The organism is Syntrophales bacterium (genome assembly GCA_026417625.1).
Classification (GTDB): Bacteria; Desulfobacterota; Syntrophia; order Syntrophales; family UBA8958; genus JAOACW01.
In genome coordinates this window covers 1-40,608 of the sequence record JAOACW010000013.1, presented here as the reverse complement: position 1 = coordinate 40,608, position 40,608 = coordinate 1, and the positions used below count along the sequence as shown (strand labels likewise).

Here is a 40,608-nt window from a genome sequence, read left to right as displayed (position 1 = left end):
GCCGGAGTTAGTTCCACATTGCGTCTATTTCGATACAGAAGTTGTACACCTATCTCCTCTTCGAGACGCCTTATCTGCTGACTTAAGGGTGGTTGACATATGTTTAACCTCTTGGAAGCCCTGCCAAAATGAAGTTCTTCCGCAACGGCGATAAAGTAACGTAGATGTCTCAATTCCATATTTGATATTTTATGGATATCAATTGTAGACCAATAATATATTTTACTTCTATAATTTTTTCCAGTAGAATCGGCAAAAAATGAGGTTAATAAGGATGATCAGAGCGCTTAAAGACTTTGAGACTGAGGCCGGAGAAAAAGGGCCTAAGAAACTGGCAGTCCTTGCTCCTGAAGACGAAGAATTCATGAAAGCTGTGAAAAAGAGTCATGAACTTGGATACGTTGAACCGATCCTCGTAGGCAACGAACGTAAAATAGCCATCATGGCCGAAAAAATTGGTTTCAGTATAGATGCTTTTCAGAAAATACATGCAGAAGATCCACAGAACATCGCAGATTTGGGTATTGAAATGCTATTTTCCGGTGCTGTACCTATAGCAGGCAAAGGGCAAATACCCACTTCCTACATTTACAGAGCCATTATCCGCAATGAAGCCAAGATCTCATCAGGTATGAAGGTGAGCGTGCTTACTTTTTGGGAAATACCGGGCGTAGATCATTTGGTAATTTTCACCGATACTGGCGTTAATATAAGACCTGATTTGAAAACAAAAGTTGACCTTGTTAAGAATGCCGTATTTGTATACCGCTTGTTGGGTTATCCAAAACCAAAAATTGCCGTTCTTTCCGGTCAGAGACCCTTTGTTGGGGGTAAGCTCACCTCCTATATCGACGCTGAAGAGCTAAAGAAAATGGCTACAGAAGGAGTATTCGGACCCTGTGAAATAATTCCTGTGACATCCTTCACGGAGATTTTCATGGGATCTTCTCAGGAACATGTGGACTACAGTCGCATTAACCTGAACGAGATACCTCACATATTACTAATGCCCAGGCTGGATACAGGAAATGTGATATGTAAACTCGATTTTTTCCTCGATGTGACCCGGAGTTCTCTAGTCGCTACCTCCAGAGGTCCTGTGTGTATACCATCAAGAGCTGATACGGCGGACAACATTGTACAGCAATTGGCGATGTGTGTGTCCCTTGCGAGCAGAATGGAAGGGGAGGTAGGATAAATGATAAAAACTTTTGCAGACCTAATTATATCAGCAAAGAAAAAACCTTTGAGCTGTGCAGTTTTAGCAAATCCAGGTGAATCGGATATTCCTGTCTTACGTAATGCAATTTCAGAAAACATCGTATCCAAAGTTCTCCTGCTGGGGGAATCCCGTCTGATAAGCTCTGTGGCCTCTTCACTACCCTCAGATAAAGTCGCTTATGAAGTAACAGGCACCAAACATGAGGCTGTTGCCCAGGGCATAGAACTGGTTTTAAATAACAATGGTTATGCTTTAATACAGGGTGAAAACAACAACGGTGATTTTTTCGAAACAGTTCTTGGAAAAGATACCAAATTGGCTCAAAAGGGCACTATATTAAGTTACGCATCAGTTTTTTCACTTTTGAAAAGAGAAAAACTTATCATTGTTACCGATACGTTCATAAACAACGAACCAACCCTCGTTGAAAAACAACAAATACTTCAAAATGCACTGAAACTCGCCCGGCTCTTAGGTATGGAAAAACCCAACGTAGCGATCCTTTCTTCAATAGAGCAGGTAAACCCCAACATACCTTCTACCATTGACGCGGCTATACTTTCCAAAATGGGAGAAAGACGTCAGTTTGGCAGTGCCATAATAGAGGGTCCTTTAGATATAGACTGTGCCCTTAGTAAAGAAGCTGCTGCGCGCAAAGGGGTAGATAGCCCTGTAACCGGTAATGTTGATATATATATTCTTCCTGAAATCGACACTGGCTATTTACTCGCCGAAGCGTTAGTATATTTTGGAAGAATGCAGACCGCTGGTGTACTACTTGGATCTTTAAAACCTGTGGTTCTCAATGTACCATTCGTTTCACAAGAAAACAGAGTTGTTGAGCTTGCCCTTGCAGCCCTCATCGCCTGAATGGAGGACATACTCATGGAGCCTGCAAAAAAACTGTTAGTCATCAACGTTGGTTCTACGTCAACAAAAGTAGCCATCTTCAAAGGTGAAAAGGCAATCGCTGTGGACACCATACGTTATACAGCCGAAGAGCTATCAAAATTTTCCACCCTTGAGGACCAGCTACCTCGAAGAGAAGAAGACGTTATCAACTTTATTCTAACAAAAGGGATTCCACCAGAGGAAATTGATCTGATAGTCAGTCGTGGAGGACTGGGGAAACCATCTCCAGCTGGGGCATACCGCATAAATGAAAAAATGTGTTCAGACCTCATAGAGGGGAAATACGGTAAACACCCCTCAGCACTAGGACCAGCAATGGCACTCCGTTTATCCGAGAAAACGGGAAAGCCGGCGATTGTAATTGATGCACCAAGCACAGATGAATTCCAACCCATTGCCAGGATCTCGGGCATTCCCGAAGTGGAAAGGAAAAGCGCATTTCACGCTTTAAACCAGAAAGCAGCGGCAAGACGCCTGGCAAAGCAACTGGGGAAAAGATATGAGGAAATTAACTGTGTGGTGGCACACATCGGTGGAGGTATAACCATTGGAGCACACAGAAAAGGAGAAGTTATCGATTGCACCCACGGTCTTTCAGAGGGACCCTTTACACCTGAAAGGGCCGGGGGCTTGCCCTCTTTAGAGCTTATAAATCTAGCCTTTTCGGGCAAATACGAAAAAAAACAATTAGAAAGTTACCTGGTTGGACGGGGAGGGCTTACCGCTTACCTCGGAACCAACGACGCCCAAAAAATAGAAGAAATGATCTCCAAAGGAGATGAGAAGGCAAAACTCATATACGAGGCTATGGCTTACCAGATTGCAAAAGACATCGGGGCCATGGCCACAGTTTTAAAAGGGGAACTCGAAGCCATAGTAATTACAGGTGGGTTAGCCCATTCTTCCATGCTCATCAACTGGATTGAAGATCGAGTGAAATTTATTGCACCCGTCTTTGTCTTTCCCGGAGAGGATGAAATGCAAGCCCTCGCCGAAGGGGGCCTTAGAGTTTTGTCAGGTGAAGAAAAGGTAGCGGAGTACGAATAAACAGACGTATATTTTTAAGTCCAAAACCACATCTATGATGGACTACAGACCACCAAATTGAGTGTACAAAACTATCGTTTCTTAAAAAAATTAAAAAGGAAATCCGTCTCCAATGGGGAAAGATCAAATTGGAGTGCAGCTTTCTCAATAAGCTTGTTGAGAGATTGGCTGCTATCCTCTTCTATACACGCAGATATCCATTTTATTGCTTTTTTAACTCCCTCACTTTCCGGCATCACTGTAGCCATGTCACCGTTCCCCTCTCCGTTTTCTTTAAGCTTTAAGAGTTCTACTTACATCACTCAACATAGAATATCAAGTTCTCAGATTGTAAAAACTTATCATTTGAACTTGATTTTGAAATGGAACTTATGGTAGAGGACCGCTCTCAAAACTAAAATAACAAAGACTCCTTGTTCAGGTTTACTACCTGGACTATAGAGCCGAAAGGAGGATAACCTTGAGAAGGTACGAAACCGTTTTTGTTATTAACGCAGACCTTTCTGACGAAGAGATTCAAAACATAATTGATAACTATATTGGAATCATCCAAGAAAAAAAGGGGGTCCCCATTAATGTTGAACGATGGGGAAGGAAAAAATTGGCCTATGAAATTAGAAAGCATCTGAGGGGCTATTACGTATTATTGGACTATGCAGGTCAACCTATAGTTCCTAAGGAACTAGAAAGAAACTTTAAGATTGACGAACGGATACTCAGGTTCATCACAGTAAGAACAGAAGATCGCTTTGACAGTAACTCCATACAGAAAGATCTGTCGAGTAATATTTCGGAAAAGACTGAACCAATCGGCGTAAAAGAAGAAGCCACAATCGCTAGGGTTCAACAAAAAACATCTCCCCCGCTTGAAGGTTAAAACAAAGTCTTTTAAAATAGAGAATTAATGGAGGAAAATCGTGACCAACGCCAAAGCAGCGAAACAAACAAAAGTCCAAAAGAAGTATTTCCATAGGAGGAAATTCTGTCGCTTCTGTACGGATTCCAACATCAAGATAGATTATAAAAACCCTACCATTCTGAAAGAATTTATCACTGAACGAGGCAAGATTATGCCCCGGCGCATCACAGGTAACTGTGCCAAGCATCAGCGAAACCTAACTGTTGCTATAAAAAGAGCCAGGATCTTAGCACTGCTTCCTTTCATAATAAGGGAAGGCTGAATAAGGTTATTTTTAGCCCGCTGAAAATTGGGAAACTTGGAATGAAACTCCAAATTTAACTAAAAGCGGGCCATGATGAACAATGCAAAAAAAATAGCACAGGCTTTAAAAACTGTCTTAAAGAATACTTTACTTCTTTCCCTATTAACCCTAACAGCAATTTTTGTTCCCTTAATAGGATCATTTATACTGGTTATGATCCCGTTACCCATTGTCTTATTGTTTGCAAAAGTCGGTCGTACTGGCGGTGCGATTACAGTTACGCTCGCTTTTTTAATAACACATGGTATCTCTCGAACAATAGCTGTTTCCCCATTGTCCTTTTTACCTTTTATCTTTTTCGTGTCATTAGGGATCGTCCTTTCAGAGTTATTCGAAAAAAACCTAAGCATTGAAAAGACAACTTTCTTGTGCTCACTTTTTGGGTTCTCAGCATTGTTCCTTTTTATTCTATTCTACAGTTACCAAACAAACACCCCCCCACTAGAGGTAGTAAAAGGTTATATTGCCGCAACCATCAAGAAAAGTGTTGATCTCTACAGCCGTATGGACATCCTGCCGGAGCAGATTTCCCAAATAAAGGAAAACACTGAAGAAATAATTACTTTTCTAACCTACACATCACCGGCGCTTGCATTAATTAGCATAACTTTAACTGTATGGTTGAATATTGTATCTGCCAGAGAGATCCTTATCATGAATAATTTACCCAGTCCTTCGTTTGGAGACCTAACAAAATGGAAAGCCCCTGATTGGTATGTATGGTTTTTCATAGCAAGTGGAACGTGTATTATACTTCCCACAACCACTCTGAAATGGGTCGGGATAAATGGACTTATGATCTGTCTTATGGTATATTTAATTCAGGGGGTAGCAATAATCGCATATTTTTTCAAAACTAAAAATGTTCCACGTATCTTGAGGTATGTTTTTTACATGTTTCTCGTGTTCCAACAGTATTTGTTGATTCCGGTTATTCTGCTTGGCCTTTTCGATTTATGGGTGAATTTCCGAAAACATATTAGCAGCCCTGATCTGCAATAAAATTAAGGGAAGGCAAATTCAAAAAAGAACATGAAGGTTATACTGACAAGAGATGTAAAAGGCTTGGGAAAATCAGGCGAAGTGATAAATGTATCCGATGGGTACGCAAGAAATTTTCTCTTCCCTAAAGGTTTGGCTCGAGAAGCAACGTTGGAAAATGTTACCCAACTGCAACGGGAAAGAGAAAGGACAGCCCAAAAAGAGGTTAGAATCAGGAGAATTGCCGAGGAGAAATACAAAAAAATACACGGTCTTACATGTTATATTCCCCGTCGGGTTGGGTTACAGGATAAACTCTATGGTTCCGTAAATAGCAAAGACATAGAAAAAGCTTTGCAAGCTCAAGGTGTGGAAATTGATAGAAAATCCATCCTTCTGGATGAACCAATAAAAAGCTTGGGGGAATTTCCGGTCAAAATAAGGATACATCCAGGGATAACTGCAGAAATTAAAGTAGTTGTTACAGCGGAAGTATGAAGAGAAAGAAAGAAAACTCATCAGGGGTCAAACATCGCGTTCCACCGCAGAATATAGAAGCAGAGCAGTCGGTTTTAGGTAGCATCTTGCTGGATAACAAAGCATTGTACACTGTTCAGGAAATTCTAACAGCCAAAGATTTCTACAGAGAGTCACATAGGAAAATCTTCACTGCAATCCAAGATCTAACGGAAAGAAACGAACCAGTTGATCTTATTACTTTGAGCAATTTACTTAAGGACAGAAATGAACTAGATGCTGTTGGAGGTATTTCATACCTCTCCACTCTTGTCGACGCCGTTCCTTCAGCGGCAAACGTTGATCACTACGCAAAAATAGTGAAAGAAAAGGCTATTCTGAGAAAGCTCATAGATACAGCAACGGAGATTCTCGAAAAAACATACAATGCTGATGGCGACATCGAAGAGGTTTTGGATGAAGCAGAGCACGCCATCTTCGAAATATCAGAACACAAAGTGAGATCGTCTTTCACTTCATTGCGAGAGATCATTAAGCACAGTTTCATAACGATTGAAAATTTGAGCAAAAGAAGAGAGCTTGTAACCGGTATCCCAACTGGTTTTGAAAAAATAGACGAACTGACAGCAGGTTTACAAAAGTCAGATCTCATAATTATAGCGGGTCGACCAAGCATGGGTAAAACGGCTTTTGCCTTGAACATAGCACAGTACGTAGCAATCGAGAAAGGTATTCCCGTGGCTATATTCTCTCTGGAAATGGCAAAAGAACAAATAGCTATGAGGCTACTGGCCTCGACAGCAAAAGTTGATTCTCACAGACTTCGCAAGGGATTTCTCGGTGAAACAGATTGGCCAAAACTGGCTACAGCTGCTGGTCTTCTGGCGGATGCCCCAATTTTCATTGATGATACTCCAGCGATAACAGTGTTGGAGATGAAGGCAAAGGCTAGGCGACTGAAAGCAGAACAAGGATTAGGTCTGATCATTTTAGACTATCTACAACTCATGAGATCAACTGGATACAAAGAATCGCGAGAGCAGGAAATATCTGAAATCAGTAGATCTTTGAAGGCCCTTGCAAAAGAATTAAACGTACCAGTTATTGCTCTTTCCCAACTTAACCGTAAAGTCGAAGACAGAACCAACAGAAGACCGCAAATGGCGGATCTTAGAGAGTCCGGCGCTATCGAACAAGACGCAGATGTTATAGCTTTTATATACCGTGATGAGGTCTACAACCGATCAGAGGATAATCCCGAAAAAGGTATAGCTGAAGTCATCATTGCAAAGCAGAGAAACGGCCCAACAGGAACTATCAAACTCGCTTTTCTCGAGAAGTTCACATCGTTCGAAAATCTAGCGCGTATTGACTGACAAACTACCCTTCAAGAAGTGGCGGTTCCTCTCTTAAGTGCGGTAGGGCCAATCGTAACTTCTTTAATGCTTGTTTTTCAATTTGTCGGACCCGTTCCCTTGTTATGTGAAAGTGGTCACCTATCTCCTGAAGCGTCATAGGGTTTTCAGCCATTACCCTATGTTCGATAATAAATCTCTCTTTCTCTGTAAGCTTTGCCAAAGCTCCTGCTATGTGCCGTTGAACCAAAGCCATTTCTTCCCGCTTTATCAGTGCAGTCTCCTGATCGTCACCCTCATACGTTAGATGATCCAAATGAGTTACCTCTCCATCCTCATCAATATAGGCATCCAATGAGAGATCGCGACCACTCATCCTGAGATCCATCTCCTCGATTTCTATAGGCTTTACCCCCAATGTCTCCGCTATTTCCCCAAATTCAGGATTTTTTCTAGAGAGTTCTTCCAGTTGCTTCTTCGCCTGGTTGATCTTGAAAAATAATTTCCTTTGCGCCTGTGTGGTACCTATCTTCACTATACTCCATGTCTTTATTATGTAGTTCTGTATGTAGGCCCGAATCCACCAGACAGCATAAGAAATCAACCGATAACCTTTGTATGGATCAAACTTCTTAACGGCATGCATCAATCCGATATTACCCTCTTGGATCAAATCCGCCAACTTTACCCCGTAGTTCCTGTACTCATGCGCGATCTTGACAACAAACCGCAAATTGCAGACCACCAGTTTCTCCGCAGCTTTCATGTCGTGATCCCTCTTAAATTGCACAGCGAGCTTGAATTCTTCTTCCGCACTTAGAATGGGAAAACGGTTGATCTCTTCAATGTACCGATCTAACGTATCGGTTACAACTGGAAGATCCAAAACGCACCTCCAAATATAGCAATAAAATCAATTGTTTTTATTGTATAAATACCGAAACAACCCCTTGTCAAGGCACTCAAAAAACCTCTCATCTTGACACCCATAGCACGGGTGGTTAACTTATGAAAGAAAAAAATCCTGCGTAATCGAAAAGAGTTTTGAGGAGAAATATGAACGATATAAACCGGGTCATGATAGAGTCTGCGTGCCAGATAGCTCAAACTATTGAAGCACGGGCATTACTCATGTACGCTGATGCAGCGGACAACCTTTCATTAAGCTTAGATGGCTCTCAGGGATACGAACTCATCCTTATAACTAAGGATAACAAACTCCCTGAGAAATTTAAAGGGCGATGTACAACCATACAAGTACCAAATTTAACTCTCACCAGAGTAGGACAGATTAAAATAGCCATCGTCAAAGGTATCTCCACAGGTTTATTCAAAAAAGGAGATAAAATTGTTTGTCTAAGTGGTGTTCCCCGTTTTGGTTACGTGGACAGCCTATTCGTAATAGATGTAGGAAAAGAATTCGAATTTTTAATAACGGAGTACTTCACAGATGTGACAGAGGAAGTATACCCTGAAGTGTTCAGTGCTGTACTCAATCTCGCCCTTGAACTTGCTGCCCAGGGTAGGGAGGGACGTAAAGTGGGCACAATATTCGTAATTGGTGATCACGATCGCGTCCTACAACTCTCCCGGCAGATGATAATGAATCCATTTCACGGCTATACGGAGATGGAGAGAAACATAGTGAATCCCGAATTAAAAGGTACAATAAAAGAGTTTGCTGCACTGGATGGTGCCTTCATAATAAAAAACGATGGAACAATCATAACCGCTGGGCGACACCTAAGTGCAGCCCTGGACAGCAAAGACTTTCCCCAAGGTCTAGGAAGCCGTCATATAGCAGCTGCAGGAATTACGAGCGTAACTAAAGCAACAGCGATAGTTCTTTCTGAGTCATCAGGTAACGTTTCAATATTCAAGAATGGAAAAATTGTAGTAAGCATTGAAAAACCAACTGAGTAAAGGAATATAACAATGCGTTTCGATAAAATGACACTAAAAGTTCAGGAAGGGTTACAAGAAGCCCAAAACTTAGCATCAACTTACGGTCATCAGGCTGTTGATGTAGAGCATTTACTTCTAGCTCTTATCAATCAGCGCGAAGGAATCGCTGTCTCCATACTAAAAAAAATGGGGGCAAACATAGCCTCAATCCAGGATTCCCTAAAAAAATCATTGGAAAGAATTCCCAGAGTTGAAGGTCCTGGAACGGGCCAAATGTACATTACTTCCCGACTGAACCGAGTACTCGACGCCGCTATGATGGAAGCTGCCCGCATGAAAGATGAGTACGTCAGTGTGGAACATATCCTGTTGGCAGTCACCGATGACAAGGATTCCGAAGCACATCGTATCTTCAAACGGGAAGGAATAACCAAAGAAGGTCTGCTGAAAGCCCTCGTGGAGATTAGAGGATCACAACGAATAACTGACCCGAATCCTGAGGATAAATATCAAGCCCTAAAGAGATTCTCTAAAGACTTCAACGAATTAGCTGCAAAGGGAGCTTTCGATCCTGTCATAGGTAGGGATGAAGAAATACGGAGGATCCTTCAGGTACTCTCTCGTAGAACAAAAAATAATCCTGTCCTGATAGGAGAGCCAGGAGTTGGGAAAACCGCGATAGTAGAAGGACTGGCACAACGCATCGTAAACGGAGATGTTCCAGAAAATCTTAAGAATAAACGCATAATCGGTTTGGATATCGGTGCGCTTGTCGCTGGGGCAAAGTACCGGGGTGAATTCGAAGACCGACTGAAAGCAGTTCTCAAAGAAATTGTAGATTCTCATGGAGAAATTATTCTTTTCATTGATGAAATCCATACAGTAGTGGGTGCAGGTGCCGCCGAAGGATCGGTAGATGCCTCAAACATGATGAAACCAGCTCTTGCAAGAGGGGAGTTGCGTTGCATCGGTGCAACCACACTAAACGAATATCGAAAATACATAGAGAAAGACCCGGCACTTGAGAGGAGATTTCAGCCCATCCTAGTCAGGGAACCAACGGTTGAAGACACCATAGCAATACTACGGGGTCTTAAAGAACGCTATGAGTTGCACCACGGTGTCCGAATAAAGGACGCGGCCATAATAGCTGCAGCCACTCTTTCAAACAGATACATAAGTGATCGTTTTCTACCGGACAAAGCAGTGGATCTCATAGATGAAGCAGCTTCTCGTCTAAGAATAGAGCTGGACAGTTTACCTGCAGAAATAGATGCAGTGGAAAGAAAGATCACACAGCTCGAAATTGAACGGCAATCTCTATTGAAGGAAACAGATCAAACGGCTCTCGAAAGACGTAAAAAGATAGAAGCAGAGTTGGAAGAACTACGTCGTTCAATGGAGGAAATGAAAATCCATTGGGCAAAGGAGAAGGAATGCATAAAGCGTATCCAGGAAATACGAAGCGAGATTGAAAAACTTAAGATAGAGGAACAAAATGCCCAAAGAGAAGGTGATCTGGCGAAAGCAGCAGAAATTCGTTACGGAAAACTAATCGAACTGAACAAGGCCATGGAGGAAGAGCAAAGAAAATTAGCTGAAATCCAGAAAGACCATCGCATGCTTAAAGAAGAGGTAGACGCGGAAGATGTAGCTGAAGTGGTTGCTAAATGGACAGGTATACCTGTTGCGAAAATGATGGAAAGCGACGTTGAAAAACTGCTCCACATGGAAGAGCGGTTAAGTCAACGTGTAATAGGCCAGGATGAGGGAATTGCAGCTGTCTCAAGCGCGCTAAGAAGAGCCAGATCGGGTCTCCAAGATCCCAATAGACCCATTGGTTCTTTCATCTTCCTCGGACCAACAGGTGTAGGAAAAACGGAACTCGCCAGGGCCCTGGCAGAATTCATGTTCGACAATGAGCAGGCAATGATCAGAATTGACATGTCAGAATACATGGAAAAACACGCAGTTGCCCGACTGATAGGAGCACCACCTGGCTACGTTGGTTACGAAGAAGGAGGATACCTAACCGAAGCGGTGCGCCGTCGTCCTTATTCCGTCATCCTTTTCGACGAAATAGAAAAAGCTCATCCCGATGTTTTTAATATCCTTCTCCAAATACTGGATGACGGGCGTTTAACGGACGGACACGGTCGCACAGTGGATTTTAAAAATACCATTGTAATCATGACATCCAATATAGGCAGCCAATGGATTCAGGATCCTTACCTTAGTGAAGAGGAAAAAAGAAACAGAGTTTTTGAAATCCTCCGCGCGACGTTTAAACCGGAATTCCTAAATAGGATAGACGACATCATAATGTTCCGCTCATTAACCGAAGAAGATATAGGTAAAATCGTTGATATCCAGATCAACCTCATAAAAAAGCGCTTGGAAGACAGGAAAATTTCCCTAGAATTGACACCAGAGGCAAAAAATTATATTGTTAGCATAGGGTATAACCCAGTATACGGGGCTCGACCCTTAAAAAGGGCCCTTCAAAAATCTGTTCTCGATCCTTTAGCCAAAAAGATACTGGAAGGGACCATACGTGAGGGTGATAATATAACTATAGATGTTTCGAACTCCGGTGAACTGACATTCAACAAAAATAACTTACAATAAAGGAGGAAAATATGAACTCACTGCGCACCGCCTTGTTATTAGGAGCCCTTACAGGACTTCTAATTATAATCGGTGGAGTGGTAGGTGGTAAAAATGGCGTAATTATCGCTTTTATATTTGCCACCATCATGAACTTCGGAGCATACTGGTTCTCCGATCGCATCGTCCTTAGTATGTACGACGCCCAAGAGGTGTCAGAGGTGGAAGCACCAGAACTTTACGATATAGTTAGAACATTAGCTCTTCGCGCAGGCCTACCCATGCCCCGCGTATACATCATACCCTCAGATACACCAAATGCATTTGCCACAGGTAGGAATCCACAACACGCGGTAGTTGCTGTTACCGAGGGTATACTTAGACTACTGAACCGTGAAGAACTGGAGGGTGTTATTGGTCACGAGTTAACACACATCAAGAACCTCGATATCCTCATCGGTTCCATAGCAGCAACAATTGCCGGCGCGATTGTGATGCTTGCAAATATGGCACAATGGGCTGCCATCTTCGGTGGAATGTCACGAAGTGACGAGGACGAACACCCAGGTGGAATTATAGGCTTGATTCTTACAGCAATACTCGCTCCTATCGCTGCCACTATTATCCAAATGGCCATTTCCCGTTCACGGGAATACATGGCTGATGAAGGAGGAGCACGGATCACTGGGAAACCTTATGCCTTGGCCTCAGCCCTTGAAAAACTGGCATATGCTTCACAAGTTAATCCCATGAATGCCAATCCCTCAACAGCTCATATGTTCATAGTGAATCCCCTTACCGGCCGCTCTCTAATGCACTTGTTCAGCACCCATCCACCCATTGAGGAAAGGATCGCTCGCTTACGCGCTATGAGAGCCATGTTCTGAAGGAGGTTCCGAGTAAATATGGAAGAGGACAAAAAGGGTTTTGTAGTAAAGGATAGGAGAATTTTAACTGAATCGGGTGAGCTCAAAGAAGAAGCAAAATCTAAATCGCAGGAGGAGGATCAGCAGCGAGAGAAAGTAGAGGGTGCTGCTGAAGAAGAGAAAGATCAGCACTTCCCAGAAGTTACCTTTTCTAACTTCATCCTCTCCCTGAGCACAACAGCTATGTACCACTTTGGAGATTTTACAGATGCAACGGGTAAAGCGAGTCAGCGTAACCTTGCGGCTGCAAAACACATAATTGATACCTTAGCGATGCTCAAAGAGAAAACAGAGGGGAATCTGGAGAGCAATGAAAAGCATTTACTTGATGACCTCTTGTTCGAATTGAGGATGCGATATGTTAGAGAAACCTCAAAAAAATGAGAAGATTATCTCCCGCTAAGGTTAATCTCCACCTGAAAGTGCTCCGTAAAAGACCAGATGGTTACCATGATCTTCAAACCTTAATGCAACCAATAACTCTTTTCGATGAATTAAGATTTGTTAAACGCAAAAAAGGTATACAACTCAAATGTCTCAATTCCAATCTCCCCACAGACAGAAACAACTTGGTATACAGGGCAGCAGAATTAATACTCTCACACTCAGGTTGGCCCTTCGGAGTAGAAATCGATCTGGTAAAAAGGATACCCGTTGCAGCAGGTCTAGGAGGTGGAAGTTCAAATGCAGCAACAACACTCCTTACAATTAACGAAATGATAAACAACCGTTGGAATACGGAAGAACTCATGAAAATGGGAGCTATGTTAGGGGCAGATGTACCTTTTTTTGTGCTTGGAAAAACAGCATGGGCTTTAGGCATAGGAGACGAGCTAATACCCTGTGAAGAATGTCCCTTTATCTATTATCTTCTCATAAACCCAGGATTTCCCCTATCAACCGCCCTAGTCTACGAAAAACTCAATTTGGGATTGACAAACAGAAGAATCCATTATAGCATTCCTCGGTTCTTGAGATGGGAGGATATAATTAGTGGACTGAGCAATGATTTAGAGGACGTATCTATTAAAATGTATCCCATTATTGGTAAATTAAAAGAACTTCTGATGGACCATGGAGCTTTGGGGACGCTTATGACAGGAAGTGGACCCACGGTTTTTGGTATATTTGACAGGGAAGAAGCCTTGGAAAAAGCAAGAAAAGAACTGATAAACAAAGTTACAGGTCAAGTATACACAGCGTCGTCATTAAAAATAGATACTCAAGTGCACTGAGTTTGGTTCATCAAGAGAGCTTGGGGCGTCGTCAAGTGGTAAGACACAAGATTTTGGATCTTGTATGCGGAGGTTCGAATCCTCCCGCCCCAGCCATGAACTTATATATTTGAGGCAAGAGGCAAATTAATGTTGGAAAAAATAAGGATCTTTTCAGGAAATGCCAACAGAGAACTTGCTGAGAAAATATGCAATATCTTGGGGGTTCCTCTCGGAAAAGCCAACGTTGGAACGTTCAGCGATGGTGAAACGAGGGTCGAAATAAATGAAAATGTGAGGGGCATGGATATCTTCATAATACAATCCACCTGTCCCCCTGTGAATGTAAATCTCATGGAACTTCTTATTATGATCGACGCCCTAAAAAGGGCTTCCGCATATAGAATAACCGCTGTTATTCCGTACTATGGATACGCACGGCAGGATAGAAAAGTAGCGCCCCGAGCACCGATATCCGCCAAGCTCGTAGCTGATCTAATCACAACAGCAGGAGCAAATCGCATACTTTCAGTGGATCTCCACGCTGGACAAATTCAGGGTTTTTTTAACATACCCGTGGATAACCTATATGCAATGCCCATTCTCTTAAAATACATACAGAAAAACTTCACCGACAAAACCGTAATAGTATCGCCAGATACGGGTGGTGTAGTCCGGGCGAGAGCATATGCAACAAGACTTGGGGTAAACCTTGCGATCATTGACAAAAGACGAGAAGGCCCCAATGAATCACAGGTAATGAACATCATAGGAGATGTTAAGAATAGGCCCGTGATCATCCTTGATGATATGATAGATACAGCCGGCACCATTGTACAGGCAGCCGAAGCCCTAAAAGATGCAGGAGCTACAGACATATGTGCCTGTTGCATACACCCTGTGCTATCTGGATCGGCAATTGAACGTATAAACACCTCTTGTCTTAGAGAGGTCATTGTCACAGACACGATCCCTCTTCACGAAAAGGCAAAATCTTGCAACAAAATAAAAGTGCTCTCCATCGCGAGCTTGCTCGCGGAAGCTGTAAGACGTATTTACTATGATGAGTCGGTCAGCTCACTATTTATTTAGGAGGCCATCCAACAATGGACATTAAACAGCTTAAAGCCTTTATTCGTAAAGGATCCGGCAAGGGAGTTGCTAGAAAATTGCGAACCCAGGGGTTCGTGCCGGCGATTCTTTACGGTCCCAATTCGCAAAATGAACTACTATACGTCAGTGAAAAAGACTTAAAAAAATTAATTGTTAAAGCCGACGGCAAGTTCTTCATTAAACTTATGATTGACGTTAACGGGAAAACAGAGGAAAGGCTTACCCTGATAAAGGATTACACAATACACCCCTTCAAACCCACTATCATGCATGCTGACTTTTATAGAATTGATCCTGGAAGAAAGATAAATGTAGCCCTTCCAGTAAAGACAACAGGCACGTCACCTGGCGTGGTAAGAGGTGGGGAACTACAGATTCTCAAGAGAGAAATACTGGTTTCCTGCTCTCCTTCGGATATGCCTGGGTATATAGAAGTAGACATTGGTGGGCTTGATGTAGGTGACTCGGTAAAGGCAAGGGATATAAAAGTCCCTGAAGGTGTTACAATTCGGGAAGCTGGAAACATTCCGGTTATATATATAGCTCCTACACGGGCCTCTCTGAAATCACCAGGCGAGTCCGCAGCTCAACCGACAAAAAAATAGCTGTTATCTAAACAGGGTAAAACCGTGAATGGAAAAGTAAGTGAAAATCATAGTAGGGTTGGGAAACCCTGGAAAAAAATACACCTTTACCCGACATAACGTCGGGTTCATGGTAATAGACAAATTGGCCGAAGAAAACGGGATTAGTATTTCAAAAGTGGGATTCGATGCCCTATACGGTAAAGGATCGATTAAAGGAAATGAGGTTCTTTTGGTAAAACCACAAACGTATATGAACCTCAGCGGAAAGGCGGTGGCAAAAATCGTAAACCGATACAAAATCAACAAACCGGAGGATTTAATTGTAGTTCACGATGATCTCGATCTTCCTTTTGCTACGTTACGTCTCAAATTCGGTGGAGGCCACGGGGGACATAAAGGTCTGCAGTCCATCATTGAACACATAGGGGATTCATCGTTTATTAGAGTTCGTCTGGGCATTGGGAAATCCCCGTTAAAATCAATAACAGATAAGTACGTGCTTAGCCCCTTTTCCCATGAGGAAATGCAAATGCTTCCTGCGGTCATCCAAAAAGCCTCAGAAGCAATAGTATACACCATCTCTCTGGGTATACAGGCGGCTATGAACAAGTTTCACAAGAGAACTATCAATCAAAATCGAGGAGGTTGAACGATGTTTAAAGGAAGAGGGAAGTGTTTTTCTTTAGGCGTCATCCCTACGCTCATGATGCTGCTCACGGTCCACGCCGCATTTGCAAGTGAAGCAGACATCATTTTGCCCGATCTATCAGGAGTTACATTCATGCACGGAAGCGTAAGCGGGATGTTACTTTTAAATCTCGGTCTTATCATCTGTGCCATCGGCATGCTTTTTGGTGCGGTTCAGTACATTCAGACTAAAAAACTACCCGCCCACCAAGCTATGCTGGATGTCTCAAACATCATATGGGAAACATGCAAAACTTACCTGATCCAACAGGGTAAATTCCTAACAGTACTGTGGGTACTTATCGCCATATGTATTGTATACTACTTCGGTGTCCTATCACCCACACCTATAACTGGAATTTTGGTCATCCTTATATGTTCAATCTTCGGAATATTGGGATCTTATAGCGTTGCATGGTACGGAATGAGGAGTAACACAATCGCGAACTCCCGTGCGGCTTTTGCATCTTTAAGTGGCAATCCTCTGAGTATAGTAAACATATGTCTGCGTTCAGGTATGAGCGTAGGATTGCTACTCGTGAGCATTGAGTTGTTCTTTATGATCATCATTTTAGCCTACATTCCCAAGGAGTTATCTGGGCCATGCTTCATAGGATTTGCAATCGGTGAGTCTCTAGGCGCTAGTGCCCTCCGTATTTGCGGAGGTATTTTCACAAAAACCGCAGACATCGCCTCAGACCTCATGAAAATAGTGTTCCACTTACCAGAAGACGACCCCAAAAACCCTGGTGTCATAGCTGACTGCACGGGTGACAACGCTGGCGATTCAGTGGGACCCACCGCAGACGGTTTTGAAACGTATGGTGTTACAGGAGTGGCCTTGATTACCTTCCTGGCTCTGGCTCTGGCGGAAAACCCTTCAATGGGTGGAAAACTAATCGTCTGGATATTTGTTATGCGTATCCTTATGATCCTGACCTCTCTAATCTCCTATTTTGTTAACCACAGTCTCAGCGAAACAGTCTTTGGTGGCAAAAAGGACTTCAACTTTGAACAACCTCTCACAAACTTAGTATGGATCACATCGACAATATCCATACTTGTAACTTTTGGGGCCAGCTACTTTTTGCTCTCCGACATTCCCCACTCAGGTGGACTACCACTTTGGATAGCTCTATCCATAATAATCAGCTGCGGTACCGCTGCTGGTGCTCTCATCCCAGAATTTACAAAGGTGTTCACAAGCACAGAGTCCCGGCATTGTGAGGAAGTTGTTAATGCGTCCCGTCAGGGTGGAGCCTCCCTAAACATCCTTTCCGGATTTGTTTCTGGTAACTTCTCAGGTTTCTGGCAGGGATTGGTAATACTCATTCTAATGGTTATCGCTTATGTCGCTTCACAGTCACCCGCGGTAATCGAAATAATGCCCCCCGCATTTAAGTTTGCAACACCAGTATTTGCGTTCGGACTCGTGGCTTTCGGATTTCTTGGAATGGGTCCAGTAACGATTGCTGTAGACAGCTTCGGCCCTGTTTCTGACAACGCCCAGTCTATATACGAGCTCTCCATGATCGAGTCACGACCTGACGCTTCCGACGTAGCAAAACAGCATTTTGGTATCCCCGCAGATTTCGAACAAGCTAAGCATTACCTAGAATCATGTGATGGTGCTGGTAACACCTTTAAGGCGACGGCAAAACCAGTGCTGATTGGTACAGCTGTAGTGGGAGCTACAACTATGGTCTTCGGCATCATTATACTTCTGGAACGATTATTTGGTAATGCCATAGCTAAACTCAGTCTAGTCCAGCCGGAAGTTATTCTCGGTCTCATCATGGGTGGTTGTATGATTTACTGGTTTACGGGTGCATCAACCCAGGCAGTAGTAGTGGGAGCATATAGAGCGGTCGTTTACATAAAAAAGAACCTTCGACTCGATAAGGAACAGGCTTCAATTGAAGACAGCAAGGAAGTGGTTCGCATTTGCACAGTGTACGCCCAGAGGGGAATGATCAACATCTTTATCGTCATCTTCTTCATGGCCCTGGGTCTTGCCTTCTTTGATCCCTACTTCTTCATCGGTTATCTGATCGCCATAGCGTTTTTTGGTTTGTTCCAGGCAGTCTTCATGGCGAACGCGGGTGGTTGTTGGGATAACGCCAAAAAGATAGTAGAAGTAGACCTGAGACAGAAGAATACCCCTCTCCACGAAGCGACTGTAGTTGGTGACACCGTGGGTGACCCCTTCAAAGATACATCCTCCGTTTCAATGAACCCTGTTATTAAGTTCACAACCCTTTTCGGACTGTTAACCACTGAAATTGCGGTGACAATGACAAACGCATCTATAAAATTGGGTTTGGCAATCGTATTCTTCATAATCGCTCTGATCTTCGTATACAGGTCCTTCTACACAATGCGGATTGAAGCAGAAAAACTTGTGGAAGAAGAGTAAAATATTACCGTCTTCTAAAAAGCGCCTCTTCATGAGGCGCTTTTTTTATTACCTTGACACTCAAATAAAAAATCACTAACGTAACCACAAAAGTAGGTGCACCAGAAAAATGGGTTTTCGCTGCGGTATCATAGGCCTCCCAAACGTGGGTAAATCAACAATTTTTAACGCCCTCACCGCAGCGGGTGCACAAGTAGCCAACTATCCTTTTTGCACCATTGAGCCAAATGTGGGTATTGTCCCTGTACCCGATCCGCGCCTGGATAATCTGGCCAAAATCCTAAACCCTCCCAGAGTTACCCCTACTGTAATGGAATTTTACGACATTGCCGGTCTTGTAAGAGGAGCAAGCAAAGGAGAAGGCTTGGGAAATAAATTTCTTGGACATATAAGAGAAGTAGATGCTGTAATTCACATCGTGAGGTGTTTTCAAAATCCCGACGTAGCCCACATGTACGGTTCAATTGATCCCGTAAGAGATATCGAGATCGTGACAACAGAGCTTATATTAGCCGATCTAGAGACACTGAGCAGAAGAATCGCTCGTACAGAGAAAGCAGCAAAAGGGGGAGACAGAGTAGCGGCGAAACAATTAGAGTTTTACAGTATGTTAGAAGACATGTTAAACAGGGGTATACCCATTCATACACTTAGACTGGAGGAAGAGGAAAAAGGGTTTTTGAAAGATCTCCATCTCTTAACGGGAAAAAAAGTCCTATACGTAGCAAATGTAGGTGAAACAGATTTAAAAGAAAAAAGTAGTGACGTCGAAAAGATCACTGAGATCGCCCTTCGGGAAGGTGCAAAAGTAATTGTGATCTGCGGTGATCTTGAAGCTGAAATGATTGAACTTCCTCCAGAAGATCGGAAGGCCTTTCTGGATAGTATGGGATTGGAAGAATCCGGTCTCGTAAAACTAATAAGAGAAGGGTACGATCTTCTTAACCTTATAACATTCTACACCACCGTTGGTTCAGAACTAAGGGCGTGGACAATTCCTCAAGGCACAAAGGCACCTCAAGCAGCTGGGAAAATACACAGCGATATGGAAAAGGGTTTTATTCGTGCAGAGATCATTAACTACAACGATTTCATAAAAACACCAAGTCTAACACACGCAAGAGAAAAAGGGCTTATTAGGTCTGAAGGTAAAGAATACATAATGAAAGATGGCGATATAGCTTTGTTCAAGTTTCACGTGTAAAAAGGTGGAGGGTTACCATGTAACCATCCACCAAAAATATGTTAAACTGAAAGGACTATAAAAAAGCCCTTTCAGTGTACGATATCTGAAGGGGGGGGCGGTGGGTGGAAAGGAGGGAAAAACCACCCACCGGCTAGGAAATTCTACTACTCTTTGGAGAGAAAGAGCTTAAAATCTATCCCAATGTTTCCAATTTTCGCTCATACCCACATCCACTTCCATCACAAACGCCACAACCAAGCCTGTCATAAAACCCAGCTTCACTCATCAACCACTACTATTTTATATGCAATTCGCATGCCATAGAGAAAAACACACCCAGAGGATTCTCATCACGCAGCTGAACACGGGTCTTACAAATCACCATTTCCTAAAAAAATAAAAACGTGCGCTTAACGCACACTATAGGAATGAAAAGAACGATCTAGCAGTAATATGACCATACCACTAATCTGTGCATAAATTGCACAGACCGTGCATTTCCCGCACGCAGAATAATTCAGTGGATATCGCTTGAGAGTTTTTGGGCCAATTTCTTTTGTTCCCTTATAAGCTTAAACCTTGAAATACCCAATCGTCGAGCAGCCTCAGACTTATTTCCTCGAGCTTTAATAAGGGCGTTCTGGAGAAGACGGTTCTTTATATCTAAGAGGATTTTTTCTGTTACTTTCTTGTAGTCAATACCATCAAAGGGAAGTTGATCCAAAAGGGGTTCAATAAGCCAATCTGACTTTGATTGACTGCCCCTTACAATCTCTCTGGGCAAATCATCAGCGGTGATAAATTTGCCTTTATTTTTCAAAATCATAACCCTTTCAATGATGTTCCTCAGTTCTCTTACATTTCCAGGCCATGGATAATCTTGGAGTATTCGTTCAGTCTCCTTATCAAATCCCCTAATTTTTTTGCGAAACTTCTGATTAAACTCCTTCACAAAATGGTTAGCTAACAGAATTATATCATCCGGTCTTTCTCTTAGAGGTGGTATAACGATAGGCACAACCCTTATCCTGTAGAATAGGTCTTCCCGAAAAGTACCCTTCGACACCATTTCTGCAAGATCACGATTTGTGGAGAAGATAAAACGAACATCAATAGGAATCTTTTCTGTACCTCCAAGACGTCGGATATGCCCATCTTCCAACATCCGGAGGAATTTCGCCTGCAGTTGAATGTTCATCTCACCTATCTCGTCGAGAAGCATAGTCCCACCATTCGCGTATTCCAGGAGACCTATTTTTCTCTTCCGGGCGTCGGTAAAAGCTCCTGCTTCATACCCAAAAAGCTCACTTTCAAGGAGTGTTGGGGGGATGGCAGCACAATTGACATCTACAAAAGGTTTGTTGCTCCTAGGAGAGTGGCGATGAATTGCTCTAGCTACCAATTCCTTGCCCGTTCCACTCTCCCCCTGTATGAGAATGTTGGTATTATGGCCAGCAACATCTGCAATGATCCGAAAAATCTCCAACATTTTTTCTGACTTGCCCAGAATATCTTGGAAACCCAGTAATTTATCTTCTCTCTCTTTCATTCTCTCCAGTTCTGATTTGAGGGATTCCGCCTCCTGGTGGAGAAGAGAATTCATAATGGCATTATCGTATGTCGTAGCTGCGTTCTTAACCAAAATATCTAGCGCATTGATTTGATCCTCAGTGAAACTACCTTTGTTTTTTGAGAGATAAAGCGCACCTTTGAATCTGTCCCTTATTGCAAAGGGTATTGCCAGCTCCGTCCGAGTTGTGAAATATGGGGTATCGGACTCCATCGGGGGAATTTCCACGGGCAACTGTTTTACAACGAAATTTCCGCTCTCAATCGCTTCTTTAATGAGAAAACTACTTTTGCCCATCCTTTCATCAAATCCATCTCTAGCGTCAATTACAGAATTGTTCTCATCAGCCACCATACAGCGATCCCGCTGCAAGTCGCAGAAGTATACTATTGCACTGTCGGCACCAGTAATCTCTTTAGCACCACGAAGAACAATCTTCAAAATTCCATCATCTAACGTGCTATATACGTTAAGCTCAGAGACAACCTCCTGCAACACCGTAAGCTGTCTAATCTTCTCCTCACCTGCTTTCAACAGTCGGGCGTTCTGTATGATTATGCTCATTTGATTCGCAAAAGCCTGAATAATACTGATTTCCTCTGGATAGAAAATACTCTCCTCCTCCCGCCATGCCTCCATAGTGCCAATTACGCTATCCCCTACTTTTAAGGGCACGCAGATGACCGACCCTTTTTCTGCCAAGCTCGTAATGTATCGGTCCAGTGACGTAATCCTGGAATCTCTAACTGCCTTTTCCACAATAGCAATCTCACCAGATCTTGCCACAAAAGTAGAAAGGCAATTGTGACGTGTCACATCGAGCGCTAAGTCAAAAGCCCTTTTTTCCTCCTCTAAAGGAAAATTTTTCACTACCTGAACTTCTAGATAACGCCTAGTGGAGTCGAAGAAACGAATCATGCCCCTGTCAAAATCAAGGGTATAAAGCAGCTCTTCGAGTATTTTTGTCTGTATCACCGAAAGATCGGCATCCGCGGTTAGCAAAGTGCTTACCCTGAATATGCTGTCCAGAAGCTTATCTTTATCTAGAAGCGTGATAATCACGTCACACCTCGCTTAATACAATGCTCAAAATTGTGGTTAACTTCACCGTTTCCTCATCAGCTTTTCTTAAACGGGCACCAATTATCTTTGCCAGGTTCAAAATTACACGGTAACCCAATTTACAATCTTCTTCGGCAAGTTTTAAAAAATCAGCTCTATTTATCTCATATAACACACAATCAGTCACAGCTCTCACCGTAGCCGTCCTCTTCATAGCATCCAACAATGCCAACTCTCCAAAGACAGCGTGATCTTTCGCTTCCAGTTTTGTGAAAACCTTTGTTTTCTTTCTATCCTCACTATCTTCAATCTCAACTAGAACAAGGTTTTTTATGACTTCAACGGTTCCCTCCTTCATTATGTACATCGTATCTCCTATATCACCCTCACGTAGTATCACCTCTCCAGCTCTGAACTTAACCACTCGGGCAATACCCAGGATTTTCCCAATTTGGACGTGGTCTAAATCCCTAAAAATCTCCGAACCACTAAAAACGCTATAATCATCCTCCCGCAATGCCACAGCCCCTAACTACAATAATTTCCCACTCATGAGAACAATAGCCGAATCTCCCGGTGCTATCGGATAATCATCTTCAGGATTCAATACAATTCTTTCTGACTCCCTTTCCACCATAAACTCCTTTTTTGTCTCTTTTATCTTCTCTCGCAGGAAGACCTCAACAGCAGACGTATCATCCGAGAGGATATCCTCGAGCTTTATCGTTTTTTTCTCCTTAATTATACCCAAAAGTAGGGCCTTTTCCCTTTCTCGGAAGTGAAAGAAAAGCTCCCTAAAAGATCTCCCAATGTACTCCTGTGGGATGGGTAAACGATACAATTTACAGTAACTGTCAATATTCAGTATCCCCGAAATAACCTTAGTTAAACCTGGTGACCTTATAGTTCCTGCGAGAATGGAAGCTGTATATTCGTCCCTCACCACAATCTCATCTACATTAGCCCTTTTTAGGTGCGCTCTGTTCTCCTGCTTCAACAGTTCAGCAACAATACGAACGTGAGGAGCGATAGATTTTACTGCTAGAGCCGCTAAAATCGTCTTTTCATCCATTCTATCCGTCTGATAACCACAAGAGGCATCAGCCATTAAAATCACCGCCTCTGCCTTCTTTACATTAGCCCGCAAAAGAACTTCTTCTTGTACGTAATTACCCTTCACAAATTTTAGCTTATACTTTCCATATTTAACTTGCAAGGCTTCTATCTCATCACTGGAAAGTTCATTTACAAGTACAACCTCCCGGTGTTCCATCACTCCGAAACTATCCAATCCCTGTAACAGATCATCCACATGTTCGCTCCACCCACAAATGACAATGTGGTTCTTATTTCTTACCCTGTCCAAACCCCTACCCTCCTTTAACCTTTTCTCTATGAAGAATGTGGCTACTGTTGCGGTAAAAAGGGACATCAATCCCACACCACTGAAAATAAGTAAAATTCCAACTATCCTTCCACCTGTGGTCACCGGGTATCTGTCACCATAACCCACTGTTCCCATGGTTACAACAGCCCACCAGATGCCATCCCATAAAGAATTTATGTTGGATTGAGGTGCCATGGTTTCAAACCAAAAAACTATAAACGCGCTTATAAAAATGACAAAGAGGAGGATAAACCCAATCTCCACAAAAGGGTGACGGATGAATCGAGAAACTCTATGCAAAATCATTGAAAATAGATCGTCAGTTTTCATCAAAATCTATCATAGACACTGAAGCGCATGGAAAAGGTCGCCCTTCCCTGGGTCAGTGATCTTAAATCTGTGGAATATCCAAACATAGACCTCAAAGGTACCCGCGCCCTTATCTCTGTAACTTGTCCTCGTGTGCTCAGTGATTGTACTTCTCCTCTTCTCGCATTGATATCCCCTATAACTTCACCCAAAAAATCTGAAGGGGTAATTACATCAACAATCATAATAGGTTCAAGAAGAACAGGAGAACCTGAAATACATCCCTCTTTGAAGGCGCTGGAAGCAGCAACTTTGTATGCCATAAGAGAAGCTTCGCCCTCGCGGTATAATCCACCTGTGATTTCCACCCTAACATCCACAACTGGGTAACCCGCTAAGGGACCACTCAGGGCAGCTTCTTTTATTCCTTCCATAATGGCATCATAGAACTCAGGAGGTATGGGCAAATCTTCTTTAGGTGGAACGATCTCCAGACCTTTACCCCTCTCCAGTGGTTCCATGTACAGATGGACCTCTGCAAAATGCTTTCGATCTCCAATTTCTCTTTCAAACACACCAACGGCACTTACAGCCTCAGTAATGGCCTCCCTGTACATCACCCGTGGTTTTCCTACATTAACATGAACGTTAAACTCCCTTATAAGGCGGTCTATGACAATTTCCAGATGTAGTTCACCCATACCAGAGAGAACCATCTGCGCCGTTTCATCATCGTACTTAAATCTTAATGTGGGATCCTCTTCCAAAAGCTTCTCTAAAGCAAAGACTATCCTGTCCTGATCAGCCGGTGTCTTGGCCTCTATTGCCTGACTGATAACGGGTTCATAAACATCGATAGATTCGAGCAATATAGGGCAATTTTCATCACAAAGGGTATCGCCCGTTTTGGCCTCTTTTAATCCCATAACAGCCACAATGTCCCCAGCAGCTGCCTCATCTATACGTTCTCTTTTGTTCGCATGCATCTTTAAAAGACGGGAAATCTTTTCTCGTTTTCCCCTAGAAATGTTAAAAACATCTGCACCCGCTTGTAATCGCCCCGAATAAATCCTAAGATAAGTGAGCTTCCTACCCTCATCCTGCATAATCTTAAAAACAAGGGCTGAAAAAGGCTCGTTCACGCTACTTTTACGGCGCTCTTCCAAACCTGTCACTGGATTAATACCTCTTACAGGAGGTATATCCTCAGGAGAGGGGAGAAAATCTACCACTGCGTCTAGAAGAAGTTGAATGCCCTTGTTGCGCAACGCCGCACCGCATAGAACCGGCACCACTTTTAAGCCAAGAGTAGCCTTTCTTATAACCTCGAGAATTTCTTCCTCAGAGATTTCCAGTCCATTTAAATATTTTTCCATTATATTATCATCCAGTTCGGCAAGTGTTTCAATTAATCTCTCTCTTCTCTCCAGCATCCTCTCTTTTTCTCCCTCTGGTACCTCACAGTAAGAATATTTCAACCCAAGACTCTCCGCATCCCACGTCACAGCCTTCATTCTAATAATGTCAATAACCCCGTTAAATTGTTCCTCTATGCCCCATGGTATCTGAATTGGCAGTGGAATTGAGGAAAAACGTTCGTTCATCATAGCAATGGTTCGCTCAAAGTCAGCACCCACGCGGTCCATTTTATTGATGAAAGCAACCTTTGGAACACCGTATTTATCCGCCTGATACCAAACAGTTTCCGATTGAGGTTCCACGCCGCCTACAGCACAAAAGACAACCACAGCCCCATCCAAAACACGCAAACTCCTCTCCACTTCAATTGTAAAATCAACATGACCAGGTGTATCTATTATGTGAATTTCATGTCCTCTCCAGTTACACGTGGTGACAGCCGAGGTAATCGTTATACCCCGTTCTTGTTCCTGTGGCATCCAGTCCATCACAGCTTCTCCGTCATGAACCTCTCCCATCTTGTAAGAACGACCAGTGTAATAAAGGATCCTTTCCGTAACCGTGGTCTTTCCCGCATCTATATGAGCCACTATGCCGATATTTCTGATCCGAGATAGACGAGACTTAGATGCCATCTTCCATTCCCCTCATTCTTCCTTTTTTGACAATGCAATCAGCTCTCTGTTTGGTGAAAACGGTTGAGTGATATCAACGTGCCCTTTTATAGATGGTACCTCTGTCCCAGATACCAGTATTTTAACTTTTTTTACACCGAGGACATTTTCAGTTACGCTATTCACTATGGAATAAACTGTGGCCAATTCGGCAGCACTACCACCCGGGTGATTGTGTAAGAGAGCTTTATTAAAATCAACAATTGCTGTATCCCCCTTTATGCTAACATTCAGAACTTCCACACCGTCGGGTAAAGTGTTCACTAGACCTGTTTTCGAACCTGCAATTAGGGCCTGAACAACCTCTTTTGCCTGCTTCGCCTGTTCTGTCTCCTTAGGTATAAACCTCTTTTCTGGTACTAGAAACCTTTCATTAGTATCACAGAAATAGAGAACCACCCCTATACGTTCCTTCTTTTTCATCTGTGCATGCTTACCGTCCACAGGGGGGTAAACGTAGTCAAATATCGTTAAAAAAACAAAGACAAGAAACCCCACTATAATGGACAATATCACAAACAGCAAAGGCTTTTTAGCTTTCATCCGACCTTTTAGCGTACCGTGCTCGAAATTTTTCTTGCCCCTTCTAACCACCATTGCGAAACCTACTATTTAAATTAAAATACTTTATTTTATTTTGGATGACCAGTCAAGAAAGATACCAGAACGATGGGGTCAAGTTTTCAGGAAAATGTTATACAGCTCATAAAACTTGATTGACACTCTAAAAGGATTTCAATAAAAGAATACGCTCATGTTAGTGAGGTATCGACGTGGATCTTCTAAGTAACGGTATAGAGTTATTGTTTCACCTGGACAAACATCTCGGTGATGTTATCGCATTTTGTGGGGTTTGGACCTACGTTATAGTGTTTATCGTCATCTTTTGTGAAACGGGCCTAGTCGTCACCCCTTTTCTTCCTGGAGACTCGTTGCTATTTGCCTTAGGAACCTTGGCAGCAAATCCATATATTGGAGAAACTCTCCAGGTTACCTGGTTGACGCTCATCATTTCCATCGCTGCAGTTCTGGGAAACACAACCAATTATGCTATTGGCAGGTACGTGGGACCGCGGGCGTTTAACGACAGCAAAAACCGATTCCTCAAAAAAGAATATCTAATTAGAACCCAAAATTTCTATGAAAAATACGGAGGAAAAACTATATTTATTGCCCGCTTCGTGCCCATTATAAGAACGTACGCGCCCTTCATGGCAGGCGTGGGTATGATGCACTACGGAAAGTTCTCCCTTTACAATGTAACAAGCAGCCTATGCTGGACAGGCGTATTAATCCCCGGGGGATATCTCTTTGGTGATTTGCCCATAGTCCGGGATAACTTTACAGTCGTCATCATTGGCATAATTGTGCTTTCCCTAATGCCAGGTTTATATGAATATCTAAGGTATAGAAAAACCTAAAAATCATGAAAATGTTTCTATGAGGACATACAGCATACCTTTTTTGGCAGTCACGATATTATTTACCTTATTCTTAAACACTGTTCATGCGGAGGTAAAAAACATCTTTCGCATCGGTCAAGACGTAATTATCGATGAAAGCACCAGGGTTCACCACATAATCACCATAAACGGACAAATTACCGTATCCGGTCACGTAGATGGAAATATTGTAAGTGTTGGCGGCTCCGTTGTCCTGACAAGTAAAGCCACAGTCGAGGGTAACGTTATGTGCATTGGTGGAGCAATCGTCACAGGCAGAGGAGCAGAAATTCGGGGCAGCACACTTGAAATAAACCCGGGAAAAATCTCAGACGCTATAACGGAAATCCTCAGCGAGGAATGGGAAGGATGGTCATGGCTATGGGCAATCTTCTCCTTACTAATATTCTTCCTGATCTTCATAATCTCATTGATTCTAACCATTCTAGTACCACGTCATCTGAAGGTTGTGGCACAAGCCATTGAAAAAGATACCCTAAGAGTCACATTATGGGGCTTATTGGCCCTAATACTGATCGTTCCCCTTGCGGCACTACTGACCGTTTCCGTTGTGGGTATCGTTCTCATCCCCTTAGAAATCATTTTCGTTGTAGTTGCTTCCCTTATGGGATTTATCGCCGCATGCGAAATCACCGGCGAATGGTTATTCAGAAGTTTAAAAAAGAAAGCACACTCTATGTTTCAGACAACCTTCTGGGGGCTTTTGGTAATATGGTTAGTGGGATGGTTACCCGTCATAGGCTGGATGGTGAAGGTACTTGCTATTACTATAGGTATGGGAGCTGTTATATTCACACGCTTTGGCACACACATTTCAAAGAAAATGAAAAAATTAAGTGACGAAAACACCGTTAACATTTAGATTTTATTTTCATAAGCGATACAAGTTCTCGAACAGCCTCCGCAGACTTTGCAAGCAAAGTCTGTTCTTCTTCCGTTAGGGGTATCTGAAATATCTCTTCAACACCCTTTGAACTCAATTTTACAGGAACGCCAAGAAAAGTATCATAAATTCCGTACTCCCCCTGGAGATATACCGAACAAGGAAGGATCTTACGTTTATCCTTTAATATTGATTCTGCCATCTCCACGACTGCTGCCGCTGGAGCATAATACGCACTCCCCGTTTTTAAGAAATTAACGATCTCTGCACCACCCTTCCTCGTTCTTTCAACAAGTGCAGCGATCGTACTTTCGGGAAGAATCTCCGTTATTGGCACACCTGCAATAGTAGTATACCTAGGAATGGGAACCATTGTATCACCATGTCCGCCTAAAACGGTAGCGAACACGCTTTCCACTGATACATTCAATTCTAAAGCTACAAATGTCCTGAAACGTGCTGCATCGAGAACTCCTGCCATACCTATTACTCTTTCGCGGGGAAATTTACTCGTCTCAAGAACCACGTGACACATCGCGTCCAGAGGGTTACTAACCACAATAATTATAGCCTCCGGAGAATACCGAACGGCCTGTGTTGTTACAGACTGAACAATTCCCGCATTTGTGCTCAGCAAATCATCACGACTCATTCCTGGTTTCCGTGCGATACCTGCCGTGATCACAATCAAATCTGAATTCTCTGACAATGCATAATCACATCCCCCTGTTAAACGGGCATCGTACCCTTCGATCGGTGCGGCTTCCTGAAGGTCCAGCGCTTTCCCTTCAGGTAACCCCTCCAAAATATCAATCAAAACCACATCGCAAAGTTCTTTTTCCACCAGATGCTGGGCAACAGTCGTTCCCACATTCCCCGCACCTATTACAGTTACTTTTCTTCCCATACACCTATCCCCTACACTTTCGAAATTTTCATGATATTATTTTCATTTACACACTTCCTAAAATCCACAAAATACCGCTTAATCTCATCAACAAGAGCAGAAACGGTATAAACCCTTGGTTGAATATCCACGGAAAACCCCCTCTTCCTCGCCTCCTCAGCAGTCACCGGACCTATAACGGCAATTTTCACCTCTTTAGGAGGAGTGAAATCCGACCCCATAATCTTACAGAAATTCGCCACCGTGGAGCTCGAGGTAAATGTTAATACATTCACCAATCCCGAGGCTAACCAACGCTCCATCACTTCTTTTTTACTTTCCTGAGGTACTTCTGTTCTATACACGGGCACGACTTCAACATGCGCCCCCTGTTTCTTTAAACCTTCCTGCAATAGGTTTCCCGCCAATTCCGTCCGAAGGATCAAAACCCGTGATCCTTTAATATTCCACTTCCTGAAGGCCTCTACAAAACCTGCGGAGTCAAACTCTTGAGGAACGATCTCCACATTTAACCCCTTTTCACTTAATAGGGAAGCAGTTACCGGTCCGATAGCTGCTATGCGGATACCTTTCAATTCCCTCACATCCATATTCTTTTCCCGCAAACGCTTAAAAAAGAATTTAACACCATTTACACTTGTGAAGATCAACCACTCGTACTTCCCAATACGCTTAAGCACACCATCCAAAACTGCCCAATCGGTGGGTGGTGCTATTTCTATGGTGGGGAAAAGAAGCACCCTCGCGCCCAAATCCCTTAACATCCCCGCGAAAGGTTCTAACTGTCCCTTAGCCCGAGTCACAACCACCCCAACACCAAAAAGAGGTTTTTTTTCAAACCATGCTATTATCTCACGCAGGCGTACAACAGGTCCAGCCACAAACACTGCAGGAGGTTTGATACCCACCTCCTCAGCTTTATGCGCAATGGTAGCCAAACTACCCGTAATGGTAAACTGGTTAGGTGTTGTACCCCAGTGAATAAGCGCAACAGGAGTTTCAGGGTCTTTCCCCTCCTTTATTAAAGAGTTACATATGTGGGATAAGTTTTTAACCCCCATAAGGAAAACAACGGTATCTATATCTCGCAGCGATCTCCAAGGTATGTTTTCCTCCCCTTCACCCTGACCTGCAACGATGGCAAACGTGGATGACAAACCCCTATGACTTACGGGAATTCCAGCGTATGCAGGGACAGCAATTGCGGAAGTCACACCCGGTACAATTTCATATGGGATACCAGCAGCTGCCAAATACTCAGCCTCCTCACCGCCACGTCCGAAAACAAAAGGATCCCCACCTTTCAAACGCACAACGCTCAAACCTTCCCGAGCTTTTTCCACAAGAAGATCATTGATCTCCTTCTGTGACAATGTGTGTTTTGCCCTTTCCTTCCCTGCATAAATAATAACAGCACCAGTCTTCGTATATGCTAGTAGTTCATCACTGACAAGATGATCATGGATAATCACATCAGCGTCCCGAAGGTAACGTATGCCTTTCAGAGTTATGAGATCTGGATCACCAGGACCTGCACCAACAATGTAAACCTTCCCTTTTTCGGCAACCACAGGGCAGCTCCTCCCTATTTGCACACAAGTTTAAGTATTGCCTTTCCCCCCCGGGAAAGCACGTTTTCCGCAAGCTGTACGCCCAGATTTATATGATCATCCACCGGACCCTTCAGTTCCTCTCTTATTATCATTCTGCCATCAGGCGTTCCCAGCAAAGCTGATATCATCAACGTATCTCCTTTAGTCTGAGCAAAAACCGCCACGGGTAATCGGCACCCTCCTCCTATGCACTTGAGAAAAGCCCTTTCCGCCTGAACTTCCCTTTCCGTCACACCGCAGTGCAAAAAAGCCAGCATCTCTCTTAAATGCTCCGCATCCTCCCGGATCTCGATGGCAAGAGCACCCTGTCCCGCAGCAGGCAACAACGTTTCAGGTGGCAGAAACTGTGTTGCCAGTTCCGTCCAAGCCATCCTCCTTAAACCAGCTGCCGCAACAATTATACCGTCGAGATTTTCCGTATGTATCTTTTTGATCCTCGTATCGAGGTTTCCTCGAATCGGAACAATATTTAAATCGGGATAAATGGTCAGCAGTTGAAATTTACGCCTCAGAGAGCTCGTTCCTATTCTGGCCCCCTTACGCAACCTCTCAAATTTTACATTGCTCCTTGAAATCCACACATCTCTGGGATCCTCTCGGGCAGTAATGGCACCAATACACAACCCTGGGGGCAAATCTACAGGCATATCCTTTAAACTATGAACGGCCATATCAATTGTTCCCTTAAGAAGGGCATCTTCAATCTCCTTAACAAAAACACCCTTCCCCCCTATCGTGCTAAGTAATTCCTCATGCAGGATATCACCCTTTGTTTTGATAGGAACAATGCGAAAGGATAATTGAGGATAACGTTCTGAAATCCTATTTACCACCCCTTCGGTCTGAACCATAGCAAGGGGGCTTCCTCTAGTACCGATACACAGAACTTTATTTTTCATCCTCCTCTTCCTGAAGACGAAAAATCCTCCTCACCGCAGCAACGTATGGCTTCCCTGCTCTATCGTAACACATCTCTTTAAGAGCAACCATGGGATCGTGGAGAACCTTGTTGATTATAGAACGTATGAGAATATCCACTTCTTGCCTATCTTTTTCTTCCAGAGACTTCAACCAGGAGCTAGCCCTTGCCAATTCACCTTCCACTATGGATTCTACCTTCCTCCTTAAAGCAACAATCGTTGGTACCGCGTCGAGGCTATTGAACCACTTTCTGAATTTTTCCACTTCTTCTTCTACAATCCTCTCCGCTTTGGTCGCCTCTTCCCTCCGTATGTTCATGTTTTCGTCTGCGATCTCCTGAAGATCGTCTATATTAAAAAGGAAAACGTTATCAATCAGTCCCACATTGGGATCAACATCCCGAGGAACAGCGATGTCGATAATGAAAAGTAAGCGATGGCGCCTGTTTCGCATCACAGAAGTAATAATATCACGGCTAATCAAAAAACCGGGGGCACCTGTGGAACTAATTACTATATCCGATTTCTCAAGGGCCTCACCTATTCTACTGAACTCAAAAACTTCACCTCCAAAAACCCGGGCAAGTTCTACGGCTCTCTCATACGTTCTATTTGTTATTATTAAACTATCAGCACCATTTTTCATCAAGTGCCTCACCGTAAGTTCCGACATCTCACCAGCTCCAATCACGAGTACTGTCTTTCCCTTCAATCTTCCAAAAATCTTCTTAGCGAGTTGAACCGCCGCAAAACTCACAGATACAGCATTATTTGCTATTCCAGTTTCCGAACGGACCCTCTTTGCAGTTCGAAACGCATGGTGCAAAATTCTATTCAGCAAAACGCCAGCTGTTCCATGTTCTACAGCGGCACGATAAGCATCTTTTACCTGACCGAGGATCTGCGGTTCACCTACAATCATAGAATCCAAACTCGATGCCACACGGAATAGATGCCTAACCGCCTCCTCGTTGTAATAAACATATACACATCGAAAGAGATCATCCCACAAAAGATTGGTGTGCTGAAGAAGCGAATGCTTTAAAACACTTTCCGCTTCACCTATTTTTTCCGTGGTAGCTAGAATTTCCACCCTGTTGCAGGTAATCAGACAGAGTACTTCACTGATGCAAGCTTTTTCTTTAAAAAACTCAAGTGGATTGTTTTCCTCACACAAGGCGATATTCAAACGCTCTCTTATCTCCACCGGTGCAGTTCGATGATTAAGCCCAGCAAGTATTATGTCCATCCCTTAGAAAAATCTGTGCATTGTGGTAAAAAAAACCTTTTCAACCACCAGGGTTATCGTCACAACCAAAAAAGCCAACAAAGAAATAAGGGCCATCCGGCGTCCCCTCCATCCTATGGCAAGACGTTGATGGAGCAGAAACGCATAAATAACCCATACTCCTAAAGCCCAAATGAACTTTGCATCCACAGGCCATGGGTTCCCCCAAACCACCTTAGCCCATAGCGATCCAGTAACTAGTCCGAGCGTAAGGAGGGGGAAACCACCTGAAAGACATATGCCATTTATCCTATCCAATTCATGGAGAGAAGGTAAATATCCAATCCACGGCCGTGATCTTCTACTCTTCAACAACTTGTCTTGAATCAGATACATCAACCCCGCAAGGGAGGCCAATGTAAAAAAAGCTTCTCCTGTAATTGTCAGCAAAACATGAACTGCCACAACAGTACTTCTTAGCCTTTCTGGAACCTCAAACGTATCAGGGACCGTGTGTGAGGCAAAAATTATGAATACTAAAGCTATAGGTGAAACAAAAACACCCAGTACTCTCGTTTTCGTCTTCAGCTGGAAGAGCAGATAAATACCCGTGACAGCCCAGGAAAAAAGGGACAGTGCATCATGTGGCGTGTGAATAGGAGCCATACCGAGATTTGTCCACTTTAGAATAATATACAACGTGTGAATTCCAAATGATACAAACAGAACACCGGCAGCAAATCTAGCAATGTGAACTCGCCTAACCCATACAGACATTGCGTAGATAAACGTGCTCACAAGATACATAGAAAGAGAAGCTTTGAGTAGAACGGTTACAGTTTGCATATCTCATCAGTTATAACTATATCTGTATCTTCACCCACCACTTCCTTAATAATTCTCCTAACCTCGGACCAATCCCTTTTTTTTATGGCTTCTAAGATATCTGTTTCCAATAACCTATAAAAAACATCTCGATTAGCTTTCGCTTCGTCTTTCTGTGATTTAACCCGAACCCTCAATCTACCTAAAATTTCGGAAAGAACCGCATATTCTTCACCAAAGGTAGTCTCGAGCTCTTCTCTAATTCTACGGGCAAGGGCAGGACTCCTACCACCAGTGGAAATCGCTACAGTAAGGTCTCCGCGAGTCAAAACAGAAGGCACAATAAAATCACACTCATCAGGGCTGTCTACAATGTTAACAAGCACATTTTCCCTTCTGCAATCGGCACTTATCTTCTTATTCGTCTCTCTTCGATTTGTGGCACCAATGACGAGAAAAGAACCTTTAATATGACTTGAACGGTATTCCTCTGATATGTGTGTAATCAAACCCGCGTCCCTAAGCTTGGCTAAACCTTCTGTAATCTCAGAAGAAACAACCACCACACGGGCACCACATTCGAGCAAACGCTTAACCTTCCGTTCCGCAACCTCTCCGCCGCCTACAACCGTGCACAGTCTATCCTTAACATTTACAAAAATGGGATAAAATTTCATTGTTCTTACGTTTTTAAGTATCACGTTATCCACCTAAAATTCAAGTCGCTTGAAATAAAAGAAAAAAAATTTTATAAAGACAGAATCTAAAAGAAAGGTTGATGAAAACTGTGAAAGAAAAATGGGTCAAAATTAAAGTATTCACCCCTGTTTCACTCTTTGAAGCCGCTTCCAATTTTGTCATTGAGCAAGGTGCTCAGGGGATAGTAGAAGAGTCCTTGGAAAGTGAAGATGATACGGACATGTCAGAGATGTCTGCTATGCGAACTTTTAATTTCTTCCTGCCCCGGGATTTACGCCTCGACCACAGACTATCCTCTTTCAAAAAATACATAAAAGAGCTGTCCGAACTTTTTCCCGAATACCCAGAAATCTCTTTTACCGTCGAAGACCTCGCTGCTGCTGATTGGTCCGAAGAATGGAAAAAGTACTTTCGGCCCATTAAAGTAACGAAGAATATTGTTATCAAACCCACTTGGGAACGGTATTCTTCCGTAGGACACGATGTGGTCATTGAAGTGGATCCCGGTATGGCCTTCGGTACCGGACAACATCCTTCAACAAGACTATGTCTGGAAGCTATTGAGGATATAATCCTACGGGAAAAGGGCAACGTTGAATGGCACGTCCTAGATGTGGGTACAGGAACTGGTATCCTGGGGATAGCAGCTGCAAAACTGGGAGCTCAAAAGGTGTTATGCGTAGAGATAGACAGACAAGCAGCGGAGATAGCGAAGGAAAACGTAATAACAAATAATGTAAGTGATCGAGTAATGGTTGTGAACAACGATGTTAACAACATACATGCCTCATTTAACCTTATCGTCGCCAATCTCACAGCAAAAACACTTTTGAGACTAAAGAACCACCTCATTAACCTTCTTGAACCAGGAGGATTTCTTGTAATTTCTGGTCTAGTGGACGTAGACCGAGAAAATATCGAAGATCGCTTCCTGGCAAAACCACTCATTCACTACCGGACAATTACAGAGCGTGAGTGGCTCTGTTATATACTAAAAAAAGAGGGATCAGCTGGGTGACGCGTCCCCGCTTGTTTATCCCCCCTCCCGTTGAAGTGGGTAGAGTATACGAGTTATCACCCAGTCAAACTCACTATCTTTTGCATGTACTACGTTTATCCAAGGGTGAAGAAGTAATATTGTTCGACGGCCAAGGAAAAGAGTACCAAAGCCAATTTTTAAAAAACCCATCTGGAAAGGTTTCTGTAAAAGTGATATCCCTCATTAAGGAAACAACATCTCCGGACTTCACTTTATTCCTGGCTCAGGCCCTCATTCGCTCCGCGAAAATGGATATTATATTACAGAAAGCTACAGAACTCGGTGTAAAATGCGTTGTCCCCTTCATTAGCGAACGTTCGGTATCTCGTCCAGAAGAAAAAAAAACGGAACTTAAACGATTACGGTGGCTTAAAATAGCAACAGAAGCTGCCCGTCAGAGTCACCGGTTGGATATTCCCGAAATCCTACCGGTTGGATCCTGGCCAGACGTATTCGCTGTTGCAGAAGGATTTGGGAGAAAGTTGATGTTGTGGGAACGCGAAAAAGAACACCTTCTTCGTGACGTAATTAAGGAATCAGCTGAGTCGGGAAGTGGTATATTCGTCGTTGTGGGCCCTGAAGGTGGTTTCACTGAAATGGAAATCAATGCGGCAAAGGATAGGGGTTTTCAAATAGTAGGCTTGGGTGATAGGATACTTCGGACAGAAACAGCAACTATAGTAACACTTGCCCTAATACAATACGCGTGGGGTAATCTCTTTCACTCAGGTAAAGGAAGTAAACAAAGCGATACATGAATAGATACACATCATACGGTGGATTTTGGAGGAGATTCTTTGCAGCTATTATCGATCAACTAATCCTGAACTTTTTTTATGCGCTCCTTTTGATCCTCAGTCTCCTAGGAGGCTATTTAGGCCTCCTCTCCTTCCCCACTGACCATGACCTAGAATCACTCATGAAGAGCGGAGGTGTGTTTATTATAGCATATCATATATCTTGTATGCTCATTAACATGTGTTATTACGTTTACTTTCACGGTACTACAGGTCAAACACCTGGCAAGAAAGCCTTAGGATTGCGTGTCGTCCCCATCTCCGGTGGTGATATGTCTTTTGGTATAGCTTTTCTACGATGGGTTGGATACCTAATATCAAGCATTTTTTTTATGTTAGGCTATATCTGGATAGCGTTCGACAAAAGAAAACAGGGATGGCATGACAAAATTGCTGGGACAGTTGTGACTAGAGTTACAGGTTAATAAATAGGCCTTGACAAAGGAAAGTGAGTTTTTATAAACATAAAAAAATAACACGGGCCGGTAGCTCAGTCGGTAGAGCATCGGACTGAAAATCCGAGTGTCGGCAGTTCGATTCTGCCCTGGCCCACCAGGAAAATGAAGGGGTTACGAAATTTGAGCGTAACCCCTATTTTTAATTGGCCGTCCTGCTATAACCTCGCCTTTCCAGTCAAGCGATGGTGAACAAAGATGCCCCGTATAAACATCATCTATCCAACGTGAGTTCGGCTAGTTCGTTAAGTAGCACCCAACCCTATCCACCTTTAAGCGTCCCAATATATGAAAACCCATAATGCTCCGTATCAATATCTCCATTAGCCTAACTCTTCTCCTTTGCCCTCTCCAGAATCCAAAACTTCTCCACAAATGAGAATAATTCCCTTCCGGGACTACCTCTAATACCTGCCCCACCAGGGCTAACCAAACTGATTTATAAACCTCGGTAAAAAGAAAATTGCTGCTGTTATAAAATAGTATTATACAAGCCTAAATCGTATACAGGGAATGTAGCCGAAGCTACAGGGGAGATCAAAATGGTAGTCGAGGCCATAGGTGAAGCCGGTTTTGATCTTAACTCACTTACAATGCCATCAAAGAACCTTTAGAAGAATCAGGGGTTGAGATAGAAAACTAAGGTTTAATATATAATGAAGATACTCCACACAGCTGATTGGCATCTCGGAAAGACCGTACCTTATACAGGTTTTGATTTTTTACCACTTCAGGAACGGATCTTAAATCGACTTATTGAGATAATTAAACAAGAATCAGTAGATGTGGTCATTGTAGGCGGTGATGTGTTCGATTCACCAAACCCTCCAGGAAGGGCAGAGAGACTTTTTATTGAAAGTTTAAAGAAAATAGCGGATCTGTCATGCCCAACCTTTATAATAGCAGGAAACCACGATTCCCCAGAGAGACTATCTGCCTTAAATCCCTTATCCCAAAAACACCTGATATTTATTGCTGGCTTTGTAAAGGAAAACTTTTCTGGAATTTTAATAGAAAAAGACAGATGGCTAATAAAAGGTCAAGATAGGTACTTTCTCATAGAAGACAGGGACAAGAGAAAAACCCTTTCAATCCATCTACTCCCTTATGCATCTGAGTACAGACTCGGTGAGGCGTTTTTAACTGATGATATAGGTACGAGGGACCTCGAATATGCAGAAAAGATAAGAGAACTTATTGCACAGGGCCATCCCTTTGATCCTGAATGGACAATCCTTCTCTCACACCTCTATGTTAAAAACGCAAGGGCAATACCAAAAGAGGAAAGGCCTCTATTTATAGGTGGATCTTATTTTATTCCATCAGAGTTCTTCCCAGATACATACGATTATATTGCCTTAGGGCACCTCCACTCATCCCAGATGATATCTAAGAACATAGCCTATTCAGGCTCAATCATTCCTTTTACCCCCGATGTATCTGAAAGGGAAAAATACGTCCATGTAATAGACCTCAAAGATAACTCTGTTAAAAAAATACCCCTTAATATCTCTGAACTTATTGAAATTAGGGTCGCTTCCTCAATGGATGAGGCCCTTGAACCCGCAAGAGATGATAAAATCCTCTATCTGGCCTTGAGCGGTCTAAAAAGACCACTCACCTCAGATGATATAAAAAATCTAGAAAAGGCGCATGGGGAAAGACTTGCATTGTTTACAGTAGAAATAAAAACAGAAGGTGTCCACGATGAGATGGATGTCTATGAAATCAGTGATCTTTCCCCTGAAGAATGGTTTAGAAGGTTTTACATGTCAAAAAGGGAAGAAAAACCCTCATCTGATGTAATGGAGTTATTCCTCTCCCTTATAAAAGATGAAGAGGAGGATAAGGTATGAGGCCACTTTTTCTCTCCTTTTCCGGTATAAATAGTTACGCATCTAAGGCTGAGATTGATTTTTCCCATTTTTTGAAAGACAAAATCTTCGGAATATTTGGTGAGACAGGAGCGGGCAAATCAACGATAATTGATGCAATAACATATGCCCTCTTCGGCAGAATCGATAGGGCGGGAAATGCAATCAATATCTCCATAAATCCAAAGGCAAAAAGACTCTTTGTTTCATTTACATTTAAGACAGGGTCAAATGTATTTAAAATTGTAAGGACAAAAACAGAAAAAAAGACTGAAGCAACCCTTTATCATGTCGTAGACGATAAAGATATGCCCATAGCAGAAAAGGATAGAGAGGTTAATGAAAAGATTTCAAAAATCATAGGTGGTTTTACATATGATGAGTTTACAAAGATCATAGCCCTACCACAGAATAAGTTCAGCGAGTTTCTGACTGCAAAGCCTGCAGATAGGGCATCCCTTTTGGAAAAGATATTCGGCCTTGAAATATTTGGAGAGCGCTTGTGGGAAAAACTCACTGAAAGGTCAAAAATAAACTCATTGGAGCTAAATAATATAAATACCAATCTCGAACAGCTAAGAGATGTGAGTGAAGAGCAGCTTTTTAAAAAGGCTTCCCGAATAAAAGAGATAGAGGCAAAAATAGACGAAGCAACAAAGACACTCAAAGAAAAAGAAGATAGGCTTTCAGAATTAAAAGACCTCTATAGATTACAGAAAAACAAAGAAATCGTTGAAAGAAATATAAAGATACTCCTTCGCCATGAAAGAGACATGGAAAATACGAGAGAAAGGCTCAAAAATGCAGAAAAGGTTGCCCCTTTCAGAAGGGACTTTGCAAATATAGACTACTGGCAGAAGGAGATAGAAAGGTCTTTCCATTTTATCGAAACTGCCATTAAAGAAGTGGAAAACATAAACAATTCTCTATCGAAGCTAAAGGAAGAGGAAAAGACATTTGAAGAAGAAAAAACAAAAAGGGAAAAAGAGATAGCCGTTACTTTAAAATCAGTGGATGAGGCGATAGAACTAAAAAAGAAAATTACAGATACAGAGAAAGATAAAACCGAAAAAGAGATGACACTAAACAACATAAAAACCCAGTTGGCAGAAAAGGTAAAAAATGTAACGGCCCTCACAGAAAATAGAAAAATTTTAGAAAAAAGAAGGGATGCACTTAAAGACGAAGCAAAAGAGATTGCATTAAGTGATCATGAGTACAATCTCTTAAACACACTTTCAACCATAGAGAAGCACATGGGGATGCTAAAAGAAATAGAAGCCAATATCACAGAGGAACGGCAAAACCTTTCATCCCTCACATCTTCTATGGATTTAGAAAAGAAAAATTTGTTTGAAATATGGAAAACATTTCTCCCTGAAACACCGCTCAATACACCAGAGACTGCTGACGATGAGCTGATATCCATTAAAAATGATATCCAAACCCGCATTGATAAAATAACATCAAAAATCCACAAACTTGAGCTTGCTGAAAGCGCGTCTTTCCTTGCCATAGAACTAAAAGAAGGTGAGCCATGCCCTGTTTGTGGTTCAAAGACACACCCTGCCCCTGCAGTAAAACCACCATCAGATGAGATCCTTACGTGGAAAAAAAGACTCGACG

The 40,608-nt window shown here is 42.8% G+C and carries 39 protein-coding genes and 2 tRNA genes; 27 read left to right on the top strand and 14 right to left on the bottom strand.

What is annotated here, in order from left to right:
- A partial coding sequence (locus N2317_08080; protein ID MCX7817445.1) for a LysR family transcriptional regulator occupies positions 1-179 on the bottom strand: 179 nt, incomplete at its 3' end.
- Positions 180-274: 95 nt separating this feature from the next.
- On the opposite strand from N2317_08080, the gene N2317_08075 reads away from it, so the two are divergent.
- The 3 genes from N2317_08075 to buk are packed head-to-tail and all read left to right on the top strand — an operon-like array spanning position 275 to position 3,181.
- On the top strand, positions 275-1,198 hold the full coding sequence (locus tag N2317_08075) for a phosphate acyltransferase (GenBank protein ID MCX7817444.1): 924 nt from the start codon (positions 275-277) through the stop codon (positions 1,196-1,198).
- A complete protein-coding gene (locus N2317_08070) occupies positions 1,199-2,092 on the top strand; it encodes a phosphate acyltransferase (protein ID MCX7817443.1) in 894 nt (297 codons plus the stop codon). It begins immediately after the preceding gene.
- A gap of 15 nt (positions 2,093-2,107) precedes the next feature.
- A complete protein-coding gene (gene buk, locus N2317_08065) occupies positions 2,108-3,181 on the top strand; it encodes a butyrate kinase (protein ID MCX7817442.1) in 1,074 nt (357 codons plus the stop codon).
- A gap of 71 nt (positions 3,182-3,252) precedes the next feature.
- On the opposite strand, the gene N2317_08060 is transcribed toward buk, so the two are convergent.
- A complete protein-coding gene (locus tag N2317_08060) occupies positions 3,253-3,429 on the bottom strand; it encodes a hypothetical protein (protein MCX7817441.1) in 177 nt (58 codons plus the stop codon).
- A gap of 212 nt (positions 3,430-3,641) precedes the next feature.
- On the opposite strand from N2317_08060, the gene rpsF reads away from it, so the two are divergent.
- The 5 genes from rpsF (at position 3,642) to dnaB (ending at position 7,238) form a co-directional block, all read left to right on the top strand.
- Positions 3,642-4,058, top strand: a complete 417-nt coding sequence (gene rpsF / locus N2317_08055) for a 30S ribosomal protein S6 (GenBank protein MCX7817440.1) — start codon at positions 3,642-3,644, stop codon at positions 4,056-4,058.
- Between the two features lie 40 nt (positions 4,059-4,098).
- Positions 4,099-4,362 (top strand): 30S ribosomal protein S18, encoded by a 264-nt coding sequence (gene rpsR / locus N2317_08050; protein MCX7817439.1) that lies wholly within the window; start codon positions 4,099-4,101, stop codon positions 4,360-4,362.
- A gap of 75 nt (positions 4,363-4,437) precedes the next feature.
- Positions 4,438-5,406 (top strand): YybS family protein, encoded by a 969-nt coding sequence (locus N2317_08045; protein MCX7817438.1) that lies wholly within the window; start codon positions 4,438-4,440, stop codon positions 5,404-5,406.
- Positions 5,407-5,436: 30 nt separating this feature from the next.
- On the top strand, positions 5,437-5,883 hold the full coding sequence (gene rplI, locus N2317_08040; GenBank protein MCX7817437.1) for a 50S ribosomal protein L9: 447 nt from the start codon (positions 5,437-5,439) through the stop codon (positions 5,881-5,883).
- Entirely contained in the window at positions 5,880-7,238 is a 1,359-nt protein-coding gene (gene dnaB / locus N2317_08035; GenBank protein MCX7817436.1) for a replicative DNA helicase, read from the top strand. Before rplI ends, dnaB begins: the two co-directional genes overlap by 4 nt.
- A gap of 4 nt (positions 7,239-7,242) precedes the next feature.
- Here dnaB and rpoH read toward each other — a convergent pair whose 3' ends face one another.
- Positions 7,243-8,103, bottom strand: coding sequence for an RNA polymerase sigma factor RpoH (gene rpoH / locus N2317_08030; protein ID MCX7817435.1), 861 nt, complete (start codon positions 8,101-8,103; stop codon positions 7,243-7,245).
- 170 nt (positions 8,104-8,273) lie between these two features.
- Between rpoH and N2317_08025 the strand changes: the two genes are divergently transcribed.
- From N2317_08025 to ychF, 11 genes are all read left to right on the top strand, one after another.
- Complete coding sequence (locus tag N2317_08025) at positions 8,274-9,140, top strand: diadenylate cyclase (protein MCX7817434.1); 867 nt, start codon at positions 8,274-8,276, stop codon at positions 9,138-9,140.
- A 12-nt stretch (positions 9,141-9,152) separates the two neighbouring features.
- Positions 9,153-11,750 carry an ATP-dependent chaperone ClpB gene (gene clpB, locus N2317_08020; protein ID MCX7817433.1) on the top strand — a complete coding sequence of 866 codons (2,598 nt, stop codon included), beginning with the start codon at positions 9,153-9,155 and terminating at the stop codon, positions 11,748-11,750.
- Between the two features lie 11 nt (positions 11,751-11,761).
- The gene (gene htpX / locus N2317_08015) at positions 11,762-12,616 is read left to right on the top strand and encodes a zinc metalloprotease HtpX (protein MCX7817432.1); all 855 of its coding nucleotides are present in this window, start codon (positions 11,762-11,764) and stop codon (positions 12,614-12,616) included.
- An 18-nt stretch (positions 12,617-12,634) separates the two neighbouring features.
- On the top strand, positions 12,635-13,039 hold the full coding sequence (locus N2317_08010) for a DUF1844 domain-containing protein (GenBank protein ID MCX7817431.1): 405 nt from the start codon (positions 12,635-12,637) through the stop codon (positions 13,037-13,039).
- Positions 13,036-13,890 (top strand): 4-(cytidine 5'-diphospho)-2-C-methyl-D-erythritol kinase, encoded by an 855-nt coding sequence (gene ispE / locus N2317_08005; GenBank protein MCX7817430.1) that lies wholly within the window; start codon positions 13,036-13,038, stop codon positions 13,888-13,890. The genes N2317_08010 and ispE overlap by 4 nt, the downstream gene beginning before the upstream one ends.
- A gap of 21 nt (positions 13,891-13,911) precedes the next feature.
- Positions 13,912-13,986, top strand: a tRNA-Gln gene (locus N2317_08000).
- Positions 13,987-14,019: 33 nt separating this feature from the next.
- On the top strand, positions 14,020-14,961 hold the full coding sequence (locus N2317_07995; GenBank protein MCX7817429.1) for a ribose-phosphate pyrophosphokinase: 942 nt from the start codon (positions 14,020-14,022) through the stop codon (positions 14,959-14,961).
- A gap of 14 nt (positions 14,962-14,975) precedes the next feature.
- Positions 14,976-15,587 (top strand): 50S ribosomal protein L25, encoded by a 612-nt coding sequence (locus tag N2317_07990; GenBank protein MCX7817428.1) that lies wholly within the window; start codon positions 14,976-14,978, stop codon positions 15,585-15,587.
- Positions 15,588-15,627: 40 nt separating this feature from the next.
- Positions 15,628-16,218 (top strand): aminoacyl-tRNA hydrolase, encoded by a 591-nt coding sequence (gene pth / locus N2317_07985; protein MCX7817427.1) that lies wholly within the window; start codon positions 15,628-15,630, stop codon positions 16,216-16,218.
- A gap of 3 nt (positions 16,219-16,221) precedes the next feature.
- Entirely contained in the window at positions 16,222-18,672 is a 2,451-nt protein-coding gene (locus tag N2317_07980) for a sodium-translocating pyrophosphatase (protein MCX7817426.1), read from the top strand.
- A gap of 109 nt (positions 18,673-18,781) precedes the next feature.
- Entirely contained in the window at positions 18,782-19,876 is a 1,095-nt protein-coding gene (gene ychF, locus N2317_07975) for a redox-regulated ATPase YchF (protein MCX7817425.1), read from the top strand.
- 499 nt (positions 19,877-20,375) lie between these two features.
- Here the strand turns inward: ychF and N2317_07970 are convergent, their stop codons facing one another.
- The 5 genes from N2317_07970 to N2317_07950 are packed head-to-tail and all read right to left on the bottom strand — an operon-like array spanning position 20,376 to position 26,876.
- The gene (locus N2317_07970) at positions 20,376-22,490 is read right to left on the bottom strand and encodes a sigma 54-interacting transcriptional regulator (GenBank protein ID MCX7817424.1); all 2,115 of its coding nucleotides are present in this window, start codon (positions 22,488-22,490) and stop codon (positions 20,376-20,378) included.
- A gap of 1 nt (position 22,491) precedes the next feature.
- Complete coding sequence (locus N2317_07965) at positions 22,492-23,013, bottom strand: cyclic nucleotide-binding domain-containing protein (protein ID MCX7817423.1); 522 nt, start codon at positions 23,011-23,013, stop codon at positions 22,492-22,494.
- 9 nt (positions 23,014-23,022) lie between these two features.
- The gene (locus N2317_07960) at positions 23,023-24,183 is read right to left on the bottom strand and encodes an ion channel (protein MCX7817422.1); all 1,161 of its coding nucleotides are present in this window, start codon (positions 24,181-24,183) and stop codon (positions 23,023-23,025) included.
- Positions 24,184-24,206: 23 nt separating this feature from the next.
- Positions 24,207-26,240, bottom strand: coding sequence for an elongation factor G (gene fusA, locus N2317_07955; GenBank protein MCX7817421.1), 2,034 nt, complete (start codon positions 26,238-26,240; stop codon positions 24,207-24,209).
- Between the two features lie 12 nt (positions 26,241-26,252).
- Complete coding sequence (locus tag N2317_07950; GenBank protein ID MCX7817420.1) at positions 26,253-26,876, bottom strand: GerMN domain-containing protein; 624 nt, start codon at positions 26,874-26,876, stop codon at positions 26,253-26,255.
- A gap of 176 nt (positions 26,877-27,052) precedes the next feature.
- Here N2317_07950 and N2317_07945 point away from each other — a divergent pair, with 176 nt between their 5' ends.
- Together N2317_07945 and N2317_07940 are read left to right on the top strand one after the other, a co-directional pair.
- Positions 27,053-27,700 (top strand): DedA family protein, encoded by a 648-nt coding sequence (locus tag N2317_07945; protein MCX7817419.1) that lies wholly within the window; start codon positions 27,053-27,055, stop codon positions 27,698-27,700.
- Between the two features lie 19 nt (positions 27,701-27,719).
- Positions 27,720-28,604 (top strand): hypothetical protein, encoded by an 885-nt coding sequence (locus N2317_07940; GenBank protein MCX7817418.1) that lies wholly within the window; start codon positions 27,720-27,722, stop codon positions 28,602-28,604.
- Here N2317_07940 and mdh read toward each other — a convergent pair.
- From mdh to N2317_07910, 6 genes are read right to left on the bottom strand one after another with little or no spacing between them, the layout of a single operon-like run.
- On the bottom strand, positions 28,594-29,532 hold the full coding sequence (mdh, locus tag N2317_07935) for a malate dehydrogenase (protein MCX7817417.1): 939 nt from the start codon (positions 29,530-29,532) through the stop codon (positions 28,594-28,596). The genes N2317_07940 and mdh overlap by 11 nt on opposite strands.
- Positions 29,533-29,543: 11 nt before the next feature.
- Positions 29,544-31,103: a uroporphyrinogen-III C-methyltransferase gene (gene cobA, locus N2317_07930; protein ID MCX7817416.1), complete on the bottom strand. Its 1,560-nt coding sequence runs from the start codon at positions 31,101-31,103 to the stop codon at positions 29,544-29,546.
- Between the two features lie 14 nt (positions 31,104-31,117).
- Positions 31,118-32,044, bottom strand: a complete 927-nt coding sequence (hemC, locus tag N2317_07925) for a hydroxymethylbilane synthase (GenBank protein MCX7817415.1) — start codon at positions 32,042-32,044, stop codon at positions 31,118-31,120.
- Positions 32,034-33,314: a glutamyl-tRNA reductase gene (gene hemA, locus N2317_07920; protein MCX7817414.1), complete on the bottom strand. Its 1,281-nt coding sequence runs from the start codon at positions 33,312-33,314 to the stop codon at positions 32,034-32,036. Before hemA ends, hemC begins: the two co-directional genes overlap by 11 nt.
- A 3-nt stretch (positions 33,315-33,317) precedes the next feature.
- Positions 33,318-34,139, bottom strand: a complete 822-nt coding sequence (locus tag N2317_07915; protein MCX7817413.1) for a cytochrome c biogenesis protein — start codon at positions 34,137-34,139, stop codon at positions 33,318-33,320.
- Positions 34,127-34,819 (bottom strand): bifunctional precorrin-2 dehydrogenase/sirohydrochlorin ferrochelatase, encoded by a 693-nt coding sequence (locus tag N2317_07910; protein MCX7817412.1) that lies wholly within the window; start codon positions 34,817-34,819, stop codon positions 34,127-34,129. Before N2317_07910 ends, N2317_07915 begins: the two co-directional genes overlap by 13 nt.
- Before the next feature lie 77 nt (positions 34,820-34,896).
- Here N2317_07910 and prmA point away from each other — a divergent pair, with 77 nt between their 5' ends.
- From prmA to N2317_07880, 6 genes are all read left to right on the top strand, one after another.
- Positions 34,897-35,835, top strand: a complete 939-nt coding sequence (prmA, locus tag N2317_07905) for a 50S ribosomal protein L11 methyltransferase (GenBank protein MCX7817411.1) — start codon at positions 34,897-34,899, stop codon at positions 35,833-35,835.
- Positions 35,832-36,614: a 16S rRNA (uracil(1498)-N(3))-methyltransferase gene (locus N2317_07900; protein MCX7817410.1), complete on the top strand. Its 783-nt coding sequence runs from the start codon at positions 35,832-35,834 to the stop codon at positions 36,612-36,614. Before prmA ends, N2317_07900 begins: the two co-directional genes overlap by 4 nt.
- Positions 36,611-37,078 (top strand): RDD family protein, encoded by a 468-nt coding sequence (locus N2317_07895; protein MCX7817409.1) that lies wholly within the window; start codon positions 36,611-36,613, stop codon positions 37,076-37,078. Before N2317_07900 ends, N2317_07895 begins: the two co-directional genes overlap by 4 nt.
- Positions 37,079-37,132: 54 nt before the next feature.
- Positions 37,133-37,208, top strand: a tRNA-Phe gene (locus N2317_07890).
- A 556-nt stretch (positions 37,209-37,764) separates the two neighbouring features.
- A complete protein-coding gene (sbcD, locus tag N2317_07885) occupies positions 37,765-38,964 on the top strand; it encodes an exonuclease subunit SbcD (protein MCX7817408.1) in 1,200 nt (399 codons plus the stop codon).
- Positions 38,961-40,608 (top strand): AAA family ATPase (locus N2317_07880; GenBank protein ID MCX7817407.1); only part of this gene is annotated, 1,648 nt, incomplete at its 3' end. The genes sbcD and N2317_07880, both read left to right, overlap by 4 nt.

Coding starts and splice junctions, on each gene's coding strand:
- N2317_07895 (MCX7817409.1), top strand. CDS start 36,611: ATGAATAGATACACATCATACGGTGGATTTTGGAGGAGATTCTTTGCA.
- sbcD (MCX7817408.1), top strand. CDS start 37,765: ATGAAGATACTCCACACAGCTGATTGGCATCTCGGAAAGACCGTACCT.
- buk (MCX7817442.1), top strand. CDS start 2,108: ATGGAGCCTGCAAAAAAACTGTTAGTCATCAACGTTGGTTCTACGTCA.
- N2317_07990 (MCX7817428.1), top strand. CDS start 14,976: ATGGACATTAAACAGCTTAAAGCCTTTATTCGTAAAGGATCCGGCAAG.
- rplI (MCX7817437.1), top strand. CDS start 5,437: ATGAAGGTTATACTGACAAGAGATGTAAAAGGCTTGGGAAAATCAGGC.
- N2317_07960 (MCX7817422.1), bottom strand. CDS start 24,183: ATGATTTTGCATAGAGTTTCTCGATTCATCCGTCACCCTTTTGTGGAG.
- fusA (MCX7817421.1), bottom strand. CDS start 26,240: ATGGCATCTAAGTCTCGTCTATCTCGGATCAGAAATATCGGCATAGTG.
- N2317_07950 (MCX7817420.1), bottom strand. CDS start 26,876: ATGGTGGTTAGAAGGGGCAAGAAAAATTTCGAGCACGGTACGCTAAAA.
- N2317_08060 (MCX7817441.1), bottom strand. CDS start 3,429: ATGGCTACAGTGATGCCGGAAAGTGAGGGAGTTAAAAAAGCAATAAAA.
- N2317_07940 (MCX7817418.1), top strand. CDS start 27,720: ATGAGGACATACAGCATACCTTTTTTGGCAGTCACGATATTATTTACC.
- prmA (MCX7817411.1), top strand. CDS start 34,897: ATGAAAACTGTGAAAGAAAAATGGGTCAAAATTAAAGTATTCACCCCT.
- N2317_07995 (MCX7817429.1), top strand. CDS start 14,020: ATGTTGGAAAAAATAAGGATCTTTTCAGGAAATGCCAACAGAGAACTT.
- mdh (MCX7817417.1), bottom strand. CDS start 29,532: ATGGGAAGAAAAGTAACTGTAATAGGTGCGGGGAATGTGGGAACGACT.
- htpX (MCX7817432.1), top strand. CDS start 11,762: ATGAACTCACTGCGCACCGCCTTGTTATTAGGAGCCCTTACAGGACTT.
- N2317_07980 (MCX7817426.1), top strand. CDS start 16,222: ATGTTTAAAGGAAGAGGGAAGTGTTTTTCTTTAGGCGTCATCCCTACG.
- N2317_08070 (MCX7817443.1), top strand. CDS start 1,199: ATGATAAAAACTTTTGCAGACCTAATTATATCAGCAAAGAAAAAACCT.
- dnaB (MCX7817436.1), top strand. CDS start 5,880: ATGAAGAGAAAGAAAGAAAACTCATCAGGGGTCAAACATCGCGTTCCA.
- ychF (MCX7817425.1), top strand. CDS start 18,782: ATGGGTTTTCGCTGCGGTATCATAGGCCTCCCAAACGTGGGTAAATCA.
- N2317_07915 (MCX7817413.1), bottom strand. CDS start 34,139: ATGCAAACTGTAACCGTTCTACTCAAAGCTTCTCTTTCTATGTATCTT.
- hemC (MCX7817415.1), bottom strand. CDS start 32,044: ATGAAAAATAAAGTTCTGTGTATCGGTACTAGAGGAAGCCCCCTTGCT.
- clpB (MCX7817433.1), top strand. CDS start 9,153: ATGCGTTTCGATAAAATGACACTAAAAGTTCAGGAAGGGTTACAAGAA.
- ispE (MCX7817430.1), top strand. CDS start 13,036: ATGAGAAGATTATCTCCCGCTAAGGTTAATCTCCACCTGAAAGTGCTC.
- N2317_08045 (MCX7817438.1), top strand. CDS start 4,438: ATGAACAATGCAAAAAAAATAGCACAGGCTTTAAAAACTGTCTTAAAG.
- N2317_08075 (MCX7817444.1), top strand. CDS start 275: ATGATCAGAGCGCTTAAAGACTTTGAGACTGAGGCCGGAGAAAAAGGG.
- N2317_08025 (MCX7817434.1), top strand. CDS start 8,274: ATGAACGATATAAACCGGGTCATGATAGAGTCTGCGTGCCAGATAGCT.
- hemA (MCX7817414.1), bottom strand. CDS start 33,314: ATGGACATAATACTTGCTGGGCTTAATCATCGAACTGCACCGGTGGAG.
- N2317_08010 (MCX7817431.1), top strand. CDS start 12,635: ATGGAAGAGGACAAAAAGGGTTTTGTAGTAAAGGATAGGAGAATTTTA.